Here is a 57,671-nt window from a genome sequence, read left to right as displayed (position 1 = left end):
TAACTGCTAACTGCTAACTGCTAACTGCTAACTGCTAACTGCTAACTGCTAACTGCTAACTGCTAACTGCTAACTGCTAACTGCTAACCTTTAATGTTTCTTCTTATATTCTGAAGGAGTTATACCTTTAAGTGCTTTAAATTTCCTATTGAAGTTTGCTAAATTATTAAAACCCGATTTATAAGAAACTTCGGTAATGCTTAAATCATTTTTCTTTGCTAATAATTTGCAGGCATTTCCAATTCTAATATCAATTAAAAAATGGACAAATGTTTTATTCGTTCGTTGTTTAAAATATCGACAAAAGGCATTTGGAGTCATATTTGCAATATTTGCAACATCATGTAAAGTAACTTCTTTTTGAAAATTATTCATGGTGTATTGAAAAATATCGCTCATCCGTTTTCCTTCATCACCAGCATATTTTTTTAAATTTATTAAAGATGAAAGCTTCCGTTTATCAGCTTCAGAAATTAATTTTAAAACTTCTAAGAATGACGTAAACTGATTGTATTTTGAGCTTAATTGAATTTTTGAAAGTATTTGTGCAATTTCATCTTTATTTGAAAGTACTTTATATCCTAAAATTGAATTGTTAAAAAAATGATCAAATTGCTCAAATTCAGGTAAATCAAAAAAGTTGTCTCCATAAGAATTTTTCGAAAAAAATAAAGAAACCATTTCAGTATCATTTTCAAAAGAAATATCACGTTTAAAAACGTGTGGCAAGTTTTCACCTAAAACAAAAATATCATTTTCTTTAAAATCACCTACGCAATCTCCTATAATATAAGTGCCTTCACCCTTTAGTACAACGCTTATCTGTATTTCTTTATGTTGGTGTAATTTTTCATAAAAATTTTCACCTTTATAATGTTGTACATATAAAGTTATATTTTCAGGTTTTGGTATTTTAAATGGTAAAACTTTCATGTCATATAAATGTATGTCAATATTAATCTATTTTTTTAAATAAATAAAAAAAATAAGGTAAAATAATATTATTAAATGTTATTAATCGTTATAGTTCAATTCGTTACTTCTTATAGATTTAAAATAAAGCAAAAATGATGAGTATAAAGTATTAAATTACCTGAGGTTGGTCAGATATCGGAACTAAAAATGTACGTGAACCTCGTTTATCTTCGATGTGCGTATAACAAAAACGTATTATGAAGTTATTGAGAATAGCTTAAAAATCGACCAATATTATCAGCTTATAAAAATTTGTAATTGAATAATTTGGGTGTTACCTTTCAGGTCGCGCTTTTGGCTTAATCTTTTTACCCTATAAAAAGGATACCGCCGCAATCGCTAACACAAGAAAAGATTGTAAATATTGGTGGCTGAGCTAAGTCGAAGCTTATATTTGTAAAGCTTAATAACAAAAATTAAAACCACAAAACTGCATTAATGATTACAGGAAAAAATTACATAGGAAATTTATTATCCTCAATAGGAGAGAAGACTTTTAAAACATTCAATCCACAAACAAATTTAGAAAACGACATTGTATTTTCTGAGGCTTCTGAAGTTGAAATTGAACAGGCTACTGAATTAGCAACTGAAGCTTTTCAAAAATTTCAAAAAGTGTCAGGAATTAAAAAGAGTGAATTTCTAAATGAAATAGCCAACGAAATTGAAAATTTAGGAGATGAATTAATAAAAACGTATTGTTCAGAATCCGGTTTACCAGAAGGCAGAGCAATGGGAGAAAGAGGTAGAACAATTTTTCAATTACGATCATTTGCAAATTTAGTAAAAGAAGGTTCTTGGGTAGAAGCTGTAATTGACACGGCAGACCCAAATCGTGAACCAATTCCAAAAGTTGATATTCGAAAAATGTTAGTTCCTTTAGGACCAATTGCTGTTTTTGGCGCTAGTAATTTCCCATTGGCATATTCAACAGCAGGTGGCGATTCTGCAGCAGCTTTTGCAGCTGGTTGTCCGGTAATTGTAAAATCACATCCAATGCACGCTGGTACAGGTGAATTAGTTGCCTCGGCAATTATAAAAGCGGCATCAAAAACAGAAATGCCAAATGGTGTTTTTTCAAATTTAAATAGTAGCGGAATTGAAGTTGGAGTTGCTTTAGTAAAACATCCGGCAGTAAAAGCAGTTGGATTTACAGGAAGTATTCGAGGAGGTAGAGCATTATATGATATGGCTGCACAGCGCCCAGAACCAATTCCGGTATTTGCAGAAATGGGTAGTGTAAATCCTGTAGTTATTTTACCAAATTCAGCAAAAATAAAAGGAGAAGATTGGGCTAAAACGTATGCTGGTTCAATTACTCTAGGATCAGGGCAATTTTGTACAAATCCAGGTTTAATTTTAGGAATTAAAGGCAATGATTTATCAAACTTTGTAAAAATTTTATCTGAAGAAATCGTGAAAATTGAACCATCTTGTATGCTGCATCCAAATATTATTGGAGCTTATGAAAGTAACAAGGCAAAAATGTTGGAGCAAAAAGGCTTAGAAACTAGAGCAATAGTAGATAAGGAATTAGCTGCTAATTATGGTCGTCAAGCTATTACTACTGTTGAAGGTGCTACTTTCTTGGTAAATACAAATTTACATCAGGAAGTTTTTGGACCATTTTCTATGATTGTTCAATGCGAAAATACAGCCCAATTAGAAGAAATTATTTCAAAATTAGAAGGTCAGTTAACGGGAACAATTTTAGCTGAAAATGAGTTAGAAAATTATGGAAACATAGTTGATGCACTTCAAAATAGAGTTGGACGAATTATTTTTAATGGCGTGCCAACAGGTGTTGAAGTTTGTCCTTCAATGGTTCACGGCGGACCGTATCCTGCTTCAACAGATAGCAGATTTACAGCAGTTGGAACAGAATCTATAAAGCGTTGGGTGCGTCCATTTAGTTTTCAAAGTTGGCCAAATGAGTTGTTGCCAAATGAATTGAAAAATGAAAATCCTTTAGGAATTTTGAGAGTTATTGATGGCGAACGAACCAATTCTAAAATTTAAAGATTATGAAAAATGCTTCAGGGTTTATTATATTATTAATTTCTTTATTTTCCTGTAAATCTGGAAATGAAACTGATAATTCTTCATCAACAGAATTACAGATTAGTATCAATTCTTATGAAAATCATAAAGGTTATGATGAAAAAGAATTTCCGTTGGGATTATATACTGAACAGTATTACAAAGAAGAAGCGGATTTTGCTAAAGTTGAATTAGAGGAGATTTCTAAAATTAAATTAGAAGATTTATCTGAATCAGAAAAAATATCTTTAGAATTATTAAAATTTGTGCTTCAAGAAAATATTGATTTATATGAGTTTGAAGCTTTTTTAAATCCGTTATTATCAGATACTGGTTTTCATACAAGTTTGCCTTATCAGGTTAGAGATTTTTCAACGCATCAACAATTTGTAAACTACCTAAATAAATTAAATGCGTTTCCATTATTTGTTGAACAGCACATTTCTTTAATGCGAATTGGATTAGAAAAAGGGATTTCTCAACCAAAAATAATTTTTAACGATTTTGAAGACACTTATAATATTCAAATAGTTGATAATTATGAAGATAGCTTTTATTATTCACCTTTTAAAAATTTAGCTTCAAATAGTTCGCAAGAACAAAAAGATTCTTTGTTAACAGCTGCAAAGGTTGTAATTGAAACAAAAGTAATTCCGCAGTTTAAAGTAATTAAAGATTTTTTTGATAATGAATATTTTCTAGAAACAAGAGAAAGAGGAGGAGTTTCAAATCAGCCGAATGGAGCTGCATATTATCAAAATAGAGTAAATTATTATACAACATCAACTATTTCAGCAGAAGAAGTTCATCAAACTGGTTTAAAGGAAGTTGCCAGAATAAAAGCTGAAATGGAGCAAATTATTAAAGAAGTTGGATTTAAAGGATCTTTTTCAGAATTTTTAACTTTCTTGAGAACAGATGAGCAATTTTATGCTACAACAGGTGATAATTTATTAAAGGAAGCTCGAAATATTACAAAAAAAATAGATGCGCAATTGCCTAAATTTTTCAAAACATTGCCTCGTAAACCATATGGAGTTGCTCCAGTTCCTGAAGTAATTGCACCAAAATACACAGGAGGAAGATACAATCCACCAAGTGATGAAACTCAACCTGGTTATTATTGGGTAAATACCTATAATTTAAAGAGCAGACCTCTTTATATTTTACCTTCATTAACCTTGCATGAAGCTGTTCCAGGACATCATTTACAAATAAGTTTAAATAGCGAATTGGGTGATGAAATTCCAAAATTTAGACGAAATTTATATTTATCTGCCTATGGTGAAGGTTGGGGGCTGTATTCAGAGTTTTTAGGAAATGATATGGGAATCTATACGACTCCTTATGAAAAATTTGGAAAATATACGTATGAAATGTGGCGAGCTTGCAGGTTGGTTGTTGATACTGGAATTCATGTAAAAAATTGGACAAGAGAACAGGCAATAGAGTATTTAAAATCAAATACAGCCTTATCACTTCACGAAGTAAATACAGAAATTGATCGTTATATTTCGTGGCCTGGACAGGCACTTTCTTATAAAATAGGTGAATTAAAAATTCGAGAAATGCGTGAAATTGCCGAAAAAAAACTTGGAACTAAATTTGATATTAGAGAATTTCACGAAATTATTTTAGAAGAAGGTACTGTTACACTTTCTATTTTGGAACATAGAATTAATAATTATATTGATAAGGTGAAAAATGAGTAGATTTTTTTTGCATTGGCGCTCATCAATCAACAATAACGAATTTAAGAGCTGTTAAATTTTTTTGGTTATTTTTGAAAATGACTTTTATTGATATTTTAATAAAATTACGCAAAATTGTTCGCTCAGTTAATTTAGAAAGTAAACGAGTTGAAAAACAACAAGGTGTAAGTATCCCTCAATTATTATGTTTACAATATTTAGCTGAACAAGAAGATTATAGGACAAATGCAGCTAAGCTTAAGGAATTTTTAAACTTAAATGCCAGTACTATTTCAGGTATTTTAGGTAGATTAGAAAAGAAAGGATTGGTTGCAAAACTTCCAAAAGCTTTAGATAAAAGGGTGACAATAATATCATTAACCCCTCACGGAATGAATTTAATTCAATCTGCACCTATAACTTTCCAACAAAAATTAAGTGAAAAACTACAAGCACTTCCGCCAGAAAAATTACAAACAATTATTGATGGAATTGATATATTAACTAATATTATGGAAGTTGATGAGGTTGATACTTCATCAATAATAACTTTTGAAGACTATCCTTCTAAGTAAATAATAGCTCATATTTTACTACTTAAATTTTTTATTAATCTTAAAAATGAGCTGGAAAAACTATATGTTATTTGTGACAATTAAGTGTAATTATATTAATTAGTACAGTCATTATAATTTTATTAATTAAACCTTGGCTGTTATTAATTGTTTCTACAGAAACTATTTCGTATTTTAGCAAGAATCTAAAATAATTAAAATACATATATGTTAATAATACCAGTAAAAGAAGGTGAGAATATCGATAGAGCTTTAAAGCGTTATAAGAGAAAAACAAGAAATACAAAGTTGCTAAATCTTTTAAGAGAGAATAAACAGTACACTAAAAAATCTGTAAAAAGAAGAAAACAAAAAGGAAAAGCTTCATACATTCAACATTTACGAGATCAAGAAGACCAATAAGATGGCCAATTTTAAAATTTTCAACAAGATATCTAAACCAACCGAAAAAGAAAAGAAAGAAGTTGTTGCATTTTTATTTCAGCACCTGCAAGAATATGGTGATGAAATAATAGATATAGGCAAATGTTTCGATTTTGCGGTAAAGGATTCCAATGAAAAATTGGGAGGTTTTGTATTGGCTCTTGTTGAAAATGGCGAAATAATGGGAGCTACAATTGTTAACAAAACTGGTATGTCAGGTTATATTCCCGAAAACATACTTGTTTATATTGCAGTTCATGAAAATGCTAGAGGTAAAGGTTTTGGTAAAAAACTAATGAATAAAGCTATTGAATTAGCTGATGGCGATATCGCACTGCATGTAGAACCAAACAATCCTGCTAAGATTTTATATGAAAAATTAGGCTTTGAAAGCAAATACTTAGAAATGCGGCTTAAAAAATAATTCTAAATGCTATGGCTTTTTTAGATATTGTTGTTTTTGCCGTTTACATGATTACAGTTTTGGGCATCGGATTTTATTTTTTCAAAAAAAATGAAACCGTAAAGGACTACTATATCGGTGGCGGTGAAATGAGCAGTTTACATGTTGGTTTGTCCGTTGTTGCAACAGATGTTGGAGGAGGATTTTCAATTGGATTAGGTGGGCTAGGTTTTGTAATGGGAATTTCGGGTTCTTGGATGCTATTCACTGGACTTATAGGCGCTTGGTTAAGCGCTGTTTTTTTGATTCCAAAGGTCGTGAAATTAGGAAATTTACACGGCTTTTTAACATTTCCTGAATTTTTAAAACACAATTATGGAACTACAGTTGCGCTAGTTGCCGGTATTATTTCCTTTATTGGATATCTAGGATTTACTTCCTCACAATTTCTTGCAGGTGCAAAATTAGCAGTTGGTACATTTCCTTCGCTCGATTTGAATCAGGCTTTATTAATAATGGGAAGTATAGCACTTGTTTACACTGTTTTTGGGGGTATGAAAGCTGTAATTTACACAGATACTTTTCAGTGGATAATTTTAATGGTAGGGTTAATATTTATAGGGATTCCTTTTGCGTATAGCTATTTAGGAGGCTTTGAAGCTATTGTTAAAATACTTCCTCAAAAATATTTTTCATTACAAAATGTTTCATTTGTTCAAATAGTAAATTGGTTTGTAATTATAGTTCCTATTTGGTTTGTTGGAATGACACTTTACCAAAGAATATATGCTTGCAAAGATGAAAAAACAGCAAAAAAGGCTTGGTTTATAGCAGGGCTTTTTGAATACCCGATTATGGCATTTATGGGCGTAATTCTTGGGTTATTTGCACGAGTAGCGGCCGCAAAAGGAGTTTTTATTTCTGACGGATTTGAAAGTGAAATTGGGATGGACCCTGAAATGGGAATGCCCTTGCTTTTAAAGCATGTATTGCCGGTAGGTCTAATGGGATTGATGTTGTCAGCTTATTTTTCTGCAATAATGTCTACGGCAGATAGTTGTTTGTTGGCAGCATCTGGTAATTTTGTGACAGATATTTTAGGACTTAAAGAGCTTAATAAGAAATCTATAAGAGTTTCTCAAATTGTTACTTTTTTGGTTGGGGCAGTAGCCATAATTATTGCTACTACAATGCAAAGTGTTCTAGAACTTATGCTATTATCCTATTCCTTTATGGTTTCGGGACTTTTAATTCCTGTTATAGGGGTGCTAGTATCAAAAAAAAGAAAACCTATAGCAGCTTTATCATCCATGATAACAGGAGGGTCTTCTACATTAATTTTAACATTTTTGGGCGTAAATATCCCATATGGTTTCGATCCGATATTATTGGGGATTTCACTATCTTTATTAACGTATTTAGTCGTTAAAAAATAAACTAAAGAAAATTATTATGATGAATACATCAGCTATTGAAGAAATAAATTATTTAACAAATTTTCGAAAAAAACTGCATCAATTTCCGGAATTATCAGATAACGAGAAGCAAACAGCCCAAGCCGTTGTTGAGGAGTTAAAACTATGCAATCCAATAACTATTATAACTGAACTGGGGGGACATGGAGTTGCTGCTATTTTTAAGGGGCAATTAAAAGGCGAAACCGTACTTTTTAGAGCAGAATTAGATGCTTTACCAATTGAAGAAGAAAATACTTTTGAACATAAATCTCAACATCCAGGAATTTCTCATAAGTGTGGTCACGATGGACACACGACCATACTAATTGGTTTGGCGAGAATTTTAAAATTAAACCCACTTTTAAAGGGGGAAATTATTTTATTATTTCAACCAGCGGAAGAAAATGGAAATGGTGCTAGATCAGTTTTAGCAGATGAAAAATTTAAATCGATTAAACCAGATTTTGTTTTCTCTTTACATAATGTGCCGGACTATGATAAAGGTACTATTATTGTAAAAAACAATTCATTTACACCTTCAGTTACAAGTTTAAAAATTACTTTAAAAGGAAAAACATCTCATGCTGCAGAACCAGAGAATGGTATCAATCCAGATTTAGCGTTACAGGAAATAATAGTTGCTATTAAATCTTTAGCTGATAATAATTTAGATAGTGATACCTTTACGGTGATTACAACTGTTTATGCTACTTTAGGATCTAAAGATTATGGAATTTCAGCAGATTATGCCGAACTACATTTTACCATACGTTGCTGGACTGCAAATCAGTTAAATGATTTAAAAGAAATTTGTACGACTATAGTTAAAGATATTAGTAAAAAACATCAGCTTAAACACAAGTTGGATTGGATTTTTGAATTTGATTCAAATAAGAATGATGACGAGGCAGTTGATTATATTTTAAAAGCAGCTGAATCTAATTCTTTTAACATTATAAAAAAGCCAACGCCATTTAAATGGGGTGAAGATTTTGGAACATTTACCCAACGATTTAAAGGCGCAATGTTTGGGTTAGGTTCTGGTGTACAAACACCAGCCTTGCACAATCCAGATTATGATTTTCCTGATGAAATAACACCTTATGGGGTGCAGATGTTTTACACAATAATCAAATTAATGTATGCATAGTTCAGTAATTCAAATCAGTAAATCAGCATTAAAAAATAATATAGATTTAATAAAATCATTAATTGATAAATCTGTAACCTTATCATCTGTAGTAAAAGGAAATGCTTATGGGCATAGCATTACAGAAATGGTGCCTTTACTGCAGGAACTTAATGTTAATCACTTTTCTGTATATAGTTCTTTTGAAGCAAAACAAGTATTTAAAGTCGCAAAAAACGATTTTACAGTACTAATTATGGGAGACATTAATAGTAATGATGAGGATTGGATTATTGATAATGCTATAGAATTTTTTGTTTTCAATTTAGCAAGATTAAAACAAATGCTTTCAAAAGCAAAGAGAAAAAGGAAGATTTTAACTATACATATTGAGATTGAAACTGGAATGAACCGAACTGGATTTAATCAAAAAGATTGGGTTCAAATTATTCAGTTAGTACACGCGAATAAAGATTTTATAAAAGTAAAAGGTTTATGTACTCATTTTGCCGGTGCGGAGAGTTTAAATAACTATGTTAGGGTAAAACATCAACAAAAAGTATTTAATAAGGCAATTAAGTATTTTAAATCTCAAGAAATTATTCCACAACAAATTCACTGCTCATGCAGCGCTGCTGTTTTAGCATTTCCTACCAAAAATTATGATATGGTTAGAGTAGGAATTTTACAATATGGTTTATGGCCAAGCAGAGAAGCTTTTATTAAATATATATCTAAACATAACATGAATACAAATCCTTTAAAACCAGTATTAAGTTGGAAATCTTATATAATGGATATAAAATATGTATCTAAAGGTGAATATATTGGATATGGCAGTTCATATTTAGCAGAAAACGAAACTATAGTAGCTTCTATTCCGATTGGCTATGGTTATGGTTATAGCAGGAGTTTAAGTAATTTAGGAAGAGTTATCATTAACAATAACAGGTATAGCGTAATAGGTACAATTAACATGAATATGTTTCTGGTAGATATAACGTCAAGCGATTCAATTACTATAAAAGATGAAGTTATTTTAATTGGATCAAGTACTGATTTGGACATCCCATTATCTTCATTTTGTAATCAAACAGATCAGCTTAACTACGAAGTTCTTTCAAGAATTGATAAAGATATTCCACGAATTATCACAAAATAATAATAATGGCATATAAGCCTAAAAAGAAAATGATGACAAAAAAACATCTGATTTTATTTAAATACGGAGGAAATGCAATGACTAATCAACTGCTTAAAAAACAAGTAGTTAAAAGTATGTGCGATTTAAAAGAAAAAGGGTACCAAGTGGTAATTGTTCATGGAGGTGGTCCTTTTATCAAGCAAACTTTGGAAGAAGTGAATATAGAATCTGAATTTATTGATGGACAACGAAAAACTACTCCAAAGGCCATGGAATATGTTGAAATGGCATTGAAAGGAAAAGTAAATGGTAGCCTAATTTCTATAATCAATGCAATGGGACATAAAGCCGTTGGATTATCAGGCAAAGACGGACAAACAGTAACTGCAAAAAAACGTTTGCATAAGCATACAAAAAATGAAAAAACAGAGATGGTAGATTTAGGGCAAGTTGGCGATGCAGAAAGTGTTGACACTTCTTTAATCAAATTGTTATTAAAAAATGATTTTATTCCTGTAATCACCTGTATTGCATCTGATAAAAAGGGCAATGATTATAATATTAATGGCGATCTTTTTGCAGGACATATAGCTGGGGCACTTTCAGCAGAACAATATATTATTTTAACAGATGTTGACGGATTAATGCTTGATAAGGACAATCCAGCTTCCATTATCAATGAACTTAAAGTAGCTAAAATAAATTACTTAAAAGAAATAAATTGCATTCAGGGCGGAATGATTCCTAAAATAGATTCTTGTGAAATTGCCTTAAAAAAAGGAGCTAAACTGGCAAGAATAATAAATGGAACAGTTCCGGAGCAGATTGTATCCCTTTTTGAAAACAAAGAAGTTGGAACCGCAATCAGCGTATAATTTTAAAGCATAAATAATGACAAAAAAACTAAATAAAACATATAACGAACTTGATAAAAAGTATTATTTACAAACTTTTAAACGCTATCCATTAACATTTGATTATGGGAAAGGCTCCCATATTTGGGATGTGGAAGGCAACGAATATATTGATATGTTAGGAGGTATTGCCGTAAATAGTGTTGGCCATTGCCACCCAAAAGTGGTAAAAGCAATTCAGGAACAGGCAGCTAAATTAATTCATATTTCAAACTTTTATTTGAGTGAACCACAGGTAATGCTTTCTAAAAAACTGGTGGAATTATCCGGTTTAGACAGGGTATTTTTCACGAACAGTGGTGCTGAATCTGTTGAAGGAGCTATTAAAATAGCACGTAAATATGCACATAGTATTGGACGCGGAGGAACTATTATTTCTTTTGAAAACTCCTTTCACGGACGTACAATGGCAACTATTGCTACAGGTAAAAAAGCATATCAAAAAGGGTTTGAGCCAATTCCACAGGGATTTTCACAAGTACCTTTTAATAATATAGAAGCCATAAAAAAAGCTACTGATAACAATACGGCAGCCATTATTATTGAACCTATTCAAGGAGAAGGCGGTGTAAATAGTGTAGATAAAACTTTTTTAATTGAATTGAGAGCCTTTTGTGACGACCAAAATATTGTTTTGATTTTCGATGAAATTCAGTGTGGTATTGGTCGAACAGGAAAAATGTTTGCAAAAGAACATTTTGGTGTAGAACCGGATATTATGACGTTGGCGAAAGCTTTAGGAAGTGGTGTTCCAATTGGCGCCATTCTTTCAAATGAAAAAGTGAGCTCAGCTATTGAATTTGGTGATCACGGAACAACTTTTGGAGGAAATCCATTGGTGTGTGCAGCTTCGTTGGCGACAATAGAAGTTATTGAAGCAGAAAATCTATTGCAACAGGCTGAAGAAAAAGGAAATTGGCTAAAATCAAAAATTGAAGGAATGAAAAATCCAGACATCAAAGAAGTTCGTGGAAAAGGACTGATGATAGGTGTGGAATTTAATTTTGAAACTAAGCCTTTGGTGTTGAAAATGCTTGAAAATGGGGTGTTGGCAAATGCCACGGCGGATAAGGTGTTGCGATTGGTACCTCCTTTAAACATTAGCTATGAAGATATGGAAAAGGTAATGAATGTATTAATAAAATCTTTAAAAGAATTAAAGGAAAATGGCTAAAAAGAAAATAGGAATTATAGGTGCAACGGGTTATACCGGATCAGAATTGGTTCGGATTCTGACGAATCACCCAGATATTGAAATTACTATGATTACTTCTGAAAGCAGGGTGGGAGAATTATTTTCTGATGTTCACCCTTTTTTACAGGGAATTGCTGATCAAAAATTGGTATCCATAAATCAAATAGATGACTATGAACTCGATCTCGTTTTTCTTGCTTTGCCACACGGGGTTTCCATGGATTTTGTAAAACGATTTAAACACAAACCTTTTAAAATTATTGATCTTTCTGGCGATTTTCGTTTGAATTCAAAGGAAGTTTATGAAGAATGGTATAAACTAAACCATATTTTTCCAGAAGGAATTGAAAAAGCAGTCTTTGGAAGTCCCGAATTATTTTTTGATAAAATTAAAGATGCAAATCTAATTGCAAATCCAGGCTGTTTTCCTACAAGTGCTATTTTAGGACTTGCACCTTTATTAAAAGCTAACTTAATTGAGGAAGATAACATAATTGTAGATTCAAAAACAGGTGTTACGGGCGCAGGAATAAAAGCAAAAACAGTAAACCTTTATTCTAATGTAAATGATAATTTTAAAGCGTACGGACTTAAATATCACAGACATACTATTGAAATGCAAGGGGTATTAGATAAGGTTTCAGAGAAAGAAACATGTATTCAATTTACACCTCATTTATTGCCCGTAGATCGTGGAATTTTAACCACTATTTATGTACGACCTACAGGAAAAATGGATGAAATCAAGCTGAAAGAACTATATGCGGATTTTTATGCGAATGCGCCTTTTGTTAGGTTAAGAAAACAGGAACCAGCCATAAAAGATGTTAGGGGAACAAATTATTGTGATTTATATGTAACCTATGACAAGCGAACCAATATGGTGATTGTTATTAGCGTTATTGACAATCTTATTAAAGGAGCGGCAGGACAAGCAGTTCAAAATATGAATATTATGTTTAACTTAGAAGAAACTAAAGGACTGAACCTAATACCGTTAAACCCTTAATTTAATTAAAAAAATTAACAAACAATAATATTTATTGAAATGATAAAAAATATAACAAATGTAAGAGGAATAACATGTTGGGGAGCACATACGGGTGTTAAGTCTATGAAAAGGGATTTAGCCATTATGTTTTCAAAAGTTCCGGCAAGCGCGGCTGCTGTGTTTACTCAAAACCAAGTAGTTGCAGCGCCAGTTACGGTATCAAAAAAACATATTGCAGACGGCATAGCTCAAGCTATTGTAATTAATGCAGGAAATGCAAATGCAGCTACAGGAAAACAAGGTATGGAAGGTGCTGAGGCCATGACGAAATCATTGGCTGAAGAATTAAAAATTGACAAAGACTTAGTATTAGTTGCTTCAACAGGTATAATTGGCGTTAAATTTCCAACCACAGAAATAGTGACTGGAATTAGAGAAAATGTGAAAAATCTTACAAATAGATCCAATGCTGGGTCATTTACGGCAAATGCTATTTTAACCACCGATACTTTTGCAAAAGAAGGTTTTGTGGAATTTGAAGTTGATGGTCGTGAAATTAATATGGGTGGAATTGCTAAAGGATCTGGAATGATTCATCCAAATATGGCTACAATGTTAGCATTTATTGTTACAGATATTGCCATTGAACCTAAGTTTTTAAAAACAATAGTAAAGGAAACTGTTGATAAGTCCTTTAATATGATCACAGTTGATGGTGATACCTCTACCAATGATATGGTTATTGTGTTGGCAAATGGATTGGCGCAGAATGACATCATAAAATCAAAAAAAGATAAAGGATATACTATTTTCAAAAAGCACCTTGAAGAAATGATGGTTCATTTGGCGCAGCTTATTGTTTCAGATGGGGAAGGAGCATCAAAGTTTATTGAATATGAAATTGTGAATGCTCCTACAGAAGAGTACGCAAGAATAATGATTCGAAAAATTTCAGATTCAGCGCTTGTTAAAACTGCAATGTTTGGCCGCGACCCTAATTGGGGAAGGATTATTAGTGCAGCAGGAAATGCGGGTCTGCCTTTTGATTATGAAAAAATTGATTTATATATCGGTTCTGATCAAAAAACGGTAAAAGTGTTGGAACAGGGAATTCCATTGGAATTTAACCCTAATTATATCAAAAAACTATTGAGGGAATCGCATCTTAAAATCGTGCTGGATCTTCACAATGGGAAAGCCAATTCAAAAGGTTGGGGAACAGATTTAACAACGGATTATGTGCTATTTAATTCGGTGTATACAACATAATAAATTAGAGTGTTTAATTTTTTAAGATTAAATAATTATGGCATATATAACATTAAACAGAAAATCATTAGAAATAAATTACAGTTATCTTCAACAATTGTTTAAAAAAAATGGTATTGAATGGGCACCTGTATTAAAGATGCTTTGTGGAAATAAAACATATCTTGAATATGTATTATCCTTAGGGGATGAACAAGTTTGTGATGCTCGATTATCCAATTTAAAAAAGATAAAATCAATAAACCCTAAAAAAGAAACGGTATATATAAAACCACCTGCAAAAAGAAGCATAGCTAAGGTGGTAAAATATGCTGACGTTAGTTTTAATACAGAGTATACAACCATAAAATGGCTGTCTGAAGAAGCCGTAAAACAAGAAAAAATCCACCGAATTATTATTATGATAGAATTGGGTGATCTACGTGAAGGGATTTTGGGTGAGCATTTAATGGCGTTTTACAAAAAAGTATTTGAGTTGCCAAACATTAAAGTATCAGGTATTGGAGCAAATCTAAATTGTTTAAGTGGGGTAATGCCTAGCAAAGATAAATTAATTCAATTAAGTTTATATGAGCAATTGATTGAAGCTAAATTTGGAAAAAAAATTGATTATGTTTCTGGTGGATCTTCCGTTATGATCCCACTTTTATTAAAAAAACAAATTCCAAAAGGAGTTAATCATTTTAGAATTGGAGAAACCTTATTTTTCGGGGTTGATTTATTTTCAAATAAAACAGTTCCAAAAATGAAGGATGATGTTTTTTTGCTTTTTGCTGAAATTATTGAAATAACCGAAAAATCTATTGTCCCTTATGGTGATTTAGAAGAAAACCCATCGGGAGAAACAATTGATATTAATAAGGAAGATTATGGAAGAAATCATAGCAGAGGAATTTTAGATATAGGGCTTTTAGATATTTCTAAAACTGAATTCATTATTCCTGTTGATAAAAATATTTCCTTTATTGGCGCTAGTTCTGATATGTTGGTTGTTGATTTAAGCAAAACGAAAAAAAAATATAAAGTGGGTGACTTGGTAAGCTTTAAAATGAAATATATGGGTGCTTTGCGAGTCATGAATTCTGAGTACATAGAAAAGAAACTAGTTTAATATATTATATCATTACTTGTTTTTAGAATAGGATTAAAAGATGTAAATTTTCTTCAAAATTGGTTTTAAAGCAAAAAAACTTCCTTATTTTTAGAGCCCTTTTCTATTGATAGAAAAAAATAAATAAAAACACATGAAAATTTATAAATCCCTACTATTTTTTGTTTTAATAAGTTTTTCAATTGCAGGTTGTAAAACCATCAAATTAGAACCAGTTGAAATATTAACTTTTAAGCAAAAAATTGAAAAATTATTTCCAAATGCCGAGGTTACTAAAATGGAATTAACAGACCATTTTACAAAAGCATTTCAAATTGTATTAGATGAGCCTTTAGATCATAAAAATCCTGAGGCAGGAACCTTTAAACATTATGTGTATTTATCGCATATTAATGAAGAAAAACCTACTGTAATTGTAACGGAAGGATATAACGCAGTTCCAAGAACATACGAATTAACCAAAATTTTTAAAGGAAATCAAGTTCAGGTTGAATATCGTTTTTATGGAAAATCACGTCCAGATTCTATTCAATGGCAGTATTTAAAAAATGACCAAGCTATTGAAGATTACCATAAATTAGTAACAAAACTTAAACGATTATACACCGGTAAATGGATTTCAACAGGTATTAGTAAGGGAGGGGAAACCGTATTAATTTATAAATCTAAATACCCTTGGGATGTTGAGGTAGCCGTGCCTTATGTTGCTCCTTTAATAAATACACAAGAAGATCCAAAAACGGAAGCCCATATTAAAACAGTAGGAAGCGATAAATGCAGAGAAAAAATTACAAATTTTCAAAGACAAGCGCTTATAAAAAGAGATTCTATGTTAATTGAAATTTTTAAGTATGCTAAAGAAAAGGAAATGACTTTTACAGAGTTGTCTATCGACGAAGCCTTGGAATATGCTGTATTAGAATTTCCATTTTCGTTTTGGCAATGGGGCGGAAGTTGTGATGATATCCCAAATGAAACTGCAAGTGCAAAAGATATTTTTGATTATATAAATAAAATTGTTGGCATTAGTTTTTATAACGATAAAACCTATTACGATTTACTGCCAAGTTATTACCAACATATGACCGAATTAGGGTATTATGGTTTTGATACAACATCAGTAAAAGATTTAATAGAAGTGGTTGATAAACCTACAAATTTAAGGTTTGCTCCAAAAAATGTTGATTTAACCTACAATCCTAATTATATAAAAGAAGTTAGAGATTTTGTTGAAAATCAAGGAAAAAAAATACTTTATATTTATGGTGAATATGACACCTGGGGAGCTTGTGCTCCAAACCCAAAACCACATGTAGATGCTTTAAAAATGGTATTAAAGGAAGGCTCACATAGCACCCGAATTAAACACTTCTCTAAGGAAGACCAACAACGAATCTATGATAAATTACAAAACTGGTTAGGATATAGTGTTACCATTTATCCGTTAGAAAATTAATTTAGTAGTTGTAAATATAATAAGATGGATAGAGCTTTTAAACAAAAAATGATTGCTATTTGCAATAATAAAATTGAAAAAAAGGGAGCAAATGTTGGACTGTCATTTTATGCTTTTTTTGAAAACAAAAATGAGAATCCAGAGTTATTGATGGAAGTTGCTGAATGGTGGATTAAGACAAATAAATTAGACCATTTTGAAAAAGCGCTAAAAATTAAAAAAATGATTGAAGATTAAGTGTAAACCTTTTACAATTACCCAATAATTTTTTTCTGACTTTTATAAAAAGCATCTGCTTGAAATTGTAAAATCTCACGTGCTTTTTGCTTTTTGTAGTTGTACAACTCATCTTCTTCAGCTAAGTCGTTATAAATAGCTTCATTTAAAGTAGTGTCAGTTTTTAAAACATTGGCTCGTTGGTTTTCTTTTTGAGTTACCCAACTTTTTACAGCGTTTTCAATATCATTCAGTTTATAATCGTATTCGCCTTTAGGAGCAATTAATTTTGAAAAAATAGGCGAAGTTTCAATGGCTAGAAACAATAAGAAAATAAAAAATGATGGTAACCAAGGCAGTTCATTTAATGCGTTAATACGAGCCATTAATCCGTCAAAACCATCAATTATTGGTTGTGTAGTTGTTTCTTGTTCTTTTTGTAAGATTGTTAAAGAGGCAATTTGACTTTCTTTTTCAGTAATCTTTGCTTTGTTATCTAATTTTAGTTGTTGTAATTCGGCTAAAGCGGCATCGTGTTTGTCTCGTTTTTCTTTATAAACAGGTCCTTTTCCTAGTAATTTTGTTCCTGCCGTTCCTTCGGCTTCCGTAATATAAGTGTTGTATAAAGCGTTGGTTTCGGTTTCTTTTGTGGCTATTTCTTGTTTTAATTGCTCAATTTCTGTTTGAATAGTAGTAATTTCTGGAGTAAACTGATTTGCAATTTGTGCTTTATTAGCTAATGTTAAATCGTTTTTTTGCTCTAATAAAACTTGGTTAATTTCTTTTTCAAAAATTTTCATTTCTAAAGGTTTAGAAATAACCACTGCAATTATAATTGCTAATATTATACGTGGTGTTGCTTGTAATACTTCTTTCCATTTATTGTCCTGCTTTTTAATTGTTGAAACAATAAACCGATCTAAATTAAAAATTAGCAATCCCCAAACCAATCCAAAAAATATTGCCGTAAAATAATTGTCGAACACGGTGTATAACGCATAACTAGCGGCAATAAATGCCATTACTGCTGTAAAAAATACGGTACCGCCTATACCGGCAAATTTGGTTTGTTCAGATTTGGAACTTTGTTGTAAAATATCGGTATCTGCGCCAGAGCACATCCAAAAAAATTGTTTAAGCATAACATAGTAGTTTGTAATGCATATAACGATAAAAAGTTGTTGTTAGTATCTTAGTGGATTGTAAAAATAGAAGTGGTTATATGTATAACTTGATTTGAAGTAACTTATTGCGTTAGGGATGGCAGTGAAAGGCCCACAGCGTTAGCGAGGACTTGTAGCGGAAAGCCCGACCTGAAAGGAAACGCCCATAAAATGAAAATTGTAGAGGTTGTAATAACTATTTAATAAGTGTACTTTTGCGATTCTAAAAATAAATGAATGAGTATTTTAAATATATTACAAGAACGTAGTGGTTCTAAATGTGAATTGTGTGCTTCTGAAAAAGATTTAAGTATCTATAAATTGCCACCAATGCCAGTTGGAACTGTGGATGATAGTATTTTGGCTTGTGCAACGTGTATTGACCAAATTGAGAATCCAGATAATGTAGATGTAAATCATTGGCGTTGTTTAAACGATAGTATGTGGAGTGAAGTTGCTGCTGTTCAGGTTGTTGCTTGGAGAATGTTAACGCGTTTACGTGCAGAAGGTTGGCCGCAAGATTTATTGGATATGCTATATTTAGATGATGAAAATTTAAAATGGGCGAAAGCTACAGGTGAAGGTCTTGAAGAAGAGCAAAAAGTAATTCATAGAGATGTAAATGGTGTGATTTTACAAGCTGGAGATTCTGTAGTTTTGATTAAAGATTTAAAAGTTAAAGGTTCTAGCTTGGTTGCGAAACAAGGAACTGCTGTTAGAAGAATTTCTTTAGATCCTGAAAACGAAAAATTTATTGAGGGAAAAGTAGGTCCTACTCAAATTGTAATTATTACAGATTACGTTAAGAAAATGTAAGAGTTAATCTCTTAGTTATATATACAAAAAAAGCCTGCAATTTTTAAAATTGCAGGCTTTTTTTCTTTACTTACTCATTTCAACAAAATATTTGTAGAAAAGCGGAATGGTTTCAATTCCTTTTAAGTAATTGAATATTCCAAAATGTTCGTTTGGTGAATGAATAGCATCGCTATCTAAACCAAAGCCCATTAAAATAATTTTACTTTTTAATTCTTTTTCAAATAAAGCCACAATTGGAATACTACCTCCTGAACGTTGAGGAATTGCAGGAATACCAAAAGTTTCAGTATAGGCTTTGTTGGCTGCTTTGTAACCAATATTATCTATTGGCGTAACATAACCTTCACCACCGTGATGCGGTGTAACTTTTACTTTTACAGATTTTGGAGCAATGCTTTCAAAATGTTTTGTAAATAACTCAGTAATTTTTTCTGATTCTTGGTGAGGAACTAATCGCATAGAGATTTTAGCATACGCCTTACTCGCAATTACGGTTTTTGCACCTTCTCCAGTGTAGCCACCCCAAATACCATTTACATCTAATGTTGGTCTAATTGAATTTCTTTCGTTGGTTGTATATCCTTTTTCACCATAAACTTCATCTATATCCAATGCTTTTTTATAAGCGTCTAATGAAAATGGTGCTTTAGCCATTTCAGCTCTTTCTTCTAACGATAATTCTTCAACGTTATCGTAAAAACCAGGAATAGTAATATGATTGTTCTCATCGTGCAAAGAAGCAATCATTTTGGTTAAAATATTAATAGGATTTGCAACAGCGCCACCATATAAACCTGAATGTAGATCTCTGTTTGGTCCGGTAACTTCAATTTCAACATAACTTAAACCGCGTAAACCAGTAGTTATTGATGGTTGAGTGTTGGAAATCATACCAGTATCTGAAATTAAAATAACATCATTGGCCAATTTATGCTGATTACGTTCTACAAACCAAGCCAAACTAGAAGAGCCAATTTCTTCTTCACCTTCAATCATAAATTTAACGTTGCAAGGTAGTTTGTCGTTAGCAGTCATGTATTCTAGCGCTTTCACGTGCATATACATTTGACCTTTATCATCACAAGCACCACGGGCAAATATTGCACCATCTGGATGCTTTTCAGTTTTTTTAATTACGGGCTCAAAAGGAGGTGAATCCCAAAGATTAATTGGATCTGCTGGTTGCACATCATAATGGCCATAAACAAGTACTGTTGGTAAATTAGTGTCTATTATTTTTTCTCCATAAACAATAGGGTAACCAGGTGTATCACATATTTCAACTTTGTCACAACCTGCTTTTTCCAGGGCAGTCTTTATTGCGTCTGCAGTATTTAAAACATCCTGACTATAGGCGGAATCCGCACTTATAGAAGGGATTTTTAGTAATTCAATAAGTTCATTAATAAATCTGTCTTTATGTTGATTAACGTAAGAATTAATATTTTCCATTAAAATTTAATTTTGTTTACATCAAAAATAGGCAATTTTATTCGGATTTTAAATTGCTAAAAATATTTTCAATAACTACTTTGCAATTTGTAAGTATTGTGTATATTTGCACCCACAATAAACTAAGCGGGCGTGGTGGAATTGGTAGACACGCCAGACTTAGGATCTGGTGCCGCAAGGTGTGAGAGTTCGAGTCTCTCCGCCCGCACAAAAGCCCTTCGAAATCGAAGGGCTTTTTTTATGGAAAATTTCAAATGATTTTTTATTTTAAGATTTAACTTTTATTGAACAACCAATAGCTTTAGTGGTGGTTTCATTTATAGTTTTACCTGCTAATAATGCATCAACTGCATTTTCTGTATACTTCGTTTTTACGGCATCGGCATTTCTTGAACTATCATCAATAGCACCAATATATTTTACACGTAATCCATCACTTTCTTTTTGAAGAATAAAAACATGAGGTGTTTTAGTTGCGCCATACTGTGGGTATATTTTTTGTCCTACATCTAAAAGATAAGGAAATGTAAATCCTTTTTCTTTCGCTCTAACTTTCATTAAATCAAAACTATCACCTTTTTGAGCTTCAGGATCATTTGGATTGATTGCAATAACCGGATATCCTAAATTTTTGTATTTTTTATCTAATGCAATAATTCTGTCTTCGTAAGCTATAGAATATGGGCAAGTATTGCATGTAAAAATAACAATAAAGCCTTTTGCATCTTTAAAATCGGCCATTGAAACCATAGAATCATCAATATTTTTCAATGAGAAATCAGTAGCAATATCACCAACTTTATAACCTTCTCCAACTATTGTATTAGTGGTAAAGGCAAAAATCAAGGTAGCAGTAAATAACAATAAAATTAGTTGTAGTTTTTTCATAATATCAGGTTTTTATAAATTTTTCTAGTTCTTTAAGTAGTTCGTCTCGAGTAAAAGATTGCTCGTAAAAAGATTGTTTGTTTTTATTAAAAATAATGGTTGCAGGAATGGCTCCAGACCAAGATTCATTTATTTTAGGAATCCATTCATTTTCATTTGGAGCATCTAATAAAATCACTTTAGATACTAGCTTTTTTTTATTAATAAATGGAATTAATTTTGATTCTAATTTGTCGGGAAAATCTAAGCTAACTAAAATAACTTCTACTTTCTCAGTTGGATATTTATTTGTGATTTCTTCAAAATAAGGCAATTCCTTTATACAGGGAGCACACCAAGTTGCCCAAAAATTGATAACATAAGTTTTATCATCAGCACTATTTAAAATTTGCTCAAATTCTTTAAAACTGGCAACGGTAACTTTTGAAGGTAGATTATCAATAACCTCTTTTTTGGTTTCAGGTTTACAAGAAATTAAGAAACTTAAAATAATAATTATACTAGCATATTTAAACATTCAATTTTGGTATAAAAAGTTTTGAATTTGTATTAAGAACTATAATTAAATAAAAAAATTAGCAATAACAAACCTATTTTATATTTGGCTGTAAACCAAAACATTAATATTTATTTAACATTTTTAGAAGTTGAAATTATGTGTAAAATTAAAATGGAATACTTTTTTAATTTTATATTTATAGTATGAAAAGAATTGGAATTACATTACTATTTATCGCTATTTGTCCAAATGTGTTTGGGCAATTTGGAGGGGAAAATTATGATACTAAAAAATCCATTTTGGAAGTGTTTGAGTTGTTTTTTGAAAATGAAATTAAACATCAAGGTGTTAAAGGGGATTGGATTTTTAGATTAGAAGAAGTGACAGGCTTGTATAAATTTGATTTTAACAAGGATAATTTAAATGACATTTTAATGGAGTTTTCTGCGGTGCCTGAAGAAGGTGGAGGTGTTACATTAAAATTCGCTGTTTTATTTTTAAATGAAGGAAATAACCAATTTAAATATTTAAATTATTTGGAAACTCAAGAAATTAGATTTGAAAAGTTTGAAAATCAACAATTTACTTTTTCCACTAATAAATCGGAAACTGAAAAAGTGATTTTTAAATTTTTAGATTCAAAATTTGTTTCAACTTTGAAATTACCTAATTAAGAAAGAATAGTATTCGGGTCAGAAAATAATATAAGTTAAAAAAGGATAGATAAGATTTTATCCTTTTTTTGTATATTTGGGATTAATTAATCTTTTATTAGATGTCCCAAAATAAGAACATAACAAGTTTAACCAGAACATACAGACAACTGTTTGAATGTTTGATGTTCTTTTCTTCATAATTAACTAAGTTTTTTTCTCAATTCACTATTTTTTCAGAATTTTATTCTGAATGTTACTTTACACATTATATTATGAAAACGGTACACAAAAATAAAAAGCCTCAAAGACCTGGGGCAGCTCAAGGAAATTTTTATAAGCCAATTTTAAATGCTATTGGACCAGGAATGAATGAAAGAATTCAAAAACTTAGAAAGTTAAGTTTTGAAGCTGAACCATCATTATCCATTGAGAGAGCCTTAATTCAAACAGAATTTTATAAGTATAATTACGGGAAATATTCCATTCCGGTTTTAAGAAGCCTTAATTTCTTAGAAATTTGTAAGCAAAAAACAATTTATTTAGGTGATGGGGAATTAATTGTTGGTGAACGTGGACCAAAACCAAAAGCGGTTCCAACTTTCCCAGAATTAACATGCCATAGCGTTGAAGATTTTAATGTATTAAATACACGTGAAATGCAACGTTATACAATTTCTCAACAAGATATTGATATCTATAAGAATGAAGTAATTCCGTATTGGAGTGGAAAAACGATGCGTGAACGTATTTTTAGTCACGTTCCTAAGGAATGGAGTAGCGCTTATGAAGCGGGTTTGTTTACCGAATTTATGGAACAACGAGCACCTGGGCACACAGCGTTAGATGGCAAGATTTACAAGTGTGGAATGGTCGATTTTAAAAAGAGAATTCAGGAAGAGATTAAGAAATTAGATTTCCTAAATGATTTTGAAGCCACTGATAAAAAAGAGCAGTTAGATGGGATGATGATTTCTTGTGATGCAGTAATACTTTTTGCTGAACGTCATGCAGATTTGGCTGAGGAATTATCATTAAAAGAATCAGATCCTGCGCGTATAAAGGAACTTCAAAAAATAGCAGAGGTATGTAGAAGGGTTCCTGCAAAAGCACCAAGAACATTTTATGAAGCCATACAAATGTATTGGTTTGTACATTTAGGAACTATTACAGAATTAAATGGCTGGGACGCAATGAACCCAGGTCATTTTGATCAACATTTAGCTCCTTTTTATGAAAAAGAAATTGCAGAAGGGACTTTAACACGTAATGAAGCAAAAGAATTATTAAGTTGCTTTTGGATTAAAGTAAACAACCATCCGGCTCCGCCAAAAGTAGGAATTACTGCTAAAGAAAGTGGTACGTATAACGACTTTACAAATATTAATATTGGTGGTGTTAAACAAGATGGATCTGACGGTGTAAGTGAAGTTTCTTATATTATGCTAGAAATTGTTGAAGAATTGCACTTGTTGCAACCAGGAAATTCTGTTCATGTGAGTTCAAAAACACCAGATCGGTTTTTAAAAGAGGCTTGCAAAGTTATTCGTCAAGGACACGGATATCCTTCCATTTTTAATCCAGACATTTATATTCCTGAAATGTTGCGCCAAGGTAAATCGTTGGAAGATGCGCGCCAAGGTGGTTGTAGTGGTTGTATTGAAGTTGGTGCTTTTGGGAAAGAAGCCTATATTTTAACAGGGTATTTAAACGTTCCAAAAATTATTGAAATAACCTTAAATAATGGTATAAACCCGCTTTCAGGAAAACAGGTAAGTATTGAAACTGGTGATCCTCGTAATTTTAAAAGCTATGAAGAATTATATGAAGCCTTTAAAAAACAGCTAAATTACATTGTTAACCAAAAGATTTTAGTAAGTAACTATATCGACAGAATGTTTGCAAAATACAGTCCTGCAACATTCTTATCAGTGGTTATTGATGATTGTATTTCCAAAGGAAAAGATTATTACAATAGTGGTCCACGCTATAATACAAACTATATTCAATGTACAGGTTTAGGTACCGTTACGGATAGTTTAGCTGCATTAAAAAAGCACGTTTTTGAAGATAAAACGGTTTCAATGGATGCAATTTTAAATGCAGTTTCAAAGAATTTTGAAGGTGAAGAAATTTTGCGTCAAGCAATTCTGAACAAAACTCCTTTCTACGGAAATGATGAAAATTATGCTGATGCCATTGCTTTGCAAGTGTATAACGATTTATTTGAAGTTATTGATGGGAAACCAAATACAAAAGGTGAATCATTTCATTTAAATATGTTGTCAACAACGTGTCATGTTTATTTTGGAAAAGTTATGGGCGCAACTCCAAACGGACGTTTGGCTCATAAATCCATATCTGATGGAACATCTCCATCGCATGGTGCAGATACAAATGGCCCTTCAGCAGTAATAAAATCACTTACAAAAATTGATCAAGTAAAATCTGGAGGTACATTGTTGAATCAGCGTTTTTTACCAAGTTTATTAAAACGTGATGAAGATTTAATGAAGCTAAGTCATTTAGTTAGAAGTTATTTTGCTTTGGGCGGACATCATATTCAGTTTAATATTGTGGATACTGCAACATTGATTGCGGCGCAGGAAAATCCTGAAGATTATAAAGATTTATTGGTGCGAATGGCTGGATACAGTGATTATTTTAACGATATGAATGCCGATTTACAGCAGGAAGTAATTGATAGAACTGAAAATGAATCCTTTTAATAGTTCAGGACGTCAGTTCGAGTAATTTTTGATAAAAAATTGTACCGAGAACTTTTCAGTAGATGTCGTGATTTCTCGATACACTACTCCTAAAGTAGAAGTACTCGAAGTGACGTAAGAGTCATGTATAACAACAGTAAATAAATGATTAAATGAGTACAGGTTTAATTTTCGACATTAAAAAATATGCCATAAATGATGGTCCAGGAATTAGGTTAACTGTATTTTTTAAAGGCTGTAATTTATCATGCCAGTGGTGCCATAATCCGGAAAGTATGTCGCCAAAGATTCAAAAAATGTACAATGCTAAAAAGTGTATTGGGGCTTTAAGTTGTGTTGATAATTGTCCTAACGATGCTTTAAAAATGACTTCAAAAGGAATTGTTACCGATTACAACAGTTGTAATTTGTGCGGTAAATGTGCAGAGGTTTGTCCAACAAAAGCATTTGAAATGTTAGGGGCAACTATTTTGATTTCAGATTTAATTAAGAAAATTGATAATGAAGCCATATTTTTTGATCAGTCGGGTGGAGGTGTTACTTTTTCAGGTGGAGAACCTTTGATGCATTCAAATTATTTATTGGAAGCATTAAAAGAATGCGGGAAAAGAATGTATCATAGGGTAGTTGATACCACAGCTTTTGCAAGTTTAGAAACTGTTTTGGAAGTAGCAAAAAATACTGAGCTATTTTTAATTGACTTAAAAGTGATGAATTCCGAAAAGCATAAAGAGTTTACAGGTGTTTCTAATGAAAAAATACTTTCAAACATTACAGAGCTTGCAAAAACAGATTGTGAAATCATTTTTAGAATTCCATTAATTAAAGGGGTAAATACTTCAGAAGATAATATTAGAGAAACTGCTAGTTTTATGAATTCTTTAGAAGGAAATAGAAAGATGATAAATTTATTGCCTTATCATAGTGTGGCTGAAAATAAACTTGTTAAACTTGGTAAAGCAGCTGATTTTGTTGAATTTGAAACACCTATAGGTAATGAGATTAATAATATTATTTCTCAATTTAAAAGCTTTGGAATTACCGCATCTGTTGGAGGATAGAAAAAAGCCTTCAATTTGAAGACTTTTTTTAAGTTTTAATGATTCGAATTTTTATTACTTCTAGAACTATTGTAATCGGTGGCTTTTGTTGCTCCAGGTCTTTTTCTTAAATTTTGACCAGTTGTTGGTCCGTTTTCTTGTTTTACATTATTATTTTTAGTTTTTATTCTTCCTGGTCTTTTTCTAAGATGTAAATCTTTGTTTGCACTAGCGCTCTTTATTTCTTTACCAGTTTGTGGATTTCTACCTGTTCGTGAGACTCTTTTTGAAATGTTTCCATCTTTTGCCATGGCATCAATAAGCTCACCTTTGTTCATTCTAGTGTCGCTGGAAGCTTTGTAATAATCGTATCCTTTTTTAGAAGTTTGAGAAAATGTAATTGTTGAAATAAGGAATGTTGCGATAAAAAATAATTTAGTTTTCATATATATTTGTTTTATAGTTTGTAAAAATTTGTTTCTTTACAACTATATCAACCAATTCTAAATTTTGTTACCCCAAAAATTAATTCATCTGAAACTCCAGTTGGAATAACTCGTAGATTTCTCTAATTTGTTCTCCAAAGAATCTTCAATTTCAGGAAAAAAATCTATTCCAGTAAGTTGTTCTATTTCATCAATAGACGTTACAAACCTGTATAAAGCTTTTTCAGATTCTTTATGTGGAATTAAAAAGGCAATTGCTTTTATTTCAGGTTCATGAAAATCTAAAATAATTTTATAAAAAGAGTTAGGGACTGTTACTTTTTCACTACCAATGGTGTTAGATGAGTTTCCTAAAATACCACCAGTAACAATATAAAGATTTTTATATTTTGTTGCCCAATACCTCGTCTTTTGCTCTAATCGGTTCCAAATACCGGCATTAAATTCGTGATTTTGAGGTGAAATATTACTAGTTAAAAATGTTTCATCGTGTGCAAATTTTGAGAATTTCCGATCTCCAGCCGGACATAAATGTCCTTTGTCGTAGCCAGATTTTGAATAATTTCTATAATGTGCACTTTGTGATAAAACCTTTAGATCCTTTTCGAAATAAGGTCTTTTAAAATTTGTTGAAGTTATATGCTCAGCTTTTAAATGATATGCAACCCATTCTGCTTGCTCATGATTTTCATGATAAGATAAATCATAAAAATTGTGGTTAACAATTACACCTGTAGTTGAAGTTGGTAAATAATTTAAATCAGAATTTGAGGTTTTGGACTCACCAATTGCTTTTATATCTTCTACTGAAAAATTATCATAAATGAAAAAACCTATTGTAAAAATAAGTGTTAAAACAATGTATATGGTCTTCCTATTTCGCACTTTTCAAAAGTATTTCTTTAAAGTTTTTAGTTTTTGGTAAATCTTCAAAAATTTGAACAAATTTAGTAGGAGGAGCGGTAAGTTTTCGTTTCATTAAATCAATCCAAGCTCCATAAACTTTTATCTCAGCAGCTAAGATACCGTCTTTATTAAATATTTGATGGGTAAAGCGCCAACGTTCAATTCCTTTAGAAACGCCTTCAAGTTCCATATGCACATCAATGTTTTCACCAATATGAATTTCTTTGTAAAAGGAAGTTTCTTCTTTAAAAAGAATAGGACCAATATTAAGTTTAGCAAATTCATTAATTGATAATCCGTGTTCTTGAAAAAAGCGAACTCTTACTTCAGCAGCATAATCGTTATAGGCTGTGTGACGCATGTGACGATTTGGGTCAAAATCTGACCATTTTGTTTTAAAATTTACTTCGAAATTCATTTCTGTTTTTTTAAAAATGCTAATTTACATGAATTCAAAAAAAGAGCATGGCTAAAAAGTAATATTTTCAACTACCTTAATTCAGCTCAATTTTATTTGCTAATTAATAATTATCATAACAATATTAATCTTTGAATTAATTAAACTTTATATAACTATATGGTTACTACTATGGTGCTTTGTTTTAAATACTTTTAAGTAAGAATCTATTAACTTAATCAAAATAAATTATAGTAAATTTACGTTTTAGTAAGAATACAATAAGAATGAGTGAAAAAATTTGGCTTTCTTCTCCACATATGGGTGGTGGAGAACAAAAATACATTAAGGAAGCTTTTGATACCAATTGGGTGGCTCCATTAGGACCAAACGTGAATGAATTTGAGAATACTCTTCAAACTTATTTAAAAGGAAATAGCTATGTTGCTGCACTAAGTTCTGGTACCGCTGCAATACATTTGGCTTTGGTACAATTAGGTGTTTCAGGAGGTGATGAAGTATTGTGTCAAAGTTTTACATTTTCTGCTTCAGCAAATCCTATTTTATATCAAGGGGCAACGCCTGTTTTTATTGACAGTGAATTGGAAACTTGGAATATGTGTCCTGAACTATTAGAAAATGCTATTTTAAACAGATTAAAAAATGGTAAAAAGCCAAAAGCAATTATAGTAGTTCATTTATATGGAATGCCTTATAATGTGACTAAAATACATGAGCTTAGTTTAAAATATGAAATACCAATTATAGAAGATAGCGCAGAAGCATTAGGAAGCGAATTTGGAGGTGAAAAGTGTGGAGCATTTGGAGATTTTTCAATTTTATCCTTTAATGGAAATAAGATAATAACCACCTCAGGGGGTGGAGCTTTAATAACAAAGAGTAAAGTAAAAAAAGAAGAAGCTATTTTTTTTGCAACACAGGCTAAAGATAAAGCACCACACTATGAGCATTCAAAAATAGGTTATAATTATAGAATGTCTAACATAATTGCAGGTATTGGTAGAGGACAATTAGAAGTTTTGGACGATAGAGTTTTAGCAAGAAGGTCTAATTTTAAATTTTATAAAAAAGAAATAAAAAACAAAAAGTTTACGTTTTTAGATGAGCCTGAAGGAAGTTTTACAAATAGGTGGTTAACTTGTATTTTAACACCTTCATTTGAAATAAGAGAAAAAGTTAGACTATCTTTAGAAAACGAAAATATTGAATCAAGACCATTATGGAAACCAATGCATTTACAGCCATTGTTTAAAAAATATTTAAATTTTACAAATGGAACTTCGCAAAAATTATTTGAAGTAGGTTTGTGTTTACCAAGTGGATCGAATATTACTGAAAAGGAATTATATAGGATTGTTGGGGTTCTAAACCGTTTTTAGTATGATTAATAGTGTTTTTATAAATTTATTAAAAAGAAATACACCACGTTGGTTGGTGTTAATTATTGATGTTTATATTGTTTTAAACACCTTTATTCTTTCCTATCTTATACGATTTGATTTTAGTTTAAGTTTTGATACTTCAAAATTTATATTGCAATTTCCAATTGTAATCATTGCCTCGTTAATAGGGTTTTTTCTAATCGGCTCTTATAAGGGAGTTATTAGGCATACAGGTATTAGAGATTCTATAAATGTTTTTTTGGCAAGCCTTACAATATTTGTTCTGATGATTGGTATTGTTCTATTAAATCGTCAATTTAATTGGGTGTCTGAATTTACAATTCCAAGGTCAATTATAGTTATTCATTTTTTATTAAATGTAACTTTATTGATTGCAAGTCGAGTTATTTATAAAGAATTATATAGACTTTTAATGACCGGCTCGGATATTGAAAAAAGAGTAATGATATATGGTGCTGGGGAGGCTGGAATGTTAGCATATTCTGTGCTGCATGATGATAAAAAAAATAAGGTTCAAATAGTTGGATTTATAGATGATGACAAAAGAAAATCGGGAAGTAAAATTAATGGGGTACCAGTTTTTAATTCAAAAAAAGTAAATACCTCATTTGTAGAGAATAAAAATATAGATGAAATTATTTTATCTATTCAGAATATTAAGCCTTCACGATTATTGCAAATTGTTGGCTCCGTGTCTAAATTGCCATTAAAAGTAAAAATTGTACCTCCGATAAAATCATGGATAGATGGAGATTTAAATGCAAAACAAATTAGATCGGTTAAAATTGAAGATTTATTGGGTAGAACGCCAATTGAATTGAATAACCCAATACTTCATCAAGAATTTAATAACAAAGTGATATTAATAACAGGTGCTGCAGGATCAATTGGGAGCGAAATAGCACGACAAGTTTCCAGTTTTAAGTACAAACAAATAATTTTAATTGATCAGGCAGAATCTGAACTATACAATTTACAACAATATTTTATAAATAAAAAGAATGACAATATTAAAGCTATTGTTGCAGATATTCAAAACAAGGATAGAATGGAATTTTTATTTGTAAAGTATAAACCAAATCTAGTATTTCATGCGGCAGCATACAAGCACGTTCCTTTTATGGAAGATAATCCTTATGAAGCTGTAAGAACAAATGTTTTAGGGAGCAAAAATATTGCAGATATTTCTGTGAAAAATCATGTAGAAAAGATGGTTATGATTTCTACGGATAAAGCTGTGAATCCTACCAATGTGATGGGAGGAACAAAAAGAATTGCAGAAATGTATATGAATTGTCTAAATGAAAATGGGCATACAAAATTTATTACAACACGTTTTGGAAATGTTTTAGGTTCTAATGGTTCAGTAATTCCGTTATTTCAATCCCAAATTGATAAAGGAGGCCCTTTAACTGTTACTCATAAAGATATTACACGTTATTTTATGACAATTCCTGAAGCTTGTCAATTAGTTTTAGAAGCTGGTTGTATGGGGCAAGGAGGTGAAATTTTTGTGTTTGACATGGGAAATTCCATTAAAATATATGATTTAGCATTAAACATGATTCGATTGTCTGGTTTAAAATACCCGGAAGAAATTGATATTGAAATTACAGGTCTTCGACCAGGGGAAAAAATTTATGAAGAACTTATAGGAGATAAAGAGAATGTAATAAATACACATCATGAAAAAATAATGATAGCTAAAGTTGCTTCTTTAAATACAGACATTATTAAACAACAAATTGAAGAATTATGTATTGTTAATAATGAGGCAGATTATGAGCAAACTGTTTTAAAAATGAAACAAATTGTTCCTGAATTTATTTCGAATAATTCGAAATATGAAAAATTAGATATAAAGACAATTTTTTATTAAATATATTTGTAAAAAAAGAGAATGAAAAATAGTTACATCTTCAAATTTATATTTGTATTTTTTCTAATGGTATTGATCACTTCTTGCGTGTCTAAAAAGAAAATGATTTATTTTCAAAATGATGAGTTAATAACCAATGAGTTATTGAAGAATTATGCACCTAGAATTCAAACTGATGATATTTTAAGTATTACTGTAAGTGCTTCTGAACCAGAATCTGTAAAGCCTTATAATTTGTATCAAGGTAGCGGGCTTTCAAGTGCTACAAATCAAATTACATATTTAGTGGATTTAAGTGGAGATATTACCTTTCCAGAGTTGGGAAAAATTAATGTTGTGGGTTTAACAACTAATGAATTAAAAAATAAACTAATCACATCTTTAAAGTTATTTGTAAAAGAACCAATTGTTACCATAAAATTAGAGAATTTTAGAATTACAGTTCTGGGCGAAGTAAGGAGCCCGGGCGCATTTAAACTTGATAATGGAAGTATTTCAATTCCAGAAGCAATTGGTATGGCAGGGGATTTAACAATACAAGGAAAAAGAAAGAATATATTATTAATTAGAAAAAGTGGTGAAAAAGTGGAAAGTATCAGGTTGGATTTAACAGATCAATCGATTTTTAAGTCGCCATATTTTTATTTAGCTCAAAATGATATAATCTATGTGGAACCAAACAAAGCAAAAGTAAATTCATCTGCAATTGGCACTACCTCTTCATTAATTTCTATTGCCTCAGCTCTTCTGTCATTAATACTGATTATAACACGTTAATTCTATGGAAGAAAATAAGCAATTAACCCCTGTAAATTTTAACGAAGATAGTATTAACATTCGTGAGGAACTTGAAAGGTATTCTTATTATTGGAAATGGTTTGTAATTAGTATTGTAATTGCATTGATTGCCGTAAAAACGTATTTACGTTATACGCCAAATCAGTATGCGGCATCAACAACTATTTTAATTGGCGACAAAGAAAATAATGAATTATCAGCATTTAAGGATTTGGGATTAATAGGAAGCTCTAATAAATCTTTAGAAAACGAAATAGAATTACTTAAATCAAGAAGTTTATTTGAAAGAGTTGTAAAAGATTTAGGAATAAATGTACAATTTTTTAAAAAAGGACGCGTATATGACTCCGAAATATTTGTTCAAAATGCTCCATATAAAATCAATTTTTTAATTGATGATTCAAAATTATTTGCTTTAAGTACCTCATTCTCAATTATAACAAAAACCGATTCAAGTTTTATTTTTGTAGAGGGAATAAAAAGTAATCAGTTTTCTTTTGGAGAAAAAATTGAAACTAATTTTGGTGAAATAATTATTACTCCTGAAAAAATTGGAATTGTTGCACCTGATGAAGAAATAATTGTTAGAATTTTACCTGTAATAGCCGTTGCAAACAGGTATAAAAATAGCGTTCAAATACAAGTTTTAAATAATTCGAGTGTCTTAAAATTAACCTTAAAAGATCGTGTACTTAAAAAGGCTGAAGCTATTTTAGATTATTTAGTATATCAATACAATAAGGATGTAGTTAAAGATAAAAATTTAATTGCAAAAAATACATTTAATTTTATTAATGAAAGAATTGATGTAATTAATAAAGATTTGGCAATTGTAGAAGCTGGAGCCGAAAATTACAAAACAAAAAATAGATTAACAGATATAACTTCTGAAGCTGGAATTGCATTGCAATCCAAAACGGAGTTAGAAAAAAACATTATTGAACTGGGTACACAACTAAAATTAGTTGATTATGTAAACGATTATGTAAATTCTAATGTGGAAGAATTTATTCCTTCAAATTTGGGCATGTCTGATGTTTCCTTAAATCAAAGCACTCAAAAATTTAATGATTTATTATTGGAACGAAATCGAATTTTAAAAAGTTCAAGTAAATTAAATCCTGTTATTATAAATTTAGAGGAACAATTATTAAGGTTAAGGGAGAACATTAACCAAAGTTTATTAAATCTAAAGTCTTCAATGACAATCTCTTTAAATGATTTGAAAAGACAAGAGATTGGAATTTCATCAAAAATTGCTTCTGTACCTAAAATAGAGAGAGAATTTAGAGATATTCAACGTCAACAACAAATTATTGAAGCGTTGTATTTGTATTTATTGCAAAAACGAGAGGAAAATTCGATTTCAATGGCTGTTACTGTTCCAAATGCTAAAATAATTGATAAGGCATATGGAAGTAATTATCCAGTTGCTCCAAATCGTAGAATGTTTTATTTAGCTGCCTTATTAATTGGTTCGATTTTACCTTTTGCAATTTTGTACATAATGTTCTTGTTAGATAACAAAGTCCATACGAGAAAAGATGTAGAAGCCGTTGTTAAAGCCCCAATTTTAGGCGATATTCCTAAAACAAAATCTGAGGAGAAAGTTGTAATTTCAGACAATGACAGGGATAGTACAGCAGAATCCTTTAGATTGTTAAGAACCAATGTTAATTTTATGCTTTCTAGTATAAAAGGCAAAACTAAAACAATTTTTATAACATCTACTTTAGGTGGAGAAGGGAAGACCTTTATAGCTATTAATTTAGCATCTGTTTTAGCATTAACAAATAAAAAAGTATTACTAATTGGTGGAGACATAAGAAAACCAAAAATTGCAGCTTACTTAAATATACAATCAACAAAAAAAGGACTTTCCCACTTTTTAATGGATAAAACATTGAAGGCTTCAGATGTTATTGAACAATTTAAAGAAACTAGTTTCGATATTTTGGAATCTGGTATTGTGGCACCTAATCCTTCAGAATTATTAATGAATGGCCGTTTTGAAGAAGTTCTAGCATATGGAAAAGAGAATTACGATTATGTTATTGTAGATACCGCTCCAATTAATATTGTAACTGATACGCTGTTATTTAGTCAACAGGCAGATTTGTTCATTTATGTTATTAGAGCGAATTTCTTAGATAAACGTTTGCTTGAAATCCCCAATAAATTGTATTTGGAGAAGCGATTGCCTAATATGGCGGTTTTAGTAAATGACACGGATTTAGAAAGAGGCTACGGCTATGGTTATGGCTACGGCTATGGATATACCGAAGAGATTAAACCAAAAAAATGGTGGCAAAAATTACTTCCTTTTTTAGGTTAGAGTATTAATTTTATTTAAAGCAACTTAGCATTATTTTCTAAAACCGGTTTTATAAGATTTATGAGCTTTGGGTTATTTATAGTTTCTAAAGCATTTAAATGCCTGTGGTGGTGTGTGTCAGTACCAGCAAAATCAATTAAATTATCTTTTAATAATTGCTTTGCTATCCTATTAACATTAGATCCATAATAAGAGGATAAAGAGAGTAAATTTAATTGAAAAAGGCAACCAGCTTCTTTTAATTTAGAATACTCTTTGTAGTTGGTATGAAAAAAGGAATACCTTTCTGGATGTGCTAAAATTGGTTGGTATCCGGCAATTTGAATATTAAATAGTATTTCTTTTAGATTAATTGGAGGGTTGATGTATGAAAATTCAACTAAAATAAATTGATCTTTAATAGTTAGTAATTTTTCTGAATACAATAATTTTTCAAAATTAGAATCTAACATATATTCAGCAGCTGCCCTTATTTGTATATCTTTAATTCCTTGTTTGTTTAAATAATCAGTTAATTCATAAAGTTTGGTTTGAATTATAGATGAAGTATTATTCCATACACCATCCATTATATGAGGTGTAGCAACAAAATTCTTAATACCATAACTATTTAGCCTTTTTATTAAACTAGCTGATTCTTCAAAACTTTTGGAGCCGTCATCAATGTTTGGCAACAAGTGAGAATGTATGTCTACAAAATCCAAAGGAAAATGTTTTATAAGAGGTGTTTTTTTTTTGAAAAAAGATAACATATAATTAAAAGATTCCTTTTTTAGTTAGTTTTATAAATCCTCCAAAATTATTAGGTAAAAACTCGCCAAAATCTGCAGCTGTTCCTAATGAAATATCAAATGGAATTTTTTCAGTTTCAATAAAAATTTCAAAATATGGAGAGAATTGTGATTCATTAAGTGGATTACTGAACCATCCAGCATATTTTGTATAGGTTAAATTCGTTTTATATCGAATAGTTTCACTCAAATAACCTTTAAAACCAATATTTAGTGATGTAAATCTACTTTGTTCTATGCCGTGAGTTATTCCATCAATTGGTGTTTTTGTAGTAAAAAATGGAGATCCAATGGTACTACCAAAATATGTCCAGCCGCTAGTGTAAATAGTATTATTAAAGTAGTTGTCATATCCACTAATGCCTTCTGTTCCACTCATATGTTTGGTGTACTGAAACTCTGTAATTATATGTGTTACCAAATTTTTAGGGTTTTTAAGATCTATAAAAAAACCATACAAAGCATCAGGATAATTGGCTAATTCTCTACCAGAGCGATCTTCAAATAGATGTGACCAATAAAAGCTCCAGTTGGAATTTTCTCCTTGATAATCAAATTGAACCAAATAATTACCTAGGTGATTTCCCCATGCATTAGATGAATTAACATTTTCATTAGCTTTAATTCCATCTCCTTGTCCAGTTATATATTTTAAATAATCTTTAAAACTAGTAGGTTGTTTTCCATATTCTTCTGAGGTTCCTCCCCACATTACGTAATGATCTAAGCCTACTATTAAATTTAGTTTTTCAGACAATTTAGATTTAAAAAATAAACTTTTGTGGTGTAAATGTGTATTGTCTACTGCACGTTTATCATTTAAAAAGTATTCAGCATAATTCATTTTTACTGATAGCCAATTTTTTGCAAATGGAAGTATAAAATAATCTTTTGTAGTTAAATTAATTCCTGGAAATGCTCTGGTATTAGTAGATTTGATAATGTTTCCGTTAGAAATTGACAAACCTTCAAATAGAATTTCATCATTTTTACTGCCAGCCGTTAATTGCCAGTTTTTATAGCCAATCCTTCCAAATAATTCATTAATAAAAATGTTATTTTCGTCAGCTATATAACCTGTAAATGCAGCTTTATAGGCAAAATCAAAATTGCTATCAGGATTTTTAAAATCCGAAAGCATAGAAGTGTAAATTGATAGATTGTTATTGTTTGGAACGGCCCCAAATTTATTAGCGGTTAACATAAATGGAAGTGTTTCTTTAGTTGATGAATTAGAACCAACTTCAACAACATAATTTTGAGAATTAACCTGAAGAAAAACAAAGTAAATTAATGCGGTCGTTTGCAATTTTTTAAGAGCAGTTAAGGTCATAGATGTTAACATAGATTATAGTAACAAAGTTAATTAATTTTACATTAAGATAAACTTAAAACTTCGATGTGTTATTGTGTTATTAATATAATCTAATCTTAAAAATATAGAAATTATTAAAATAAAGAGGTGTTTTATTTTAATAAAATCATTTTAATTGTATTTTTTTTGAATTTTCACTAAGTGTTAAATATTTTTTATTAAAATGATTGGTTTTTTAAAATTAATGTATAGATTTGTGCTCATATTTAGATAATTATGATAACTAATAACACTTGGAATAGCTTCTATTTTTACTTTTATTTTAACAATAAAGGATGAGGCTTTGTATGTGTTGTTTAACAAAATATAAATTATAAAGTCTCGAAATTATTTCGGGATTTTTTTTTGACAATTAATTAAAAAATGAAAGTAGCAATTCAAGGTATAAAAGGGTCTTTTCACCATATAGTGGCTGAAGAGTATTTTGGTAAAAACATTGATTTATTAGAATGTTTGTCTTTTACTGAAATGCCCAATTTATTGATTGATAAAAAAGCGGATGTGCTTATTATGGCAATTGAGAATTCAATTGCAGGGGCTATTCTACCAAATTACGCACTTATTGATGATCATCAATTAACTATTTGTGGAGAATTTCATTTAGCAATTCACCATAATTTAATGGGTCTAAAAGGACAGAAAATTGAAGACATTAATGAAGTATATTCACATCCTATGGCATTGTTACAATGCCATAAATTTTTTAAAGACTATCCAAATATCAAATTAATTGAAGATAAGGATACGGCTTCAGTTGCTAAAAGAATTCAGGATAATAATTTAAAAGGGGTTGGAGCCATTGCAAGTAATCTTGCGGCAAAAACTTATAATTTAGAGGTGATAGCTCCGGAAATTCAAACTATTAAAGAAAATGCAACGCGATTTTTTATTTTAACAAATGATAAAGATAAAAGCAGTGTTTCTGCAAATAAAGCATCAATTAAATTTATTACAAGTAATGATACGGGAAGCTTGGCTGAGGTTTTATCAATTTTAGCAAAACACAATTTAAACTTGTCTAAAATACAATCTATGCCTGTTATAGAAACACCTTGGAAATATGCTTTTTTTGCTGATTTTATTTTTAATAGTTATGCCGATTATTTCAATGCATTATCCGAGGTTAAAGAAAAAGTAGAGATTTTAAAAGTGTTAGGAGAATATAATAAAGGTAAAAGATAATGATAACAAAAGCTGATAGATTAAACGATGTAAAAGAATACTACTTCTCAAAAAAATTGAGAGAAGTAGCGGCTTTAAGAAATGAAGGAAAACCAGTAATTAATATTGCAATTGGAAGTCCAGATTTAAATCCGCCTAAAAGTGTAATTAATGCAATTAAAACTGCAGTAGATATACCAAATGCACATCAATATCAAAGTTATCAAGGAATTCCTGAGTTGCGCGAAGGCATCAGTAATTTTTATAAAGATAAATACAAAGTTATTTTAAATGCAAATTCAGAAATTTTACCTTTAATGGGATCAAAAGAGGGAATTATGCATATTTCTTTGGCATTTTTAAATAAAGGAGATAAAGTTTTAATACCAAACCCTGGGTATCCAACATATGCTTCAGTTACAAATTTAGTTGAAGCAGAATCTATTTTGTACAATTTAAATGACGCAAACAACTGGTTGCCAAATTTTGAAGAGCTTGAAAAAGAGGATCTGAAAAATGTTAAAATTATGTGGATTAATTATCCACATATGCCAACTGGGGCAGTAGCTTCAAAAGAAGATTTTAAACAACTTATTACATTTGCTAAAAAGCACCAGATTTTAATTGTAAATGACAATCCATATAGCTTTATTTTAAATGAAAAACCGCTAAGTATTCTTGAGGTTGAAGGAGCAAAAGAAGTTGCTATTGAATTGAATTCATTAAGTAAAACTTTTAATATGGCAGGTTGGCGAGTGGGAATGGTTGTTGGCGATGCAGAAATAATAAAAACAATTTTACAAGTAAAAAGTAATATGGATTCTGGAATGTTTTATGGAATTCAAAAAGGAGCTGTGGAGGCATTTAAACTATCAAAAGATTGGTTTAAATCTCAAAATGAAATTTACGAAGAAAGAAGATCTTTAGTTTGGGAGATTTTTGACTCATTAAACTGCACTTATAATAAAAATATTGGCGGTTTATTTGTTTGGGCAAAATTACCAGAAGGTATTAAATCTGAGGAAATAACAGATGAATTATTATATACTAAAAATGTATTTATAACTCCAGGAACAATTTTTGGATCGAATGGTGAAGGTTATATTAGGGCTTCATTATGTGTAGATAAAAATGTGTTGACCGAAGTACTTAATAGATTAACAACTGTAAAAATTTAACATGGAAAAAATAGTTGTTGTTGGGTTAGGTTTAATTGGAGGTTCATTAGCTTTAGATTTAAAAAAGCGAGGGGATTTTAAAGTATATGGTATTGATCAAAATCCAACTCATGTTAAAAAAGCAATTGAACTTGGTGTAATTGATGCTGAAATTAGTTTTTCTGAATTATCAGAAGCTGATATTGTTATAATTGCAGTACCAGTAAATATAATACCAAAATTAACACAAAAAGTGTTAGATGTTGTTTCAAATGAAACATTGGTTTTTGATGTGGGATCAGTTAAAAATGAAATTTGTAAAGCGGTTGAAAATCATTCAAAACGCAAGAATTTTGTAGCGGCTCACCCATTGGCAGGAACTGAGTTTTCTGGACCAGAAGCGGCTATTTTAAATTTATTTGACGATAAGGTTAATATTATTTGTGAAGCAGATAAAACAGATTGGAGAATCTTGGATAAAGCTATTAGCATCTTTAAAAAATTAAATATGCGAATTAAAATGATGAATCCTATAGAGCACGACAGACATATTGCTTATGTTTCTCATTTATCACATGTAAGTTCTTTTATGCTTGGGAAAACAGTATTGGAAATTGAAAAAAATGAAGAAGCAATTTTTGATATGGCAAGTACTGGGTTTGCTTCAACAGTACGTTTGGCAAAGAGTTCAGCAAATACCTGGACTCCAATATTTTTAGAAAACAAAGACAATATCATTAATTCTTTAAATGAGTATATTAAAAATTTAAAGGAATTTAAAGATTTGATTGAAAATAATAACGAAGAAGGATTAAAAGAATCAATGAACAATACAAACTATATTAAATCCATATTGAACGGGTTAAAATAAGTAGAACTTAAAAGATTAAAATAATAACACAACTAAATTAAGATGGAAATTACAAAAAAAAACAGACAGTGGTTAGATAATATGGGTTTAGATCACCCATTAGTAATTGCTGGTCCTTGTAGCGCAGAGACAGAAGAACAAGTATTAAAAACAGCTCATTTATTAAAAGATACAGATACAAATGTATTTAGAGCAGGTATTTGGAAACCAAGAACGAGACCAGGAGGATTTGAAGGTGTTGGAGGTATTGGATTGCCTTGGTTACAAAGAGTTAGGGAAGAAACTGGCATGAAAATTACCACTGAAGTTGGAAATGCCAACCACGTAGAGCTTGCTTTAAAAGCTGATGTTGATATTTTGTGGATTGGAGCAAGAACAACTGTTAATCCGTTTGCTGTTCAAGAAATTGCAGATGCATTAAAAGGTGTTGATAAACCAGTTTTAGTGAAAAACCCGGTAAATCCAGATTTAGCTTTATGGTTAGGTGGAGTTGAGCGTTTTCAAGCGAATGGAATTTCACAATTGGGAGTGATTCACCGTGGATTTTCAGCATACAATACGGGTCATTATAGAAATAAACCAAAATGGCATATTGCAATTGAATTAAAGAAAGAATTTCCAGATTTACCTTTAATTTTAGATCCATCTCATATTTGTGGACGTAGAGATACTATTTTAGACGTTTCTCAAACTGCTCTAGATTTAAATTTTGATGGATTTATGATTGAAACTCATATAGATCCAGACAATGCTTGGAGTGATGCTGCACAGCAAATTACACCGGCACAATTAGATCAAATCACAAAAGATTTGAGAATTCGTCAAAAAAGCAGCTCAAAAGAAAGTTTTCAAAGTAAATTAAATTTATACCGTAAAGAATTAGATTTAATTGATAGTAATATTATTGATATTTTAAGTGACAGAATGGGTGTTGCCGAGAATATTGGTAAACTAAAACATCAAGAAAATGTGGCTATTTTACAAAGCGGACGTTGGTCTGATATTTTATCAGCAATGATTACAATGGGTGAAAGTAAAGGCTTAAGTGTTGAGTTTGTTGAAGAAGTATTCAAAGCCATTCACGTTGAGTCAATAAATATTCAGCACAACGTAAAATAATTTTCAAGAACCTAGATCAAGCCTTAAACTTGGCTTTGTTTTAAACTTGAAAAAAACCAAAATTTTAACCTTGACATGGCTTGACTTTTTATGAAGTCTTGGACATGTTAAGGTTATTTTTTTTTATTTATAATAATTGCAACTCCATTTAAAATAAACTGCTATTTTTGTGTAATTGATGAAACCAATAGAACAAATAAAACAACCCATTCTTCAAGAAATGGAACTCTTTGAAAGTAAATTTAGAGAGTCCATGGTTTCAAAGGTTCCACTATTAAATAGAATTACACATTACATTGTTAGAAGAAAAGGAAAACAAATGCGACCAATGTTTGTTTTTTTGGTTGCTAAAATGGTTTCTAATGGTAATTTTAAAGAAAGAACGTATCGTGGTGCTTCCATAATTGAACTAATTCATACAGCTACTTTGGTGCATGACGATGTTGTTGATGATAGTAATAGAAGACGTGGATTTTTCTCTATTAATGCACTTTGGAAAAATAAAATAGCTGTTTTAGTTGGAGATTTTCTGCTTTCAAAAGGGTTATTGCTTTCAATTGACAATAACGATTTTGATATTTTAAAATTGATTTCTGTTGCTGTTCGGGAAATGAGTGAAGGTGAATTATTGCAAATTGAAAAGGCCAGAAAATTAGACATTACTGAAGATATTTATTTTGAAATTATTCGTCAAAAAACGGCAACTTTAATTGCAGCCTGTTGTGGAATAGGTGCAGCATCTGTTATTAGTGATGTTGAGGAAATTGAAAAAATGAGGACTTTTGGAGAACTTATTGGAATTGCATTTCAAATTAAAGATGATTTATTTGATTATACCGATGCTAAAATTGGAAAGCCAACAGGTATTGATATTAAAGAACAAAAAATGACCTTGCCTTTAATTTATACTTTGAATAATTGTTCTAAGAAAGATAAAAAATGGTTAATTAATTCTGTTAAAAACCATAATAAAGATAAGAAAAGGGTAAAAGAAGTAATTTCTTTTGTTAAAGAAAAAGGTGGAATTGAATATACCATTTCTAAAATGGAAGAATACAAAATCAAAGCTTTAGAAATTTTAAATACCTATCCAGATTCTCCTTATAAAGAGTCTTTAGTTATTATGGTAAACTATGTTATTGAGCGGAAAATTTAGATTTTTTCTAACAACTAACTTCCAGTTCTAAGATTTCTTCTAAATGTTTTCTAGAGTTTGAAAGTCTAGGAATTTTATGCTGCCCACCTAATTTACCTTGTTGTTTCAGCCAATCATAAAATAAACCCTCTCTAACAACATTAATTTTAGGTAATTTTAGTGCCATATTATTATAACGTTTAGCTTCATAATCAGAATTTATAGCCTTTAAAGAATTGTCTAATAATTCCGTGAAATAATTAATATTTTTAGGATGGTTTTTAAATTCTATAACCCACTCGTGTCCACCACTATTATCTCCATTCATAAAAATAGGAGCAACAGTATATTCTGAAATTTCAGCATTGGTTTTTAAACAAGCTTGCTTTAAGGCTTCTTCAGCATTTTCAATAATAAGTTCTTCACCAAAAACATTTATAAAGTGTTTTGTTCTACCTGTAATTCTAATTCTAAAGGGATTTAAAGAAGTGAATTTAACGGTGTCTCCAATTAAATAACGCCATAAACCTCCATTTGTGGTAATAACTAAGGCATAATTTTTATCCAATTCTACTTGGGATAATGGAATAGCTTCTGAGTTTTCTCCATTAAAATGCTCCATTGGAATAAATTCATAAAATATTCCATAGTCTAACATTAATAATAAATCAAAAGAATTGTTTTGGTCTTGGATGGCGAAAAATCCTTCAGAAGCATTGTAAGTTTCGTAATATTTAAAATCTTTTTTTGGTATTAATTTTTTGAATTGCTCACGATATGGATTAAAGTTTACACCTCCGTGAAAATAGACTTCAAGATTTGGCCAAACCTCTATTATATTGGATTTTCCTGTTTTTTCTAACACTTTATTAAGTAATACGAGCATCCAGGACGGAACACCAACTAAACTAGTGATATCTTCTTCTATGGTTTCATCTATGATCGCTTTCATTTTAGATTCCCACTCACCCATTAAAGCAGTTTCTTGTTTTGGAGCGCTACTAAAATCTGCCCAAAAAGGCATATTTTCTATAATAATAGCTGATAAATCTCCAAAATAAGAATTGTTGTCTTCATAAACTGCACTACTTCCGCCTAAACGTAAACCTTTTCCGGTAAATAGTTGAGCAGCATCGTTGTTATTAAAATACAAACAAAGCATATCTTTTCCAGCCTTAAAATGGCAATTTTCTAACGCCTCATCACTAACAGGAATATATTTACTTTTAGAATTTGTAGTCCCGCTAGATTTTGCGAACCATTTTATTGGTGTTGGCCAAAATACATTCTGTTCCCCTTTTCGAGTGCGTTCAATTAAGTGCTCAATGGATTCATATTGTTTAATTGGAACATTTCTGTTAAAATCTTGGTAAGTAGCTAAATTAGAAAATTTAAACCGCTTTCCTATTTCTGTATATTTCGCTTTGTTTAATAATTTAAAAAGTAATTCCTGCTGCACATCTATAGGATATTTTAAAAATAATTCCATTTGGTGTTTTCGCTTTTTTAAAAACCACGAAATAATTGAATTCACTATTTGAAATGGCATATTATATTAAGTATATTTGGTTTGTTAAATTTAAGAAAAACTTTTATGCAATATCACGCTGTTTTAAAAAAAATGAAGACTGAATTAAATGATGAAGTTCAATATTATTTGGATGTTGAAAATGATTTTTTAAATCTGAACCAATTATTAGATAAAGAAATTGAATTTAGTTTTGAAGGTTATCAATGTTTATGCTGCGGGAAAGAAAAGAAAATATTTAGGCAAGGCTTTTGTTATGAGTGTTTTTACAAAAGTGCTGCAGTTGGAGATTGGATTATGAAACCTGAATTAAGTACCGCTCATTTAGGTATTGAGGATAGAGATTTAGAATTTGAACAAGGTGTACAATTAAAACCACACATTGTTTATTTAGCTTTATCTAGTAATGTTAAGGTTGGAGTTACCAGAAAAACACAAATACCAACGCGTTGGATTGATCAGGGAGCAACAAAAGCAATTGAAATTGTGGAAGTACCAAATAGATATTTAGCTGGGATAACCGAGGTTGCTTTAAAAGATCACGTTGCAGATAAAACCAGTTGGCAAAAAATGCTAAAAAATGAAGTTTCAGATGCCGATTTAATTGAAGAACGCGAAAAATTGAAATCTTTTATTCCTGAAGAAGCACAAGATTATTTTTTAGCAAATAATGGTAAAATTACAGAAATGAACTATCCTGTTTTAAAATATCCAACCAAAATAAAAACATTAAATCTGGAAAAAGCACATGTGTATTCAGGAAAATTAAAAGGAATTAAAGGTCAATATTTACTATTTGAAGACAATACAGTTTTTAATGTTAGAAATAGTGAGGGTTATAAAGTGATTATTACAATTAAATAATAAATTTCATCAATTATAAATAGTAAGTATGATCAATTTTATTCATAAAATAGTTGTTGGGACAGTAATAAGGAGGTTTAAAAAGAATTCGACAAAACCTCATAAAAGGTTATCGGATGAAGTAAAATTATTAGAAGTTAGTATTTCTCATATCATAAATGAAATTTTTTTTATTGTAATTGGGGTGGTTTCTGCCGGTTTTGGTTTAAAGGGGTTTTTATTACCTAATTCTTTTATTGATGGAGGTGCTATGGGAATTTCATTATTAATCTCTGAAACTACTCACATATCACTATCAATATTGATAGTAATTGTCAATTTGCCATTTATAGTTTTAGGTTATTCAAATTTAGGCAAACAATTTGCAATAAAAAGTATTTTAGCGATAGTTGCATTAGCATTGTCAGTACATTTTATCCCATATCCAGTAATTACTTCAGATAAATTATTAATTGCAGTTTTTGGTGGGTTTTTCTTGGGAGCAGGTATTGGAATGGCAATTAGAGGAGGTGCAGTTATAGATGGAACCGAGGTATTGGCCATTTATCTAAGCAAAAAAACAGGACTTACAATAGGTGATGTTATTTTACTCTTTAACATAATTATATTTTCATTTGGTGCTTATATTTTATCCATAGAGGTTGCTTTGTACGCTATGTTAACCTATATGGCGGCTTCTAAAACAGTCGATTTTGTAATTGAAGGGATTGAAGAATATACTGGAATTACAATCATTTCTGAAAAAAGTGAAAATATTCGATTAATGATTACAGAAAATTTAGGAAGAGGAGTAACTGTTTATTCTGGTAAAGGTGGCTTTGGTAAGCAAGGGGTAGCTCAAACCGAATTTGATATCATTTATACAATTGTTACAAGGCTAGAAATTGCACGAATTAAAACGGAGATTGATAAAATTGACCAAAATGCATTTATAATAATGAATAGCATTAAGGATACAAAAGGGGGAATGATTAAAAAACGCCCACTCAAATAATTAATTTCGTAGTGATGATAACTTAAAATAGTTATTCTCTATCATCTACCCAAATTAGGGATTTAATAATTTTACTATTAAAATCTGGGCAATTTCCATCTCCGTTTCCTGTAAAACCGCCATCAGGAGCACATACAATATCACAATTTTTGGAGTACAAAATATTTAATTGGTCACAACAATCTGATGTGACATAATAATAGGTTTCTCCGTCAACTTCCCATCTCCAAACTTGTGTTGGCGGATTTGAAACCTCCTTATTAAGTATTTCTTCAATTTTGTTTTCAATACATATTGGAGCTTCAATATTTAAATCTGAAGACTTACAATTTATTGCGAAAACTACAATTCCAATAAATACAATTATTTTAGTTAGTTTTCCTTTCATAAAATTGCTTTATAATATATAAATGTTTCTTTTTATTGATGGATTCACCATTTACTTTATGTTTCATTTACATTGGTATATCAACTAAACTTCAAAATTGTTACCTTGTGATATTTATAATTCAAATAATATGCCAAATTATAGATTATTCAATAAATTTAATTTCTTCACCAACTTTTAAATTAAATCTTGTTTTAAATAAATAAACAATAAAGTATAAAATAGGTGTATCCAAAAGGGCAATTAAAATTTTAAATAAAAAGCCACTGATAAGAAGTGTGCTAAATAAACTCCATGGTAAAACGCCAAAACTACATAATAATGTAATTACAGTTAAAGTGTCAATAAATTGAGAAGAGAAAGTTGAGAAGTTATTACGCAGCCATAAATGCTTTCCATTTGTTTTTCGTTTCCAAAAATGAAAAATTCTAATATCTATAAATTGAGCAAATAAATAAGCTAGCATAGAAGCCAAAACTGCGATAGGCGATAACCCAAATACTTTACTAAATAATTCATTGTTTATTGGAGAACTTTCAATTGCTGGCGTATAATTTGCAATTAAAATAATTCCCATTGAAAAAAATGAAGCAAAAATACCTGCAATTACAACTTGATTTGCTTTTTTCTTTCCATAAATTTCAGAAATAATATCAGTTATTAAAAATGTAATAGGGTAGGGTAAAATACCAACGGATAATTCAAAACGAAACCAACCAAATGGATTCCAATAGAAAAATTTTTGAAATATTAAATTTGAAGCAACCAATGCCGCAATAAACATAGATGCTAAAATTAAATAAATAGTAAAAGCTTCGGATTTTTGTTTTTGATTCATTCGTTGTTAATTAACACTAATATAGTAAAATATTACTATTTTTGCACTTTGTTAACAAAACTGAAATAAAACAAGATGAAAGCATATATTTTTCCGGGGCAAGGAGCCCAATTTACTGGAATGGGTTTAGATTTATATCAAAACTCTCCATTGGCTCAAGAACTTTTTAAACAAGCTAATGAAATTTTAGGTTTCTCTATAACAGATATTATGTTTGAAGGAACTGCAGAAGAATTAAAACAAACGAAAGTAACACAACCAGCTATATTTTTACATTCAGTAATTTTAGCTAAAACGTTAGGTGATGATTTTAAACCAGAAATGGTTGCAGGTCATTCTTTAGGTGAACTTTCTGCTTTAGTTGCAAATGGAGTTTTAACTTTTGAAGACGGACTTAAATTAGTGTCAAAAAGAGCTTTGGCAATGCAAAAAGCTTGTGAGGCTCAAGAATCTACAATGGCTGCAGTTTTAGGATTGGATGATGCTATTGTTGAAGAGGTTTGCGCAAGTATAGATGGAATTGTTGTTGCAGCAAATTACAATTGTCCAGGTCAATTAGTAATTTCTGGTGAAATTTCTGCTATTGATAAAGCGTGTGAAGTTTTAACTGAAAGAGGTGCAAGACGTGCGTTAAAATTACCTGTTGGAGGAGCATTTCATTCTCCTTTAATGGCTCCTGCAAGAGAAGAATTAGCAGAGGCAATTAAAAACACGGAGTTTAGTAAGCCAACTTGTCCTGTTTATCAAAATGTTGTTGCAAAAGCTGTAACAAATCCGGATGAAATAAAAGAGAATTTAATTGCTCAATTAACAGCGCCTGTTCGATGGACGCAATGTATACAAGCTATGGTTACTGATGGAGGAACTGAATTTATTGAAGTTGGGCCTGGTAAAGTTTTACAAGGGTTAATGCGCAAAATTGATAGAAGTGTTGCTGCTAGTGGAGCAGAATTCAAAGCTTAAGTTTAAAAAAATAAAAAGAGAAGAGGCTTTAGAAAGTTAATAAATAAAGTTTGTCAAACGGAGCTTGCCGAAGTTTAATGACAAACGGAATTAGATTTTGATAAGCACAATATGATATAAAAAAAGCGATTGTTTAAACAATCGCTTTTTTTATTTGTAGTTATTAACCTACTAAAGTGTCTGTTGCCACTTCCAGGCAGAAAGTAGGGCGTCGTCTAAAGATAATTCAGATTTCCATCCAAGCTCTTCATTTGCATATTTAGTATCGGCATAAGCAGCTGTAATATCTCCTTCTCTTCTGTCAACTAATTTATAATTAACTTTTTTGCCAGTCACTTTTTCAAAAGATTTAATCACTTCTAAAACAGAATTTCCTTTGCCTGTTCCTAAATTAAATACTTCATATTGTGATTTATTTTTATTTTCAATTAACCTTTTCAAGGCAACTATATGAGCTTTTGCTAAATCAACAACGTGAATATAATCACGAACCGCAGTTCCATCAGGTGTGTTATAATCACTACCAAAAACAGCCAATTCTTTTCGGATTCCTGCGGCAGTTTGAACAACATATGGTATTAAATTTTGAGGAACTCCAATTGGTAATTCTCCAATTTTTGCTGATTCGTGTGCCCCAATCGGGTTGAAATAACGCAACGCAATTGCTTTTAAATCAGAAATTTTGGAAGCGTCTTTAATTATTTCTTCTCCAATTTGTTTTGTATTTCCATAAGGAGATTCAGCAGGTTTAATTGGAGCATTTTCTGTAATAGGTAATTCATCAGCTTGCCCATAAACTGTGCAGGACGAACTGAAAATAAAATTATTTAAGTTGTTTGCTTTCATTTCTTGCAAAATGTAAACTAAACTCCCAATATTATTTTCGTAATATTCTAAAGGCTTTTGAACACTTTCACCAACAGCCTTTGAAGCTGCAAAATGTATAATTCCATCAACTTTATTAGTTGCGAAAAATTGTTGAACAGCAACTTTATCTTTTAAATCAATATTAAAATAAGCTGGTTTAGTTCCGGTGATAGATGTTATTCTTTTTAAAACTTCAATGCTGGAATTTGATAAGTTATCAATAATCAAAACTTCAAATCCTTCGTTTTGTAATTCAACTACTGTATGTGAACCTATAAATCCTAAGCCTCCTGTAACTAAAACCTTTTTCATTATTAATTAATTTATAAAATTTAAAATAGTTGAAATAATAAAATCTTGTTGCTCTTTATCTAATTCAGTATGCATTGGTAATGAAATCACCGTATCAATTAATTCATTTGTAACTTTAAAATGCTCTTCTTTATATCGAGGATCAGTATATGCTTTTTGACTATGCAAAGGAACTGGATAATAAATAGCATTTGGAATTCCATTGTCTAATAAATGCTGATGTAATTCATTTCGTTTACCATTTTTAATTTGTAACGTGTATTGATGAAATACGTGACAATCACAATTCTCACAAATAAATTCACAGCCATTCCCCATTTTTGGAGTTGTAATATTTGGGTTATTTTTAAACCCATTATTATAATATCTGGCTGCAACACGTCTAGCATCACAATAACTATCTAAAAGCGGTAATTTTATATTAAGTACAGCTGCTTGTATGCTGTCTAATCTTGAGTTAACTCCAACAACATCGTGGTAGTAACGTTTGTACATTCCGTGGTTTACTATTCCTCTTAAAGTATGAGCTAATTCATCATCGTTTGTGAATATTGCACCACCATCACCATAGCAACCTAAGTTTTTTGAAGGGAAGAAAGAGGTTGTACCAGTAATACCCATTGTTCCGGCTTTCTTTTTTGTTCCATCTTTAAATGTATAATCTGCTCCAATTGCTTGGGCTGTATCTTCAATTACAAATAGATTGTGCTCTTTTGCAACTTCAAGAACTGCTTCCATATTTGCACATTGTCCAAATAAATGAACAGGTACAATTGCTTTTGTTTTTGGAGTTATTGCTTTTTTTAACGCAGCAATATCCATATTAAAAGTATCTTTTTCAACATCAACCAGTACAGGTGTTAAATGCAAAAGTGCGATAACCTCAACAGTTGCAGCGAATGTAAAATCGGATGTTATCACCTCATCACCAGGTTGTAATCCTAAGCCCATCATTGCAATTTGAAGTGCGTCTGTTCCATTAGCACAAGGAATTACATGTTTTATGTTTAGATATTCTTCTAAGTTTTTTTGAAACTCATGAACTTCCGGGCCATTTATATAAGCGGCTGATTTTAAAACTTCTGAAATTCTTGAATCTACTTGATCTTGTATTTTAGCGTATTGACCTTGAAGGTCCACCATTTGAATTTTTTTCATGGTAAGATTATTTGTATTCTAACAAACAAAAATACAACAAAAGTGATACCTATCCAATCATAAAAGTGGAATGTTGCTACAACGTTTTATTCAAATAAATCTGAAGATAAATAGCGGTCACCACGGTCACAAATAATAGCTACTAAAACGCCAGAATTTATAGTTTCTGCTAATTTTAGAGCCGCTGTTACCGAGCCTCCACTGCTCATTCCTGCAAAAACACCTTCTTCTTTAGCAAGTCTTTTGGTCATTAAACGCGCTTCTGTTTCACTAACCTCAATCACCTCATCTACTTTTTTAGGATTGAAAATTTTTGGAAGAAATTCTGGAGACCATTTTCTTATTCCTGGTATTTTAGAATTATCGGTTGGTTGTGCACCAATTATTTTGACATTTTTATTTTTTTCTTTTAAAAATGTTGAAGTTCCCATAATTGTTCCAGTTGTTCCCATTGCAGAAATAAAATGTGTAATTTCTTTATTGGTGTCATGCCAAATTTCTGGGCCAGTAGTTTTGTAATGGGCTTTCCAATTATCTTCATTTGCAAATTGGTTTAACATAAAATACCCTTTGTCACTAACTAATTTTTCGGCATATATTCTTGAACCTTCAATACCTCCTTCTGATGGTGTTAATGTTACCTTTGCTCCATATGCTCGCATAGTTTGAACACGTTCTTTTGTTGAGTTTTCGGGCATTACCAATTCAATATGTAGCCCAAATTGTTTGGCAATCATAGCTAAAGCAATTCCTGTATTTCCACTGGTAGCTTCAATTAAATAATCGCCTTTTTTAATTTCATTTCTTTCCAAGGCAGAAGATATCATATTGTAGGCAGCTCTATCTTTTACACTTCCACCCGGATTATTGCCTTCTAATTTTAAATACAATGAAACGCCGTCTTTTTTTAGAATATTTTTAGCTCTTATTAAGGGTGTGTTTCCTATAAAATCAAATATACTTTTACTTTCCATTGCTGTTTTTTTGTTTTAATTTTATTTCTGCTTTGTGATAAACTAAAGAGTTTTTAGGAATAGATTCAGTTATCCAAACATTACCACCAATTATACTGTTTTCACCTATAGTTGTTTCACCACCAAGTATGGTTGCATTTGCATAAATTGTAACATTGTCTTCAACAGTTGGGTGTCGTTTTATATTTTTTAATTCTTTTGAAACTTGTAAAGCACCCAAAGTAACACCTTGATATATTTTTACATGATCTTTAATTAAACATGTTTCTCCAATTACAGTTCCCGTTGCGTGATCTATAAAAAATGATTTTCCAATAGTTGCTCCTGGATGAATATCTGTTCCAGTTTTACTGTGAGCATATTCACTCATAAGTCTTGGGACTAGAGGAGTTTTAAGTTTAAATAACTCGTGACTAAATCTATAAATAGCAATAGCGAAAAAACCAGGATAGGCTAAATATACTTCTTCAATATTATTTGAAGCCGGGTCGTTATTAACTAATTCTTGAGCATCCAAATTTAAATTTTCTAAAATTTCTGGTAATTTGGAAAGAAATATTGGCCAAATTTTCGAACATTTACTACCATCAATTTTACAAGCTAATTTATAGATTTTGGTAAAATCATTTTCTAATTGCTCAATATTTTGAGCAACACAAGCATTTGCATCAAATAAAGTATAAAACAAGTTGTTGGTAAATTCTTCAGTTTTATGTTTAATACTAAAATCTAAATGTGGCTTATCCTTACTAGCTATTATTTTATGAATGATACTTTCTCTAGCTGTCATGTTTATAATTTTAATGTTGGTCGATATTTTAACCTAATTATTACCAATGTTTGTAAACTGTTTCAAAAGGAATTCTATAACGTTCACCATAAACTCCTTCAGGTTTTCTAATTCCGCAAGAAATAACCATATTTATTTCACTGCTTAACGGCAAATTTAATATTTTTTTTATGCGAAGAGTATCTGAACCTTCCATGGGACAAGTATCGTATTTTTCAGCAGCCATACTTAACATAAAAGTTTGGGCAGCCAATCCTGCGCTTTTATGTGCAACAATGCGCATATCTGAATTTTTTAACTGACGGTAGGTTGGTTTAAATAAGCCAGTAATCCAAGAAATAAAATATTTTATATAGCCAAATGACCCAAAAAAGTCTCTATAAACAAAAGGCATTAATTTTCCATAATAATTTAATGCGAATTTTTCTCTTGAGCTATATTCATTTTTTGATTTTTCACCAAAAATATTTTTTAAATTATTTAGGTTGGAATTAACACGTTGCTTCCATAAATCTTTACGAACAACAATTACAACTAATTGTTTTGCGGTTGTCGCTGCACTTTGTCCTAAACACGCTTTTGAAAGTTTTTTTATAATTTCTTTAGAAGTTATATGATGAAATTCCCATAATTGCATATTACTGCTATTGGGTGCCAGCGTTGCCTGTTCAATACATTTTTTAACAATTGCTACATCAATTTCTTTGTCTGTATCATACACTCTAACAGAGCGTCTGAAGTTTAAGGCTTCAATAAAAGTTAAGTTATTTTCCATTAAGGTAAAACTACAAAAAAAACACACCTAAAAATTTCAATAATTTAGGTGTTTTTTTAATTAAAATATAGTTATATTATTGTTGATTGCCCTAAATCAATATTGTTTTTATTGTAAAAGGTGTTTTCATCATCTAAAATGAAATCACTTAAAAAATTACCAACATTTGTAGTAGAAAAATGATTGGTTGAATTTAAATCGGGTGTTGTAATATTTAATTCTATTGACTTTTCAACCGCAATTCTAATATCTTCAGCCTCGTCATACAATTCGAAATGATCTAATAGCATTGCCGCCGAAAGAATTGCCGCTAATGGATTTGCTATATTTTTTCCTTTAGCTTGTGGAAAAGAACCGTGAATTGGTTCAAACATAGCGCTATTAGTGCCAATAGATGCCGATGCTAATAATCCGATTGAGCCAGAAATAACACTTGCTTCATCAGATAAAATATCTCCAAACATATTTTCAGTTAAAATTACGTCAAACTGAGTTGGGTTTAAAATTAGTTGCATAGCAGCATTATCAACAAATAAATAATCTACCAGTACATTTGAGTAGCTTTTAGAAATCTCTGCAACTCTTTTTCTCCATAAACGAGAAGTTTCAAGCACATTTGACTTATCAACTAGCGTTAATTTTTTTCTTCTAACTTGAGCAGCTTTAAATGCTAAATGAGTTATTCTATCTATTTCTTCAATTGTATATTTGCAAGTATCAAAAGCTTCTTTTCCATCTTCACTAAGTTCTTTTTTACCAAAGTAGATTCCACTTGTAAGTTCTCGGTAAATAACAAAATTAGTACCTCTAATAACTTCCGGTTTTAAGTTGGATTTATGAATTAAATCATCATATGTTGTAAGTGGGCGAATGTTGGCAAATAAGCCTAAGCTTTTACGAAGTTTTAACAAACCTTGTTCAGGTCGCACTTTAGCACTTGGATTGTTATCGTATTTTGGATCACCTATGGCTCCAAATAAAATTGCATCCGATTCAGCACAAATTTTTAAGGTTTTATCCGGCAAAGGATCTCCAGTTTCATCAATTGCAATTGCACCAACACTTGCTTTTTTATATTCAAATGTGTGTTTGTATTTTTCTGCAACTGCATCCAATACTTTAATTGCTTGTTGAATTACTTCTGGCCCAATACCATCGCCTGGAAGTAAAGCGATTTTTAAATTCATAATTCTTTTTAATTGAATGATTTAATATATAAAATTTGTTTTAAGTAATTCTTTTTTTAATTTATTTCGAATAAATTTCCCAATAAAATAAAAATCCTTAAAAGTTGTTAAAGTTAAGGATTTTGGTTTACTAAATAAATTTTATTAATTAAATATGAACCTTTGATTTATGAATGTGATTTAATTCCATTAAGTGGTGAATATCTTCATCGTTAACAGTTTTATGATGATCGGCAAATTTTAAAAATTGAGGATACAAATCATCCAATTCAATTTTAGTTAAATCGTACCCAACATTTTTAGCTCTATATGCTAATGCAGCTCTTCCACTTCTTGCTGTTAAAACAATTGAAGATTCAGTAACACCAACTTCTGCAGGATCCATTATTTCATAAGTTTCACGATTTTTAATTACACCGTCTTGATGAATTCCAGAACTATGAGCAAATGCATTTTCTCCAACAACAGCTTTGTTTGGTTGTACAATCATTCCCATACTTCTTTGTACCAATAAACTAGTATCGTACAATAATTTTGTATTAATGCCAGTATCTAAATTTAAATATGGATGCTGTTTCATAATCATAACTACTTCTTCTAAAGCAGTATTTCCAGCACGTTCTCCAATTCCATTAATAGTACATTCAATTTGACGTGCGCCATTTTGAATTCCAGCAATTGCATTGGCAGTAGCTAAACCCAAATCGTTATGACAATGGCATGATAAAATTACATTCTCAATACCTTTTACATTTTCTTTTAAGTATTTTATTTTTGCACCATATTCATCAGGTAAACAATAACCAGTCGTATCTGGAATATTTAAAACAGTTGCACCAGCTTTAATAACTTTTTCTAAAACTCTTGCTAAATATTCATTATCTGTTCTTCCAGCATCTTCTGCGTAAAATTCGACATCTTCAACAAACTTTTTAGCATAAGCAGTTGCTTCAAATGCACGCTCCATTATCTTTTCTTGAGTTGAATTGAACTTGTACTTAATATGTGATTCTGAAGTTCCAATTCCAGTATGAATTCTTGGTCTTTTTGCGTATTTAAGTGCTTGTGCAGCAACTTCTATATCTTTTTTATTTGCTCTGGTGAGTCCACATACCGTTGCATTTTTTACTAATTTAGAAATTTTTTCTACAGATGTAAAATCACCTGGGCTAGAAATTGGAAAACCTGCTTCAATAACATCTACTCCTAAAATATCAAGTCGTTCGGCAATTATTAATTTTTGTTCAGTATTTAATTTACAACCAGGGACTTGTTCCCCATCTCTTAAGGTTGTGTCAAAAATTTGGACTCTATTTTTACTCATTTCTAATTTTTTTTTATCACTTTTGAATACCAAAAATATGGGTATGCACGTTTTAAATTTGTTGTAAATTGCGATGTTTACTATATTCAAATGAATATATTTTTTGTAAAAACCTAATAATCAATTAGATAAAAATAAATTAGTTACAATGGCTATTGACCAAAAAGATGCACTTTTTACATTGGTAAAGTCACTTTCCAAATCCGAAAAACGTCAATTTAAATTATATGTAGGTAGATTAGGAGGAAATGCAGATGCAAACTTTATTTCTTTATTTAATTTGTTAGATAGAGTTAGTGTTTATGATGATGAGCTAATTTTAAAAAAAACCAACATAAAAAAACAACAAATTTCAAATACTAAAGCACATTTATATAAGCAAATATTGGTGAGTTTACGGCTTAATCCTGTGCATCAAAATGTAAGAACCCAAATTAGAGAACAATTTGATTTTGCTTCAATTTTATATAACAAAGGGTTATATAAACAAAGTCTAAAAATATTAGATAAAGCCAAAGATTTGGCATTAAATAGTGGGGAAAACAATTTGGCGTATGAAATTGTTGAGTTTGAAAAAGTTATAGAATCTCAATACATTACTCGAAGTATGAGTAACAGAGCAGATGAACTTGCGGAACAGGCAAAAGAGTTAAGTTTAAAGAACATAAGAATTAGTAAATTGTCTAACTTGTCCTTGCAGTTATATAGTTTAATGTTGAAGGCTGGTTATGTAAAAGATACAGAAGATTCTAAATTGTTAACAGACTATTTTGAAAAGCGTTTACCAAAATATAAAGCAACTGAATTAAGTTTTAAAGAAAAATTATTTTTATACAAAGCATATTTGTGGCATAGTTTAATAAAGCAAGATTTTGTTTCAAGTTATAAATATGCTCAAAAGTGGGTTGATTTATTTGAAGAAAACCCTGAAAGGAAAAAGCAGAACCCAGTTTTTTATTTAAAAGGGGTTAATTATTTAGCTGAATCTTTATACTTAATAAAGTATAGAAGAAAGTTTAAAAAAGTCCTTGAAAACTTGGATGAAGATATAAGAAATGAAAATATTGTTTTAAATGAAAACACAAAAACTTTAGCATTTTTATACTTTAATCAGCACAAATTAAATTTATATTTTTTAGAAGGGAATTTTACAAAAGGATTAGAGTTTGTAAAAAAATTATTGGATGAAATTAAACTCTATGAAGGACATATAGATGCGCACCATATTATGGTTTTCTATTACAAAATTGGGTGTATGTATTTTGGAGCTGGAAAAAATAAGGAATGTATTTACTATTTAGAAAAAATAATAAATAATAAAGATTTAAAAATGCGAGAAGATTTATTGTGCTTTTCAAGAGTCTTAAATTTAGTTGCACATTATGAAGCAGGTATCGATTCTAATATTGAAAAATTAATTGTTTCAACTTATAAATTTTTGTTGAAAATGAATGATTTACACGATGTGCAGCGTAAAATGATTTCATTTTTGAAGAATTTAAGTAACATTTATCCACAAGACCTTAAAAAAGAATTTATAAAATTACATAGTGAGTTAAAAAAATATGAAGATCATCCTTTTGAAAGAAGGGCGTTTTTATATTTAGATATTTTATCCTGGCTAGAAAGTAAAATTCAAAATGTACCTGTAGAATTAGTAATTAAAGCAAAGGCAAAAAAACTAATGAAATAAATTTATATTAATTGTTAGTAATTAAAAAATATATTACATATTTGTAACTCAATTATGAAACGAGTGTGTTAAAAGGTGTGTCATCAAATAAAATGACAAATGGCGAACAGCAGGTGACCGTTAAAATAAAATAATTAAATACACATGAAAAACAACAATATCAATATCATTTCTATAAAAGTCTCTGTGATTATTCACAGCTAATATAGGATTGTATTGTAATTAATAAATTATAAAGCCTTCCTAAAATTTAGGGAGGTTTTTTTATATTAAAAATGAGAAAAAATATAGCAATAGACGTCATTTTAATTCTAGTCATTATTATTAGTTTAATAAATTGATGCAATTTTGTTATTTAAAAATTCAAAAAACCTGTATCAATAAAATGATATAGGTTTTTTTATTGTATAATCATTGTAAAAAATAAAGAGGTAATTAGCATTAAATCAGCTATATATGAATAATTTATCAAAGGTGGATATTGTAATAAAAACAATAAAAAAATGTTAAAAACAAAAGTCTAATTTAAATTTGCTCTTCATTGAGAAAAAATTAATAAAAATTAGATTGTTTTAAAAATAATTTAAAGAAATTTATAAAGCGTTAAAATAAATGCAATTAAATAAATACAGTAAAAGAGTGACTCAAGATCCTACACAACCGGCTGCACAAGCAATGCTGTACGGAGTGGGCTTAACTGATGATGATATGAAAAAACCTCAGGTGGGGATTGCTAGTACAGGTTACGATGGCAATCCTTGTAACATGCATCTTAATGGTTTAGCTGGTTTTATTCAGGAAGAAGTGAATAAACAAGAGCTTGTAGGTTTAAAATTTAATACAATTGGAGTTAGTGATGGAATTTCAATGGGGACTTCAGGAATGAATTACTCATTACCTTCTAGAGATGTTATTGCTGATTCTATTGAAATAGTTATGAATGCCCAAAGTTATGATGGTTTGGTTACTGTTGTAGGTTGTGATAAAAAT

Annotated in this window: 53 protein-coding genes and 1 tRNA gene (1 of these 54 only partly in view); 34 read left to right on the top strand and 20 right to left on the bottom strand. The window is 30.4% G+C overall.

What is annotated here, in order from left to right; all coding sequences use genetic code 11:
• Positions 1 to 90 precede the first annotated feature (90 nt).
• A complete protein-coding gene (locus CHB63_RS15865; RefSeq protein ID WP_089379462.1) occupies positions 91 to 933 on the bottom strand; it encodes an AraC family transcriptional regulator in 843 nt (280 codons plus the stop codon).
• A gap of 480 nt (positions 934 to 1,413) precedes the next feature.
• Here CHB63_RS15865 and CHB63_RS15860 point away from each other — a divergent pair, with 480 nt between their 5' ends.
• The 15 genes from CHB63_RS15860 (at position 1,414) to CHB63_RS15790 (ending at position 17,010) form a co-directional block, all read left to right on the top strand.
• A complete protein-coding gene (locus tag CHB63_RS15860; protein ID WP_089379461.1) occupies positions 1,414 to 2,994 on the top strand; it encodes an aldehyde dehydrogenase (NADP(+)) in 1,581 nt (526 codons plus the stop codon).
• A gap of 5 nt (positions 2,995 to 2,999) precedes the next feature.
• Entirely contained in the window at positions 3,000 to 4,727 is a 1,728-nt protein-coding gene (locus CHB63_RS15855) for a DUF885 domain-containing protein (RefSeq protein WP_089379460.1), read from the top strand.
• Between the two features lie 77 nt (positions 4,728 to 4,804).
• The gene (locus CHB63_RS15850; RefSeq protein WP_089379459.1) at positions 4,805 to 5,281 is read left to right on the top strand and encodes a MarR family winged helix-turn-helix transcriptional regulator; all 477 of its coding nucleotides are present in this window, start codon (positions 4,805 to 4,807) and stop codon (positions 5,279 to 5,281) included.
• A gap of 207 nt (positions 5,282 to 5,488) precedes the next feature.
• Positions 5,489 to 5,683, top strand: a complete 195-nt coding sequence (gene rpsU, locus CHB63_RS15845) for a 30S ribosomal protein S21 (protein WP_089379458.1) — start codon at positions 5,489 to 5,491, stop codon at positions 5,681 to 5,683.
• A gap of 1 nt (position 5,684) precedes the next feature.
• Positions 5,685 to 6,128, top strand: a complete 444-nt coding sequence (locus CHB63_RS15840; RefSeq protein ID WP_089379457.1) for a GNAT family N-acetyltransferase — start codon at positions 5,685 to 5,687, stop codon at positions 6,126 to 6,128.
• An 11-nt stretch (positions 6,129 to 6,139) separates the two neighbouring features.
• On the top strand, positions 6,140 to 7,543 hold the full coding sequence (locus tag CHB63_RS15835) for a sodium:solute symporter family protein (protein ID WP_089379456.1): 1,404 nt from the start codon (positions 6,140 to 6,142) through the stop codon (positions 7,541 to 7,543).
• A gap of 16 nt (positions 7,544 to 7,559) precedes the next feature.
• Complete coding sequence (locus CHB63_RS15830; RefSeq protein ID WP_089379455.1) at positions 7,560 to 8,714, top strand: amidohydrolase; 1,155 nt, start codon at positions 7,560 to 7,562, stop codon at positions 8,712 to 8,714.
• Positions 8,707 to 9,855, top strand: a complete 1,149-nt coding sequence (alr, locus tag CHB63_RS15825; protein WP_089379454.1) for an alanine racemase — start codon at positions 8,707 to 8,709, stop codon at positions 9,853 to 9,855. Before CHB63_RS15830 ends, alr begins: the two co-directional genes overlap by 8 nt.
• A gap of 5 nt (positions 9,856 to 9,860) precedes the next feature.
• Positions 9,861 to 10,712 (top strand): acetylglutamate kinase, encoded by an 852-nt coding sequence (gene argB, locus CHB63_RS15820; protein WP_217898425.1) that lies wholly within the window; start codon positions 9,861 to 9,863, stop codon positions 10,710 to 10,712.
• A gap of 16 nt (positions 10,713 to 10,728) precedes the next feature.
• Positions 10,729 to 11,925, top strand: coding sequence for an aspartate aminotransferase family protein (locus CHB63_RS15815; protein WP_089379453.1), 1,197 nt, complete (start codon positions 10,729 to 10,731; stop codon positions 11,923 to 11,925).
• Positions 11,918 to 12,955, top strand: a complete 1,038-nt coding sequence (gene argC / locus CHB63_RS15810; protein WP_089379452.1) for an N-acetyl-gamma-glutamyl-phosphate reductase — start codon at positions 11,918 to 11,920, stop codon at positions 12,953 to 12,955. Before CHB63_RS15815 ends, argC begins: the two co-directional genes overlap by 8 nt.
• A gap of 39 nt (positions 12,956 to 12,994) precedes the next feature.
• Positions 12,995 to 14,206, top strand: a complete 1,212-nt coding sequence (gene argJ / locus CHB63_RS15805) for a bifunctional glutamate N-acetyltransferase/amino-acid acetyltransferase ArgJ (protein WP_089379451.1) — start codon at positions 12,995 to 12,997, stop codon at positions 14,204 to 14,206.
• A gap of 37 nt (positions 14,207 to 14,243) precedes the next feature.
• On the top strand, positions 14,244 to 15,317 hold the full coding sequence (locus CHB63_RS15800; protein WP_089379450.1) for an alanine racemase: 1,074 nt from the start codon (positions 14,244 to 14,246) through the stop codon (positions 15,315 to 15,317).
• A 133-nt stretch (positions 15,318 to 15,450) separates the two neighbouring features.
• Positions 15,451 to 16,773, top strand: a complete 1,323-nt coding sequence (locus CHB63_RS15795) for a S28 family serine protease (RefSeq protein ID WP_089379449.1) — start codon at positions 15,451 to 15,453, stop codon at positions 16,771 to 16,773.
• 24 nt (positions 16,774 to 16,797) lie between these two features.
• The gene (locus CHB63_RS15790) at positions 16,798 to 17,010 is read left to right on the top strand and encodes a DUF6500 family protein (protein ID WP_089379448.1); all 213 of its coding nucleotides are present in this window, start codon (positions 16,798 to 16,800) and stop codon (positions 17,008 to 17,010) included.
• A 17-nt stretch (positions 17,011 to 17,027) separates the two neighbouring features.
• Here the strand turns inward: CHB63_RS15790 and CHB63_RS15785 are convergent, their stop codons facing one another.
• Positions 17,028 to 18,131 carry a DUF4407 domain-containing protein gene (locus CHB63_RS15785; RefSeq protein WP_089379447.1) on the bottom strand — a complete coding sequence of 368 codons (1,104 nt, stop codon included), beginning with the start codon at positions 18,129 to 18,131 and terminating at the stop codon, positions 17,028 to 17,030.
• A 258-nt stretch (positions 18,132 to 18,389) separates the two neighbouring features.
• Here CHB63_RS15785 and CHB63_RS15780 point away from each other — a divergent pair, with 258 nt between their 5' ends.
• Positions 18,390 to 18,968, top strand: a complete 579-nt coding sequence (locus CHB63_RS15780) for a PhnA domain-containing protein (RefSeq protein WP_089379446.1) — start codon at positions 18,390 to 18,392, stop codon at positions 18,966 to 18,968.
• Positions 18,969 to 19,034: 66 nt separating this feature from the next.
• Here CHB63_RS15780 and CHB63_RS15775 read toward each other — a convergent pair whose 3' ends face one another.
• On the bottom strand, positions 19,035 to 20,423 hold the full coding sequence (locus tag CHB63_RS15775) for a dipeptidase (RefSeq protein WP_089379445.1): 1,389 nt from the start codon (positions 20,421 to 20,423) through the stop codon (positions 19,035 to 19,037).
• 126 nt (positions 20,424 to 20,549) lie between these two features.
• Between CHB63_RS15775 and CHB63_RS15770 the strand changes: the two genes are divergently transcribed.
• Positions 20,550 to 20,631: transfer RNA gene (locus CHB63_RS15770), tRNA-Leu, on the top strand.
• A 59-nt stretch (positions 20,632 to 20,690) separates the two neighbouring features.
• Here CHB63_RS15770 and CHB63_RS15765 read toward each other — a convergent pair.
• Positions 20,691 to 21,311 carry a thioredoxin family protein gene (locus CHB63_RS15765; RefSeq protein ID WP_089379444.1) on the bottom strand — a complete coding sequence of 207 codons (621 nt, stop codon included), beginning with the start codon at positions 21,309 to 21,311 and terminating at the stop codon, positions 20,691 to 20,693.
• 4 nt (positions 21,312 to 21,315) lie between these two features.
• The gene (locus CHB63_RS15760) at positions 21,316 to 21,828 is read right to left on the bottom strand and encodes a TlpA disulfide reductase family protein (protein WP_089379443.1); all 513 of its coding nucleotides are present in this window, start codon (positions 21,826 to 21,828) and stop codon (positions 21,316 to 21,318) included.
• 185 nt (positions 21,829 to 22,013) lie between these two features.
• Between CHB63_RS15760 and CHB63_RS15755 the strand changes: the two genes are divergently transcribed.
• From CHB63_RS15755 to CHB63_RS15745, 3 genes are all read left to right on the top strand, one after another.
• The gene (locus tag CHB63_RS15755; protein WP_089379442.1) at positions 22,014 to 22,484 is read left to right on the top strand and encodes a hypothetical protein; all 471 of its coding nucleotides are present in this window, start codon (positions 22,014 to 22,016) and stop codon (positions 22,482 to 22,484) included.
• A gap of 254 nt (positions 22,485 to 22,738) precedes the next feature.
• Positions 22,739 to 25,192 carry a trans-4-hydroxy-L-proline dehydratase gene (hypD, locus tag CHB63_RS15750; RefSeq protein ID WP_217898424.1) on the top strand — a complete coding sequence of 818 codons (2,454 nt, stop codon included), beginning with the start codon at positions 22,739 to 22,741 and terminating at the stop codon, positions 25,190 to 25,192.
• A gap of 152 nt (positions 25,193 to 25,344) precedes the next feature.
• Positions 25,345 to 26,253 (top strand): glycyl-radical enzyme activating protein, encoded by a 909-nt coding sequence (locus CHB63_RS15745; RefSeq protein ID WP_089379441.1) that lies wholly within the window; start codon positions 25,345 to 25,347, stop codon positions 26,251 to 26,253.
• Between the two features lie 35 nt (positions 26,254 to 26,288).
• On the opposite strand, the gene CHB63_RS17365 is transcribed toward CHB63_RS15745, so the two are convergent.
• The 3 genes from CHB63_RS17365 to CHB63_RS15730 form a co-directional block, all read right to left on the bottom strand.
• Entirely contained in the window at positions 26,289 to 26,678 is a 390-nt protein-coding gene (locus CHB63_RS17365) for an HU family DNA-binding protein (RefSeq protein WP_089379440.1), read from the bottom strand.
• A gap of 84 nt (positions 26,679 to 26,762) precedes the next feature.
• Positions 26,763 to 27,563, bottom strand: a complete 801-nt coding sequence (locus CHB63_RS15735) for a DNA/RNA non-specific endonuclease (RefSeq protein WP_089379439.1) — start codon at positions 27,561 to 27,563, stop codon at positions 26,763 to 26,765.
• A complete protein-coding gene (locus CHB63_RS15730; RefSeq protein ID WP_089379438.1) occupies positions 27,553 to 28,002 on the bottom strand; it encodes an acyl-CoA thioesterase in 450 nt (149 codons plus the stop codon). The genes CHB63_RS15735 and CHB63_RS15730 overlap by 11 nt, the downstream gene beginning before the upstream one ends.
• A gap of 266 nt (positions 28,003 to 28,268) precedes the next feature.
• Between CHB63_RS15730 and CHB63_RS15725 the strand changes: the two genes are divergently transcribed.
• The 4 genes from CHB63_RS15725 to CHB63_RS15710 are packed head-to-tail and all read left to right on the top strand — an operon-like array spanning position 28,269 to position 34,417.
• Entirely contained in the window at positions 28,269 to 29,381 is a 1,113-nt protein-coding gene (locus tag CHB63_RS15725) for a DegT/DnrJ/EryC1/StrS family aminotransferase (RefSeq protein WP_141107326.1), read from the top strand.
• A gap of 1 nt (position 29,382) precedes the next feature.
• Positions 29,383 to 31,284: a nucleoside-diphosphate sugar epimerase/dehydratase gene (locus tag CHB63_RS15720; RefSeq protein ID WP_089379437.1), complete on the top strand. Its 1,902-nt coding sequence runs from the start codon at positions 29,383 to 29,385 to the stop codon at positions 31,282 to 31,284.
• 21 nt (positions 31,285 to 31,305) lie between these two features.
• A complete protein-coding gene (locus CHB63_RS15715) occupies positions 31,306 to 32,061 on the top strand; it encodes a polysaccharide biosynthesis/export family protein (protein ID WP_089379436.1) in 756 nt (251 codons plus the stop codon).
• Between the two features lie 4 nt (positions 32,062 to 32,065).
• Entirely contained in the window at positions 32,066 to 34,417 is a 2,352-nt protein-coding gene (locus CHB63_RS15710) for a GumC family protein (RefSeq protein ID WP_089379435.1), read from the top strand.
• A gap of 14 nt (positions 34,418 to 34,431) precedes the next feature.
• Here CHB63_RS15710 and CHB63_RS15705 read toward each other — a convergent pair whose 3' ends face one another.
• Positions 34,432 to 35,121, bottom strand: coding sequence for a tyrosine-protein phosphatase (locus tag CHB63_RS15705; RefSeq protein ID WP_245857046.1), 690 nt, complete (start codon positions 35,119 to 35,121; stop codon positions 34,432 to 34,434).
• Between the two features lie 52 nt (positions 35,122 to 35,173).
• Positions 35,174 to 36,517 (bottom strand): capsule assembly Wzi family protein, encoded by a 1,344-nt coding sequence (locus CHB63_RS15700; protein WP_176420412.1) that lies wholly within the window; start codon positions 36,515 to 36,517, stop codon positions 35,174 to 35,176.
• A 429-nt stretch (positions 36,518 to 36,946) separates the two neighbouring features.
• On the opposite strand from CHB63_RS15700, the gene CHB63_RS15695 reads away from it, so the two are divergent.
• From CHB63_RS15695 to CHB63_RS15675, 5 genes are all read left to right on the top strand, one after another.
• Complete coding sequence (locus tag CHB63_RS15695) at positions 36,947 to 37,765, top strand: prephenate dehydratase (protein WP_089379432.1); 819 nt, start codon at positions 36,947 to 36,949, stop codon at positions 37,763 to 37,765.
• Positions 37,765 to 38,922, top strand: coding sequence for a pyridoxal phosphate-dependent aminotransferase (locus tag CHB63_RS15690; protein ID WP_089379431.1), 1,158 nt, complete (start codon positions 37,765 to 37,767; stop codon positions 38,920 to 38,922). Before CHB63_RS15695 ends, CHB63_RS15690 begins: the two co-directional genes overlap by 1 nt.
• 1 nt (position 38,923) lies before the next feature.
• Positions 38,924 to 39,772 carry a prephenate dehydrogenase gene (locus CHB63_RS15685; protein ID WP_089379430.1) on the top strand — a complete coding sequence of 283 codons (849 nt, stop codon included), beginning with the start codon at positions 38,924 to 38,926 and terminating at the stop codon, positions 39,770 to 39,772.
• A 42-nt stretch (positions 39,773 to 39,814) separates the two neighbouring features.
• Positions 39,815 to 40,891 (top strand): bifunctional 3-deoxy-7-phosphoheptulonate synthase/chorismate mutase type II, encoded by a 1,077-nt coding sequence (locus CHB63_RS15680; protein WP_089379429.1) that lies wholly within the window; start codon positions 39,815 to 39,817, stop codon positions 40,889 to 40,891.
• 178 nt (positions 40,892 to 41,069) lie between these two features.
• Positions 41,070 to 42,047, top strand: a complete 978-nt coding sequence (locus tag CHB63_RS15675) for a polyprenyl synthetase family protein (RefSeq protein WP_089379428.1) — start codon at positions 41,070 to 41,072, stop codon at positions 42,045 to 42,047.
• A 7-nt stretch (positions 42,048 to 42,054) separates the two neighbouring features.
• Here CHB63_RS15675 and CHB63_RS15670 read toward each other — a convergent pair whose 3' ends face one another.
• Positions 42,055 to 43,575: a GH3 auxin-responsive promoter family protein gene (locus CHB63_RS15670; RefSeq protein ID WP_089379427.1), complete on the bottom strand. Its 1,521-nt coding sequence runs from the start codon at positions 43,573 to 43,575 to the stop codon at positions 42,055 to 42,057.
• A gap of 45 nt (positions 43,576 to 43,620) precedes the next feature.
• Between CHB63_RS15670 and CHB63_RS15665 the strand changes: the two genes are divergently transcribed.
• Together CHB63_RS15665 and CHB63_RS15660 are read left to right on the top strand one after the other, a co-directional pair.
• Entirely contained in the window at positions 43,621 to 44,418 is a 798-nt protein-coding gene (locus tag CHB63_RS15665; protein ID WP_089379531.1) for a DUF2797 domain-containing protein, read from the top strand.
• 28 nt (positions 44,419 to 44,446) lie between these two features.
• Positions 44,447 to 45,412 (top strand): YitT family protein, encoded by a 966-nt coding sequence (locus tag CHB63_RS15660; RefSeq protein ID WP_089379426.1) that lies wholly within the window; start codon positions 44,447 to 44,449, stop codon positions 45,410 to 45,412.
• A gap of 31 nt (positions 45,413 to 45,443) precedes the next feature.
• Here the strand turns inward: CHB63_RS15660 and CHB63_RS15655 are convergent, their stop codons facing one another.
• Both CHB63_RS15655 and CHB63_RS15650 read right to left on the bottom strand, forming a co-directional pair.
• Entirely contained in the window at positions 45,444 to 45,800 is a 357-nt protein-coding gene (locus CHB63_RS15655; RefSeq protein WP_217898423.1) for a DUF6970 domain-containing protein, read from the bottom strand.
• 145 nt (positions 45,801 to 45,945) lie between these two features.
• Positions 45,946 to 46,638: a queuosine precursor transporter gene (locus tag CHB63_RS15650; protein WP_089379425.1), complete on the bottom strand. Its 693-nt coding sequence runs from the start codon at positions 46,636 to 46,638 to the stop codon at positions 45,946 to 45,948.
• A 75-nt stretch (positions 46,639 to 46,713) separates the two neighbouring features.
• Here CHB63_RS15650 and fabD point away from each other — a divergent pair, with 75 nt between their 5' ends.
• Positions 46,714 to 47,601 (top strand): ACP S-malonyltransferase, encoded by an 888-nt coding sequence (gene fabD, locus CHB63_RS15645; RefSeq protein WP_089379424.1) that lies wholly within the window; start codon positions 46,714 to 46,716, stop codon positions 47,599 to 47,601.
• A 171-nt stretch (positions 47,602 to 47,772) separates the two neighbouring features.
• Here fabD and galE read toward each other — a convergent pair whose 3' ends face one another.
• From galE to CHB63_RS15610, 7 genes are all read right to left on the bottom strand, one after another.
• The gene (galE, locus tag CHB63_RS15640) at positions 47,773 to 48,780 is read right to left on the bottom strand and encodes a UDP-glucose 4-epimerase GalE (RefSeq protein WP_089379423.1); all 1,008 of its coding nucleotides are present in this window, start codon (positions 48,778 to 48,780) and stop codon (positions 47,773 to 47,775) included.
• Between the two features lie 6 nt (positions 48,781 to 48,786).
• Positions 48,787 to 49,938, bottom strand: a complete 1,152-nt coding sequence (locus CHB63_RS15635) for a DegT/DnrJ/EryC1/StrS family aminotransferase (protein ID WP_089379422.1) — start codon at positions 49,936 to 49,938, stop codon at positions 48,787 to 48,789.
• Between the two features lie 86 nt (positions 49,939 to 50,024).
• Complete coding sequence (cysM, locus tag CHB63_RS15630) at positions 50,025 to 50,912, bottom strand: cysteine synthase CysM (RefSeq protein ID WP_089379421.1); 888 nt, start codon at positions 50,910 to 50,912, stop codon at positions 50,025 to 50,027.
• Positions 50,902 to 51,702 (bottom strand): serine O-acetyltransferase EpsC, encoded by an 801-nt coding sequence (gene epsC / locus CHB63_RS15625; RefSeq protein ID WP_089379420.1) that lies wholly within the window; start codon positions 51,700 to 51,702, stop codon positions 50,902 to 50,904. Before epsC ends, cysM begins: the two co-directional genes overlap by 11 nt.
• A 40-nt stretch (positions 51,703 to 51,742) precedes the next feature.
• Positions 51,743 to 52,477, bottom strand: coding sequence for a nitroreductase family protein (locus CHB63_RS15620; RefSeq protein WP_089379419.1), 735 nt, complete (start codon positions 52,475 to 52,477; stop codon positions 51,743 to 51,745).
• Between the two features lie 71 nt (positions 52,478 to 52,548).
• Positions 52,549 to 53,664 carry a 3-isopropylmalate dehydrogenase gene (gene leuB / locus CHB63_RS15615; protein ID WP_089379418.1) on the bottom strand — a complete coding sequence of 372 codons (1,116 nt, stop codon included), beginning with the start codon at positions 53,662 to 53,664 and terminating at the stop codon, positions 52,549 to 52,551.
• Between the two features lie 148 nt (positions 53,665 to 53,812).
• Positions 53,813 to 54,988, bottom strand: a complete 1,176-nt coding sequence (locus CHB63_RS15610; RefSeq protein WP_089379529.1) for a 2-isopropylmalate synthase — start codon at positions 54,986 to 54,988, stop codon at positions 53,813 to 53,815.
• Between the two features lie 148 nt (positions 54,989 to 55,136).
• Here CHB63_RS15610 and CHB63_RS15605 point away from each other — a divergent pair, with 148 nt between their 5' ends.
• Together CHB63_RS15605 and ilvD are read left to right on the top strand one after the other, a co-directional pair.
• Positions 55,137 to 56,681 (top strand): hypothetical protein, encoded by a 1,545-nt coding sequence (locus tag CHB63_RS15605; RefSeq protein WP_089379417.1) that lies wholly within the window; start codon positions 55,137 to 55,139, stop codon positions 56,679 to 56,681.
• Between the two features lie 612 nt (positions 56,682 to 57,293).
• Positions 57,294 to 57,671, top strand: partial view of a dihydroxy-acid dehydratase gene (gene ilvD / locus CHB63_RS15600; RefSeq protein WP_089379416.1) — the start only. The gene runs 1,305 nt beyond the window's last position; 378 of the gene's 1,683 nt are visible here — the first part of the coding sequence; the start codon lies at positions 57,294 to 57,296; its stop codon lies off the right edge, out of view.

The sequence above is a fragment of the Lutibacter flavus genome, assembly GCF_900188355.1.
In the GTDB taxonomy this organism is placed as follows: Bacteria; Bacteroidota; Bacteroidia; order Flavobacteriales; family Flavobacteriaceae; genus Lutibacter; species Lutibacter flavus.
The sequence above is the reverse complement of the archived record's forward strand: the minus strand, read 5'-3'. Positions and strand labels throughout refer to the sequence as shown.

Coding starts and splice junctions, on each gene's coding strand:
- CHB63_RS15795 (WP_089379449.1), top strand. CDS start 15,451: ATGAAAATTTATAAATCCCTACTATTTTTTGTTTTAATAAGTTTTTCA.
- CHB63_RS15710 (WP_089379435.1), top strand. CDS start 32,066: ATGGAAGAAAATAAGCAATTAACCCCTGTAAATTTTAACGAAGATAGT.
- CHB63_RS15675 (WP_089379428.1), top strand. CDS start 41,070: ATGAAACCAATAGAACAAATAAAACAACCCATTCTTCAAGAAATGGAA.
- CHB63_RS15715 (WP_089379436.1), top strand. CDS start 31,306: ATGAAAAATAGTTACATCTTCAAATTTATATTTGTATTTTTTCTAATG.
- CHB63_RS15635 (WP_089379422.1), bottom strand. CDS start 49,938: ATGAAAAAAATTCAAATGGTGGACCTTCAAGGTCAATACGCTAAAATA.
- CHB63_RS15725 (WP_141107326.1), top strand. CDS start 28,269: ATGAGTGAAAAAATTTGGCTTTCTTCTCCACATATGGGTGGTGGAGAA.
- CHB63_RS15835 (WP_089379456.1), top strand. CDS start 6,140: ATGGCTTTTTTAGATATTGTTGTTTTTGCCGTTTACATGATTACAGTT.
- CHB63_RS15840 (WP_089379457.1), top strand. CDS start 5,685: ATGGCCAATTTTAAAATTTTCAACAAGATATCTAAACCAACCGAAAAA.
- fabD (WP_089379424.1), top strand. CDS start 46,714: ATGAAAGCATATATTTTTCCGGGGCAAGGAGCCCAATTTACTGGAATG.
- hypD (WP_217898424.1), top strand. CDS start 22,739: ATGAAAACGGTACACAAAAATAAAAAGCCTCAAAGACCTGGGGCAGCT.
- CHB63_RS15665 (WP_089379531.1), top strand. CDS start 43,621: ATGCAATATCACGCTGTTTTAAAAAAAATGAAGACTGAATTAAATGAT.
- CHB63_RS15865 (WP_089379462.1), bottom strand. CDS start 933: ATGAAAGTTTTACCATTTAAAATACCAAAACCTGAAAATATAACTTTA.
- alr (WP_089379454.1), top strand. CDS start 8,707: ATGCATAGTTCAGTAATTCAAATCAGTAAATCAGCATTAAAAAATAAT.
- CHB63_RS15765 (WP_089379444.1), bottom strand. CDS start 21,311: ATGAAAAAACTACAACTAATTTTATTGTTATTTACTGCTACCTTGATT.
- leuB (WP_089379418.1), bottom strand. CDS start 53,664: ATGAATTTAAAAATCGCTTTACTTCCAGGCGATGGTATTGGGCCAGAA.
- CHB63_RS15850 (WP_089379459.1), top strand. CDS start 4,805: ATGACTTTTATTGATATTTTAATAAAATTACGCAAAATTGTTCGCTCA.
- CHB63_RS15605 (WP_089379417.1), top strand. CDS start 55,137: ATGGCTATTGACCAAAAAGATGCACTTTTTACATTGGTAAAGTCACTT.
- CHB63_RS15730 (WP_089379438.1), bottom strand. CDS start 28,002: ATGAATTTCGAAGTAAATTTTAAAACAAAATGGTCAGATTTTGACCCA.
- CHB63_RS15800 (WP_089379450.1), top strand. CDS start 14,244: ATGGCATATATAACATTAAACAGAAAATCATTAGAAATAAATTACAGT.
- CHB63_RS15720 (WP_089379437.1), top strand. CDS start 29,383: ATGATTAATAGTGTTTTTATAAATTTATTAAAAAGAAATACACCACGT.
- CHB63_RS15780 (WP_089379446.1), top strand. CDS start 18,390: ATGAGTATTTTAAATATATTACAAGAACGTAGTGGTTCTAAATGTGAA.
- argC (WP_089379452.1), top strand. CDS start 11,918: ATGGCTAAAAAGAAAATAGGAATTATAGGTGCAACGGGTTATACCGGA.
- CHB63_RS15860 (WP_089379461.1), top strand. CDS start 1,414: ATGATTACAGGAAAAAATTACATAGGAAATTTATTATCCTCAATAGGA.
- CHB63_RS15655 (WP_217898423.1), bottom strand. CDS start 45,800: ATGAAAGGAAAACTAACTAAAATAATTGTATTTATTGGAATTGTAGTT.
- CHB63_RS15745 (WP_089379441.1), top strand. CDS start 25,345: ATGAGTACAGGTTTAATTTTCGACATTAAAAAATATGCCATAAATGAT.
- CHB63_RS15610 (WP_089379529.1), bottom strand. CDS start 54,988: ATGAGTAAAAATAGAGTCCAAATTTTTGACACAACCTTAAGAGATGGG.
- CHB63_RS15685 (WP_089379430.1), top strand. CDS start 38,924: ATGGAAAAAATAGTTGTTGTTGGGTTAGGTTTAATTGGAGGTTCATTA.
- CHB63_RS15775 (WP_089379445.1), bottom strand. CDS start 20,423: ATGGAAAATATTAATTCTTACGTTAATCAACATAAAGACAGATTTATT.
- CHB63_RS15785 (WP_089379447.1), bottom strand. CDS start 18,131: ATGCTTAAACAATTTTTTTGGATGTGCTCTGGCGCAGATACCGATATT.
- CHB63_RS15760 (WP_089379443.1), bottom strand. CDS start 21,828: ATGTTTAAATATGCTAGTATAATTATTATTTTAAGTTTCTTAATTTCT.
- CHB63_RS15670 (WP_089379427.1), bottom strand. CDS start 43,575: ATGCCATTTCAAATAGTGAATTCAATTATTTCGTGGTTTTTAAAAAAG.
- CHB63_RS15855 (WP_089379460.1), top strand. CDS start 3,000: ATGAAAAATGCTTCAGGGTTTATTATATTATTAATTTCTTTATTTTCC.
- CHB63_RS17365 (WP_089379440.1), bottom strand. CDS start 26,678: ATGAAAACTAAATTATTTTTTATCGCAACATTCCTTATTTCAACAATT.
- cysM (WP_089379421.1), bottom strand. CDS start 50,912: ATGGAAAGTAAAAGTATATTTGATTTTATAGGAAACACACCCTTAATA.
- epsC (WP_089379420.1), bottom strand. CDS start 51,702: ATGACAGCTAGAGAAAGTATCATTCATAAAATAATAGCTAGTAAGGAT.
- CHB63_RS15680 (WP_089379429.1), top strand. CDS start 39,815: ATGGAAATTACAAAAAAAAACAGACAGTGGTTAGATAATATGGGTTTA.
- CHB63_RS15790 (WP_089379448.1), top strand. CDS start 16,798: ATGGATAGAGCTTTTAAACAAAAAATGATTGCTATTTGCAATAATAAA.
- argB (WP_217898425.1), top strand. CDS start 9,861: ATGGCATATAAGCCTAAAAAGAAAATGATGACAAAAAAACATCTGATT.
- CHB63_RS15690 (WP_089379431.1), top strand. CDS start 37,765: ATGATAACAAAAGCTGATAGATTAAACGATGTAAAAGAATACTACTTC.
- CHB63_RS15650 (WP_089379425.1), bottom strand. CDS start 46,638: ATGAATCAAAAACAAAAATCCGAAGCTTTTACTATTTATTTAATTTTA.
- CHB63_RS15695 (WP_089379432.1), top strand. CDS start 36,947: ATGAAAGTAGCAATTCAAGGTATAAAAGGGTCTTTTCACCATATAGTG.
- CHB63_RS15660 (WP_089379426.1), top strand. CDS start 44,447: ATGATCAATTTTATTCATAAAATAGTTGTTGGGACAGTAATAAGGAGG.
- rpsU (WP_089379458.1), top strand. CDS start 5,489: ATGTTAATAATACCAGTAAAAGAAGGTGAGAATATCGATAGAGCTTTA.
- CHB63_RS15755 (WP_089379442.1), top strand. CDS start 22,014: ATGAAAAGAATTGGAATTACATTACTATTTATCGCTATTTGTCCAAAT.
- CHB63_RS15830 (WP_089379455.1), top strand. CDS start 7,560: ATGATGAATACATCAGCTATTGAAGAAATAAATTATTTAACAAATTTT.
- CHB63_RS15620 (WP_089379419.1), bottom strand. CDS start 52,477: ATGGAAAATAACTTAACTTTTATTGAAGCCTTAAACTTCAGACGCTCT.
- argJ (WP_089379451.1), top strand. CDS start 12,995: ATGATAAAAAATATAACAAATGTAAGAGGAATAACATGTTGGGGAGCA.
- galE (WP_089379423.1), bottom strand. CDS start 48,780: ATGAAAAAGGTTTTAGTTACAGGAGGCTTAGGATTTATAGGTTCACAT.
- CHB63_RS15815 (WP_089379453.1), top strand. CDS start 10,729: ATGACAAAAAAACTAAATAAAACATATAACGAACTTGATAAAAAGTAT.